The following is a 57,671-nucleotide window of genomic DNA, read 5'->3' as shown; positions in this document are numbered from 1 at the left end:
GCTGAGAAGCACGTCGACCTCGGTGTCGGCGACCCGGTCCCAGGTATGAGTGGTTCCGTGCTCGTCCACATAGTTTTCCGGGCTGAAGAGGGCGTCATCAACGTCGCCGGTGGTGCCCTTGCGCCAGGTCAACACATCGAACCCCGCCTTGTGCAGGTGGGCGAAGAGGGCCGGGGACCAGCCGCCACGGTCAAACCCGACCAGCATGCGCCGGTCGTCGCCGATCATGGCGCGCAGCTGCGGCACCAGGGCTTTGAGTTCGGAGACGAGGGAGGCGCTGGGCTGCGCCATGACCATGAATAACGGGTCCCCGTTCGCCGCTGATACCCAGGTTTCCGAGGTTTCGGGGACCGGCATCTTCAACCGGGTCGAATGCAGCCGGCCGATTTTCTTCCCGCCCTCATAAGCACGGGTATGCCCGTCAACATAAACGATGCCGAGCAGTCCGGTATCGGGGTTGTTGTCAGCGGCGAACCGTTCGAACGCGATCAAGCTCATCAGCTCGGGGACCTTGCCGGTGTCAACCAGTCCTTGATACTGCCGGCGGATGGTTTTCACCTCCGGGGACCGGTCCATCCCCAAGATCCGTCCGAACGCTGTCGGGTTCAGCCGGGTGGCGCCTTCGGCCCGTGGTTCCCCAACCAGGGTGCGCAGCACACCCTCCAGCAGCAGGGTATTCAACCCATAAACCCGGTTCGACAAGCCGGTAAAGACCTTCGGCGCGCAGCGCAGCAGCAGGGTCGTTTCCAACGCTGGCAGCGCGAAGAACATGCCCGCAAGCGGGACGCGTGCCGCCGGTGCGAATGCCGGCGGGACCTCCGTCAGCGCCCCGAACGATGCTGACATGCGCTCCGAGGTGCGATCCGTCGGGGCCGGCAGCACGGGCAGTTCCTCCTGCACGGCCGCGGCCGACAAGGCGGATTTCACCGGATCTGTGGCGGAGGGCGCGACCACCGGGCTCTCGGCGGCCTCGTCGGGGGGTGTCAGGGTGAGGGCGCGGCGGACACTGAATTCCGAGACGCCGACTTGCGTGCCGATGCGCCGGTTGGACAGGCCGGTCTTCTTCTTCAAATCCTGGATGTGGGTGATGACCAGGGCTGTGAGTTTGGAGCCGCCTTTCGGGCCGGGTTTGTCGCTGGACAACGCCGCGAAACCCTCGCTATTGAGGGTGCGGTGCCACTTCCACACGGTGTCTTCATGGACCCCGAACGCCGCAGCGATTTCGGCAATCTTCGCGGTTTTCATGTCCCACAACTTCACCGCCACAAAGCGTCGCATCGCGTGCTCACCGGCGTCCCACACATAGACCAACATGCCGTGCAGGAACACCTGCCCGCCGTCGTCGTCCTCGACGAGGTCCACGGCCGCACCAATGTGCTTGGCGTTAGATACCGGAGCGAACGGGAGGGGCAGTTGGGTCGTCATCGAATCCGTCTTCCACCCCCAATTAAACCACGTGATTGTATAACATGATTCTATCGCAAATTGGGCAAAATTAACAGCGTAGATCAAACAAAAACCGCATGAATCCGGGAAACCGCAACACAGCCCAACCGCCCATGTCCAGACCCCTGGGCCCAAGGACCGCGGCGATGCCCGCCTCCCAGTCAATGAGGGTGCCGTACACGTCAAAGCTGAGGCCGTCGAAGTCGGTGAGGTTCACGTGCTCGGAGACAGGCCGCGGGTGGGTCATGCGCAGGTACCAGCGACCGAGCCTGGTTGATCTGGCTCGGCCTCTTCACTAGCCCACCTCATCACATCCCACCGCAATCTTTTGCCCCTCCAGCAGATTCAGCACCGGCGTGTGAACGGCCTCAAGCACCCCGTGCTCTGCATCAGCGCCGAGAAAATAGAACCGCGTGGTCGACGACTCCCCCGGAGCCAGTTCCACCCCGAGTTGGCTCACCGGATATCCTTCATGCCGCGCCGGATGGTACGGAATGGCCTCTCCCGCGCGGGAAACGCCGAGGTTTTGCGAATCCGGCGGCCCATAGACCAAGATCAGGGTCTTGATGTTGCCCTGCACCACTCCGTACGTGCCCGGCCCGGTCACGGACTCAGGCAGTGACGTTGCCGCGTCGGGCGGCGCCGTGTTCGTCAGCGTCACATCGACGGCGTAGTACGGTCGCTCATCATTGCGACAGGTCACCTCGCCAAGGTCAATGCGCGTATCAAGATGGGTGTTCATCTTCGCGCCGGTAGCGTCATTGAAATAGACCCCAATCTTCTCAGCGGATGCGTCACTCACCGGCAGATCGCCGGTGAGCGTCGTGCCTTCCAGCAGCTTCTGGTCCTCGTCATGCGCGCTCCAGATGAGAATGCGACGCTCGTCGCCGGCCTGCGCCAGTGCAGAGATGAGCGCCGCCGGGTCGGCGTTGCCGCCGGCGAGCGCGGCAAACACTGAGGCGGCCGCCGAGGCAAAGACTGCGTCTTGATCGGCTGGATCCTCGTAGTTCGCGTAGACATCGCTGAGCAGCAGCTGTACGGCGTTGCCGCTCGTGAGCACCTCCCCAGTGGCCAGGGGGATCGGCCCTGTGGCGCGCAACAAGTAGCTCAGGGCAACCGGGTCGAGCGAGATCACCCCGTCAACCTCGGTACCGTAGGTGCGCTTCCACATCTCGCGCGTGAGCGCGCCCGTGATCGGAAACTGTGGAGTGAGCGTGACGTCACCCATAAACGTGCTCACCAGATCGGTATAGATGCCGCGCGTCTCGAGTGGCAGATCAAGCACAGGTTCATCAAAGACGATTCCGCCGGCCGATGCTTGACGCGTGATTCGTATCTGACCATTCTCCGTCGAGACTTCCGCGAATGCCCCGGGTAGCCCGCCGGTCGCCCGTACCTCCGCATTATTCTGAAAAAGCAAAAGGTAACTGCGTGGCCCCTCAGCCCCCAGCATGGCAGGCAACAGGTGCGCTGCTCGATTGATACTACTCACGCTCGTCGCCGTCCGATCGACGACTGCAGAAAGTTGCTGGGTCATAGCCCGCACCTGCTCCAAAGTTTGGGACGTGTCGATGCTGGCCACATCGACCAATGCCTGAGCCAACGCTGCATCAATACTCGCCAAAGCTGGCTGAGCCTGTATAAGTGGAGAAAGATCGACAGCGCCATTTACCGGGTTGAATCCTGCAAGGTTGACACTCCCCGCCAGCGACACCATCGGCACGACTGCATCCTCGCTGATACCCTCAACAGTCTGTGTTAACTGCCGAACAACCGTCAGGTTTGGTCCTAAAAGCGGAATCGCCTCAAACGCTCGCCAAATCGGATCGCTCGCGTGCCCCACTGCAGAGCGAGCATACTTTTCCAGTTCTATAGCAGATCTCTCTGCCGCGGCTAGGTCGCCAGCGACCAAAGCCTGCTGAATAGCGGACGCGAGCGGCACCGCCTGTTCCAAATCAGCCCTAATCATGAGCGTTTGAACGCCCACCCAGGCGGCGGCCCCGACCACTAGACCGATGACGCACAGGGAAACTCTTATCAAAAACAGGCGAAGGCGCACACTTTCAATATAGTTCCGCTTGTGCCGAAGACCGTACAAATCCACCCCTACGTATATCTTGCAATTTCCAGAATGCTTCGGGTCGTTTTAGCGCTAGTGATTGATCACAGTATCTACCGTCCAGAAGTGGGCAAACTTATTCACTCCCTCAATCTTAGGTTGCGCGATTAGAATTGCACCGTTGCCGTACGCGAGCTTCACCGCTCGACTAAGGTAAGCGAAGTCCTTCTCGTCATCGCCAACGAGAACTCGCACTTCCCATTTCACAATCATGTCAGCAACTGCTCGTTCAGACGTGATCCTCGGATTCACGGCGAGCACTGGACGCGGAACTGCCGAATACGTAAAAGGTATGGCCTCGGCACCTTCGGATAACGTGAGTATAGATCCGCTTGGCTCCAGCCGCATTTGAGACGATAACGCATTGTTTTCCGCCATGGACACTCGAGCATTCAAACTGTAGCTGTGAGCCGTTAGCGTTGAGGCCACATTAAGGACGACAATACTGAGAAGGGTAGCGAACGCAAAAGTCCTGAATCCAAGTCGCACCGCTTTCTTGTTTCTTTCAGACCAAGACCAGACCCTACCCAATAGATCGACACTGAGAACCGCCACGAATGGTACCAACGCAAATATATATCGATTCTGAGCTTGAAAAGCGGCCGAAGTTGCGAGGTAAATTGCCAAGACCACACTTGACCAGAAAATAATCATCTTAGATCCATCGCGACCTCGCCAGACGAAAATAGAAATAATCGCAATAGCCAATATGAACGATTCCGTTATGACCTCTGATACTGAAGATGGGAGCACACCGGCCAAGAGTCCCGCCATTGCTTTTTCAACGAATTCACCGAGAGAGAAGTCTGATTGGTCTAGATTATAGTACGACGTCATTTGACCAGGTTCAGAACGCGTGCCAGCCATCAACTGCGAGATTGGGCCGGCGTGAGGATACGACGGCAAAATCAAGGATTTCACCCCGACTAAAACGCCCGTGAATCCGAGACTGGGCAATGCCCAAAACCACCTCACGCCGAGTTTGCGGCATGCCCAAATAGCAAAGTATATTTGCGCCGGAATAAGAAGAAAGTAGTTATCGCGTGTGTATATCATTAACACCGTTCCCGACGCGACGCAGAATAGACTAATCAGCGCCACTTGACGGGGAGTTCTACGGAGCCTGGTGACCAAAATGGTCCCAAATAATAGCAGTATGGAACCAAGAGCTAAAGACATCTCCGCGAGAGCGTTCAAGGTAAACCACAAGGTGAACGGGAAAGACAAAAAGAATATGGATGAAAGGATTGGAAATTTCAGCCCCATTTTTTTTGCTATCAGATAAAGGCCAGCGGCAATAACGAAAGCAAAGACTGCATCAACTAGCACCCATGCCTGATAGTCAGTGAAACCAGCTCCGTGTACCCAACCAACTAGGTACGTCACTGGGATATTGTGCATTCTCGGTGGAAGCACATCGGGGGAGAATAGCAGAGCGGCAGAAGGATAGATTGCGTTGGTGACAGGCAAACCCGTCGCTTCCAGCATTGGCATGTAACCCACATACCAATATTGATCGGACCCGCGCAGGCCAATCGCATTTACTACTACGTTTACTATAAATACACCTGCCACGACAATAGCCAAGAACGGCATGCCGTATAGCAGTATTTTTTGACGCAGTGGAGGACTATTTGTTGGCAAAAAACGCGACATTTTTCTCTTTTATTTTATTTGAGGAACGATTGCACGTAATCATAAACTAAATGCCAGTCGATTGTGGCATCCTGTCCCCGATGAGACTTTGAAATTCGGAATATGTACGAATGTAGTCGGCATTGTCGTATGGGAGCGAGGCGAATACGCCAAGAACAGCATCTGCGCTGTACGCATACTGGGTGCCCCAGGTCATCGCGGGCATATGGAGGCCAATATCGGGTGCGTCAAGGACATACTCTCTCCGGCTTGTGCCATTATCGACGATGGCGCGCATAGAGCCGACAAGACAAATCAGGAACTGTTCACAGTGGCGGTGAGCGTGTTCTCCTCTGACATCAATGGAGGGCACGTGGAACACTGTAAAGAATCGCTGTGGAGTGAACGGCAAGTCAGCCTGAAAATCTGTCGCAACCAAGCTGCCCCGCATATCGGTTGATTTTCGCAACCCAACAAGTGGGCTTTTTAATGATGGTTTAAGGCTCGAGCCTATCGTCTGCGAACGCGGTGATGTCATTCGTTTACCGGTTTCATTGGTATATCCGGTGATGCGGGCGGGAGTACCGACGACAATGGCGAAAGCCGGGACGTCGCGCGTGACGACAGCGCCGGCACCGACCATTGCGTGCTGGCCGATAGTGATCCCGGGAAGGATCGTAGCGCCACCACCAAGTGATGCGCCACATTCAACAATGGTTCGCGGAAACTGTTCCGGATACTGTTTGCTGCGCGGGAAGCGGTCGTTCGTGAAGGTAACGTTTGGACCTACGAAGACATCGTCGTGAAGGTGAATGCCATCCCAGACTTGCACGCCCGACTTTACGGTTACCCGATCTCCGATGATGACGTCGTTCTCGATGAATACGTGATCGTTTATGTTGACATTGCGGCCGATCACGGCGCCAGGAAGCACGTGTGCGAAGGCCCAGATGGTCGTGTCGTCGCCAACGGTTGTGGACTCGCAAATTCCCTGCGGGTGTACAAAAACGGCTGTCATGCGTGGGTTTCCTGTCTCGATAATGGGGAGCTGAAAATAGCACGACCCGCAATAAAACTAAGCGGAGCAGTTAGGAGAACACTAGCCCCGTTAGCCAAGGGCGTTAAGGAACACGCGGTTACAACAGCGACGAGACCAACGCCGCATAGATAGATAACTCCATAGCTCGCCACATAGAGCAAAATTCGTCGGCGGGAAAACATAGAGCGGAATACCCATCGTCCGGTGAAGAGGACAGAGTACGCAAGCCCTAACATGAAAGCAATGGTGAATGCGAGGACACCGGGAAGAAAGAGACTTAACACTACAACAAGCCCTCCGGTGAAGAGAGTGTTGGAGCCACCGATGAGAAGGAATCGGAACACCGCGCTCTGCAAGAAGGATTTAATGCCGCACTCGCTCCCTTGAGTCCCACCGGGTCATCACAATAGCGGATGGCCGCATTTTAGTATTCTCGAACGCGCGCCAAACGTAAAGTCCGACGATTCCAAGAGCCACCAAAAGGGTGAAGGTAGAGAACAATATCACGAGCATTAGGGGTGCATAGCCGGGCTCTGAAATTCCACCGGAAATGTAGGCAATTAACACGACGACGGCAAAGATCAGAGTAAAGATACTGCCGAGCGCACCCACACCGATTAGGAACGTGAGTGGGAGGTCAGTGAAGTTGAAAATGCTGTCGAGCAGGTATCTGATCTTCTTTATCGCGGTCCACCCGCTTTTGCCGTGTTCTCGGGGACGGCGCTCGTAGGGAATTTCCACACGCCTGAAACCAACCCAGTAGAGAAGTCCAACGAGGCTTGAGTGCGATTCATTTAGCGCAAGCACTTCGTCGGCCACAGCACGGTTGCAGGCAAAAATATCGACGCCACCTGCAGGCATTTCAGGGAAGATGAATCTCCGGTAAAGACTCCAGAAAACTGCAGATAACCATTTGCTGATTGCAGGATCTTCGCGCCTTTCCCGGCGCCCGACCGCGATGTCAACCTCGTCGCTTGCGAGGACACGGAAGAAGTCAAGAACCAACTCGGGAGGTTCTTGCATGTCTGCCGCCATAACAGCAAGGTAGTTGCCAGTGGCGTGCTCCATACCGGTGCGTATCGCAGCGAATGAACCGAAATTTTTTGAGTGCTGAAGCAACTGTGTTGGGAGCACGAAGTGCGGAAGTAATCGGCTTAGGACGGCGTACGAATCGTCGGGGGATCCGTCGACGACGAAGACTATCTCGAGGTCACCATTGAGGCCGTGAGCCAGTTCTTCGAGGCGACGAAGCAGCGGCTGGATACTGCCGGCATTTCCATAAATTGGCACAATGATCGAAAACGATTGAGGTGTACTCATCGAAGGTTGCCAATCGCGGCGCAAACGCGATCGATTTCCCCGTCGGACAATTCCGGAAAGCAGGGGATTGAAAAAATCTCCACCGATGCCTGTTCGGTGGCGGGCAGCGATTGTGCGGGCGCGCAAAGGCCCGGTTGGTGATGGTCAGGGACAGGGAAATGAATATCCGTCTGCACGCCCTGTTCGGCAAGACGAGTCCGCAGTTCCTTGCGGCGGGAGCTGCGTACGACGGCCAAATGCGCTGCATGATGCTCACCGTCAGCAGGCAGGACATGTAGGGGACCATCTATCGCGGCGGCCGCGTACTGGGCGACGATAGAACGTCTTCGGGCGTTGAAGGTATCAAGCTGAGGAAGTCGGGTGCGCAGGAATGCCGCTTGGAGTTCATCTAGACGAGAGTTTGTTCCTCCTGGCAAAGCGACTTGGTACTTCGTAGACCAACCATACTGGCGCAGCTGCTTGACCTTATCCGCGTATTCTCTATTGTCGGTCATGACGGCACCCCCGTCACCAAGGGCACCGAGGTTCTTGGTGGGGTAAAAGCTGGTTGCTGAGATATCGCCGAAAGTGCCAGCGAAACGACCTCTCCTGCGGGCACCTAGGGACTGAGCGCAATCTTCTACTACACGAATTCCGAAAGAGTGGCAAAGCACGACAAGCGCCTCGATATCGGTCAGATTCCCGTAAAGATGCGTTATTATCACGACACCAATTTCTCGTGTAAGCAAGGACGTTACTGATTCAACACTGAGACAGAGCGAATCAGTATCGACGTCGGCATACCTCACTCGAAATCCGGCCCGACGCGCAGCCGTCGTAGAGTAACCGCCGGCATTCGCAGCTGTCAAGACTATTTCTCGTCCCTCCGGCATGACCGCCTTGATGGCCAGCTCGAGTGCGTCAGTCCCGGACGCCACTACTAGTGCATGTTCCACTCCAAGATACGCGCTCAATTCCGATTGAAACGCGTCATGGTTCGGTCCCATGACTAACCAACCCGAACTCAGAACGGATTTATATGCAAGCTCCAACGCATCACCATCCCGGGCGATTCCGCGAGACAAGTCATTTAATGGAATGTCCTGGATTCCCACACTCGACCTCATAATTCCCCCATATATGTGTTTGCAACGTGCAGTGCGGTATAACCGAAAATGTCTGGCGCTTACAGGTGGTCTATACGGGCCGAACCAAAGCGACTGCCGCCCCATCGGCGTCTCCGGCTCTTACGCTACCGTAAAACTCAAAAATGGACACGTCGCCTAACAGACTCGAAGTCGCTCTCGCGGACAGCTGCCGAACGTCACCGAAAGTCAGTGACTGCGCGGAGACAGCGAAACCCGCGAGGTTCTCACCTCCGAATACGGCCCCGACCTGCCGCACGGTGTAAACAAAGTGGTGAGTGATTACATACCAAGGCGCCGGACTGGGGCAACCATCAAGCGCTACTCGCCACCTAGATTTCTTCAAAAATTATTACTGATTATGCTGAAGTTCTTGGCAACCCTACGTCGTTGATCAGGACGTTCACGCAAAGATCGGCGTGATCCACGCATCAGGATAATTCAAGACTGCGGTCTCCGCCCGAACTCTTGAATTTCCCGTTCAGAGGAGCCCGTTCCAACACCGCTAAGTCTGCTTCGGTACCGCCATTGGCCTCGCAGTATCTGCCCAGCCAGTTCCGGAGCGTTTCGGGTCCGCCGCCGTAAGCGGTGGCGACGTCCATAATCGGTTTGGAAGTGTTGATCACCACAGTTCTGAAGTCTTGGGTCGAACTCCTACGCGCTGCGGTCATGCTCATCTCCACTTTCAGTGAACCCTCATTTCAATAGGGCCCACTGTCCGAGATATCCGCGGCGGGGCAATCTTCCGCCAGCTTTCTCAGCATCCAAGTTGCGTCACCGCCAGCGCGCGTGATCTGGTCAAAGCCTTAGCGTCGCTTGGACTTATTCATTTCCGCGCGAACTGGCACGCCGGTTGACGACGTTTCTGATTCCCTCAGCATGTAGTTTATAACTGCCAGGGGTAGAAAAATAGCCCATTGGTGCGCGGGCGCTTGAAGATAGGGATTCGTTGCATTCGCAATGAGCATCGCGGTGCCACTGCAAATCGCGACGATCAACGTGGAGTTCAGGTCGGGCCTCTGTGCAGCTGCTTTTCGGATCGAATGGATTAGCACGGCACCAATGGTGGCGACCATCATCATGCCCACCAGCCCTGTCTCCATAAGCAGCGTCTGATATTGCATTTCAAACTGCCACGGCTGCGCGGCGCTCCGAACGTATCCATTGATCACTGACCCAAGACCATGCCCAATGATGGGTGATTGCTGCCAAGCTTCAAGCAATTGGTCCGTCTGCTCGCCTCGAATTGACTGGTCTGCGTTTGAATCCGCTGTTCCTGTTGCGAAGGAAACAATTGAGTGCCATGTGTTTGACAAGATTGGTATAGATAAAAGGGTGGGCAGAGCCACAACCCCGCCGACGCCTGTAGCGACGGCAACGATGAAAAGAACGGGCGGGATTTTTCGCGGGCCTGGTGTTTGACTAGTGAAACGGATGGCGAGATAGGCAACAAGAGGCATAAGAACTAATACGAGCACGATCGCTCGTCGGCCGCCGACCATCGCTCCCGAGACGCCTGCCACCGCGGCAAGCACCCGCAGCCACAGCGGCGGTAACAGTGCATCCGCCTTCATGAAAATTGACACAAGCCACATCGGCGCTGTGGCAGCGAGAGTGGAAAGTCCAACGAATCGGACTTGAGTCGCCTCGCCAATGGCCCCGAAACCTGCCCCAGTTACATCCAACGCCCAGTTCGGGATCACCTGCGGGATAAACCCAACTTGACCGCCGACGTACAGCAATATGGAGACTCCGATAATCGCCGTGCACACCGCCGACGTGTACATGAGTAGTCGAATTGAGGCGGCGCCAAGCGCGGCGATGCATACGAAGAAAAAGATCGGTGTGCCGATAAATATTCCGGCTGCATTCGCGATTCCAGGGTTACTCGAATCGACGATTAGGCCAAAGACACCAAGAAAAAGAATCAGAACTAGTACCGCCATTACTGGCGGTACTAACGCTCTGTGAGTGACTAGCGCAGTCACAATCGCGGTCAGGGCCATAATTCCAAAAACGCCCAGAAGAAGCTTCCCCTGAGATACAGGCATGACAAGAATGAAAGCGAAAGCCAGCACGGCGATCCACTGAACAACCCGCGTGCCATGTTGATTCGACTTCCACATATTCCCAATCTTAAGGGGGGTGCGGATCGTCTTGTGTGACACGCACGCAATTGTTACTCGTCTGAGCACTCCGATCGCAGACGTTTTGAGATCCGTTGGGCGCCAAACAGACATGGTTTCTCGATTTCACGTTGCACCACAGTCGATTAGTCACCAGAGTAATCAAGACGGCGCGGTGGGAATTTGACGCCTAACCAAATCAACGCTGGTCCTTGTTTCGGTCGGCGTAAGCAGCGGGGCTGTGAAGTGGTCAGCTGGAATCGCGCGGATGTGGCTCCAAACGCTCTTGCGACGTTCCCGCGCAACCTTCAAGACGGTCCGCCCCAATTTGGCGGCAAGTCCGCGCACGAGGCTCGTGTGCATTGTTGAGAGACCCTCTCAACGCTCTTTTCGTCCTCGTTTTAGTCGCTCGTGGCCACTCACAAAACAACGGCTTGAACTACAAACGGGCGTACCTTGAATGATGCCATCCGTTGCCACGGCGCCATTGGCTTCTGTCAGCACTCGTTGAAAAGGAGGGCAGTTTTGCTCTCCGAAAAGTAGACCACCCACGACGAGTGCAGGGAGTGTTGCAGTAACAGCGTCACCGCCATTTTCCAGCCGGGCGAAAGCCTAAGTGCCGACATCGAAGCGCGTGCCGTCGTCGAGGACCTGATGAATCAGCGCCTTCGTTCCATCGGGTCGATGAGGCAATATTTCAGCCCGTCGATCTGCCACAGCTCCATCGGATGGGACCGTGCGAAGCGCATCCACGCACCCCGCGGGCGCTTATGGGGGATTGGTTCTCGTCACGCCGGACTCAACCAGAATCTGTTCGATCGTGGCCACCGAAGGGATCGGCTCACCGAAATCTGCGCTGTCGAGGCCCTCGAACCAGATCGGCTCCGGACCGTTGTCCCACACCGCCCCCCAACTGTTCCCGAAGCGGGAACCCCACCGCCTTGGTCTGGTCCCCGTGTACTCTGACCGGATTCTTCGGCGCCATCGAGTGAGCATTCAGGCCGTGTTGCCCTCAGCAAGATAGCGGTTGTTCACCTTGTAGTAGGAGGGCCTGCTGATGCCCAATTGCTTGCCCAACTCGGAGATGCTCACCGCTTCGGGCAGGTCCAAATTGAACTCAATGATCTGGCGGCGAATCGACGCCGTTATTGTATATTGCGCCCCCAATAATCGAATTGGCCATGATCACACCGCCGCCGTCCAGGACACCTGCTACCTTTCAACGACGTCGTGAGAGATCTTGTAGGCGATGTGTCGATTGTGTGGTTGTAAAGGATGTCCTGAGAGATCACAACCAAATACGGGGACTGGCGTTACACTCGGGCGATACTCGCAGCGGCGATCGTTGAGTAAACAGAGCAAGTATTGAACGGGCCGGGCTGCACGTAAAACGAGCCCCAAAGCGGGCATACAAGCCGTTGTTCTTTCGTCGCCGAGTGGACTGTGCACCACACGGCTTTCCCCGACTCTAGAGAACGCTGTTGGCTTGAGGACGCCTGCCCTACCGTTAATACGGCATAGTAGAAAATAGGGGTCGTTGGCCGATTCGAAACGGCACTACTCGCACTTTTGGGCGGCAAAGATAGAATAGGACAGACACATTCATGCTGATACTCTTAACCGGCGGGGCGGGATACATTGGGTCTCATACCTGCCTCGAACTAATACGCCGTGGGCACGAAATCGTTGTACTGGACAACCTTTCGAATAGTAGCCGCGAATCACTACGGCGAGTCCAAGAAATTACGGGCCATACCATCGCACTACACGTTGGCGATTTGGCCGATCCCGAGGTGGTCCGTGAGATATTTAGTACAAGGCGCATCGACGCCGTGATACATTTCGCCGGGCTGAAGTCAGTTAGCGAATCCCTGCGAAATCCGCTGAAGTACTACCAAACAAACTTGGGTTCAACTCTCGCCTTACTGCAACAAATGGAATCATACGGAATCAAAAAACTTGTTTTCAGCTCATCCGCGACTGTTTATGGGGATCCGTGCGGGTTGCCATCAAAAGAAGACAGCCCAATCGGAATAGCCTTATCCAATCCGTACGGCAGAACGAAATCTATGATAGAACAAATTCTCCAAGATGCTGCATTCGCGGATCCATTACTAAGTATTGCCGCATTGCGGTATTTCAACCCGATTGGAGCGCACGAAAGCGGCAGAATAGGCGAGGATCCGAAGCAGGAGCCGAATAATCTCTTTCCGTATATAAGCCAGGTCGCTATAGGTCTTAGGCCCAAAGTCTCTGTGTTCGGCGGCAACTACCCGACTATTGACGGCACAGGAGTGCGCGACTACATCCACGTCATGGATCTTGCGGAGGGGCATGCTGCTGCCTTGGAATACCTCAAACCCGGTTTCGATGCCTACAATTTGGGATCAGGGTGCGGTGCAAGTGTACTCGAGGTCATAGCTGCTTTTTCCCGTGTGTCTAAGAGTGCTATCCCCTATGACATCGTTGCCGAGCGTCCCGGAGACGTTGCGGCGTCTTACGCCGACGTGTCAAAAGCGTCGAGGGACCTGAAATGGACTACTTCACGCTCTCTAGAGGTCGCATGTCGAGACGCATGGGCGTGGCAGTCAGCGAACCCAACGGGATACGTTGATAACGGTTAGACAGGCAGTAACCGCTCTTTCAACGCTAGACATTGCTCAAAAGTCGTGTCCAGACAGTTTGTGCCACGAAATTCGGAAAATATTTGAAAGGAGTTTTAGTGTCAGCACAAGTGCAAAGTCCCGACGCCGCCCAACTAATCAGACAGAAACTACAATCCGCAAAAAAAGTCAAAATTGACACGATTCAACAAATTGCGAGTAACTGATACCGTCACTTAACAGCAGGGGGTCGGAAATGTCCGGAGTACAAACCATCACTAGCTACGGACGAGCTGCCGGAAGTGCTCGTGTCCGAGTCTTTGACTGGTTAGATCACACTGGAGTCGAAGCCGACTCTTACACGTATCTCGGGCGCGCCACGAACTCCGTGAAAGCACTAATGCGAGAACCGCTGCGCATACCACGAGTAGAAGCTGAATTGCGAGAACTCGTCAAATCTGTGTCGAAAAAGACAGTACTACTCTCACGCCAGGCCAGTCCATTCAGCAACGGCAGAGTCGAAGAAGATCTGTTGACTCATGCGGGCCGGAGTGTTTATGACTTTGACGATGCTCTAATGCACACTCCCACCAGCAGCCGAGAACGCATTTGGTCGAAGCGGCGTGTTTGGAGTAGATCCGTAGCGGCTGCAGATATCGTTATCGCAGGCAATGACTATCTCGCTGCAGAAGCAGCGCATTATAGCAATAACGTACTTGTAATCCCGAGTTGCGTTGAACCAAAAACCTATACTCAAAAAGTTGAATATGAAATTGCGAAAGATCCGGTGGCAGTGTGGCTTGGATCACCGAGCACCGAGCAGTATCTTCAAAGCATTGCAGGACCCCTTCTTTCGATGAATAAAGCCAAAGGGCTTCGATTGTTGGTTATTAGCGCAGGCCAGGCTACTCTCGGACCCCTCGATGACATGATTGACCGTAAGAATTGGTCGAATCTAGCATTTCAAAATGACCTGGTAGGTGCCGACTTCGGAATTATGCCTTTGGACGACACGCCCTGGAGCCGGGGCAAATGTGCCTACAAGCTATTGCAATACGCAGCTGCGGGCCTTCCAATCGTGGGCAGCCCTGTGGGTGTCAATGATTTGGTGCTTCGTCAAGCGGATGGATTCTCCGCGTCAACACTTAGAGATTGGGAAGAATCCATCGAGGCATTGATCAACGAGCCGGCGGGACGCCGGGCACTTCGTGGAAGAAACGGCCGCTGTGCAGTGGAGACGAACTATAGCTTCGCGGCTTGGGCGCCCGTCTGGCACGAGGCTATGGGATTAGCCTCCGCCTAGAGTCCTAATTTTCGGCGATGTCTTCGCGGATCGAATGGACCACGAGAACAAACCAAGTCACCGCAGATATGGCAGTTGCTAAAGCGAAACTCCAAATCGCGACCGATAAGCCACCCAACGCTGCCCCCAATAACGGCGCTAAGACGGACAATCCGGTCTGGACAATCCGTCCAGCAAAAATTGGCCGACCGCTTATATGCACTCTAGCGATCATATAATAATAGTGTCCAAAAAAACTCGACGCGACGAATAATGCGACGGGAATTGAATACGCGGTGAGAGCTGACAACGTCCCTAATTCAAAGGGTGAAAGACTCAGAAGCAACAGAAAAATGTAGGCTGCGGTACCAAAAAGTAGGCTTATTAATACGGTTAGCCAGATCTTCCTAAAGGTCTGATGGTTGGACAGCGGCATTCCCGCTATCGTCGGACGAAGTGGATTCAAAACAAGACGCACAGGTGCTGCTGCATTGGAGACAGCTCTGTACACGCCAAAACTGGCTATACCCAAAATCGGAGCAACCACGAGAGGTGTTCCGATGGCTCCCAAATCCATCAAGATCGAATCCTTAAACAACGGGGCAATGTGTTCCCGATGCCTCCGCCACCACAAGATTACAGAACTTGGCCCCTGGCCCCTGGGCCAAGGAGGAAAACAAACGGTAGCCACAGCGCCGAGAGACCATGCAACAGTCAGTGCGACAAAGGCTTCAACGCCCATAAGGTGCAGGCTGGCCCAAACAAAAACAGTGATCACGAGACCAAGCGTGTCCGCCCCAACTACGCTTTTCCATGCGTTCATGCGAACTTGGTAGTACCGTGCCCCTGAACGGTAGATGCTCGCGAAGACGGCCATGCTTGCGGCAATCGAAATGACCCCCATGTGCAATACGAAGATGGAAATAGCGAGTGTTACTACTCCCGTCGCTATCGACACGTGAAGGAGGACACTGGAGTAATCTCGCCACGTCGACCGAAATTTCTGATAAAGCTCGGTCCGAACCCACGGCTCGCAGACGACGGAGAGCACTACGGACGCGCCAAATGCAAAAACGAGGTACTGAATAGAGAAAACGCCAAACTCTTCGGGAGTCAGTACAACGAGCCCGAGCACCTGGACGAAGAGGACAAGAACCGCGTTAATAGACGTCGCAACGAAGACCACCCGCTTGCCCGACGAGAAAGACGTCCCACCTGCTTCGACGTTGAGAGTAATCTTTTCCGTCCGTGACACTTTGCTCATATCTCTACCTAACTGTTCTGATCGGGTCCTCGGCCATTAGCGAACCGTCAGACGGATTTTTTGTTTATTTCCGAAACGAAGACGCTCGGGCGGCCGCCTTTGGACCAGGAATAAGCGGTTGGTACCATATACCTGAGAGTACCTACCCGGTCGCCCTGTTTGCTTCTTTAAGAATTGCACGCGAGTAACCGGGGGGGGGTCGGACAAATCTTTAGCATCCAGATACACCATCACGGTTTGGGTGACGATGAAACAGCCACAATGCTACGGATTAGAATTTAGCGTCCATTGCGGAGTGCATGAGGTTACTTGTAAAATGTCAGTCACAGGAACTATCAACGACCGCTTTAGTACGACACTAGACACCGGCAATCTACATATTTTCGGATCAATTTATATCTCTTCCTAATTGCTCACGAAGATTTTTTTCCTGCAACGCCCAGATACTTTCTGCACGAAAGTCAGAACGCACGCGTTCCTGCGCACGCAGCCCCAAATCGCGTCTCAACGCTGAATCTTTTACAAGAACATTGATAGCTTGAGCGAGAGCAACAGCATTATCTGTAGGAAAAATAATACCTGTGGACCCGTCCTCGACTGAGTCCACAACGCCGGTCGCGTCTGAAACAATCGCAGGAACTCCCATGGCAGCTGCTTCAAGTACGACGTTTGGAAACCCTTCTCGGCGGCTTGGTAAGCACAGGATGTCCGTGGCGTTGACATATGGTCGCGTGTCATGAACTTCGCCTACCCAGTGTATGGGACCCAATCGTGCTGCCTGATCAATTCTGTCTACTGCTCGCTGGCTTTCCTTCGTTCCAATCATTAGTACATTGACTTTTGTGCCGAATTTAAAGCATATCTCTAAGGCCACCGCTAAGGTATCTATTCCCTTATCGTCATGTATGCGACCAATGAATGCGAGCGTCTTTGACGATGGGTCCTTCTCTAAAAATGCTTGTGTGGCGGCATCAACTTCGCCAAATACTGCCTGGTCAGAGAATTTTACGATGTCCACTCCATGGGATGATCCCTTTCCGAGGACGAGAGGTCTCAGTCCCTTTGCAAGACGAAGTGTTCCAACAAGAGCAGCAAGGCTCTCGCTGTTTGCGACAACTTGTGTTGATGAGCGTAGCGTTATCATTTCAGTGAACATTAGTAATCGTCTCTTCAGCCCGACTTCCGTTTCTAGGCGTAGTCCCCAGAGTTGGTACACCCGAGTTGGGACACGGCACAATACTGCGGCAACTCCGCCGATAAGACCAGCCTTTGGCGTAGCAGTAACGACGACGTCGGGGCGAATTAAATAGATTGCTCTTGTCATACGAATAAGACTCAGGAAATCCTTGATTGGTGACGGATCTCTTTCCATCTGAACGCTGACAGCGGTCGCATTTTCGTTTGCCGCAAATCCCTCAAGTCGGCCTGCAGATGCCGCTATCAACCAAACGCGCCAGCCGTTTTGCTCAAGAAAGGAAAGATAACCTTGATAGAAATTCAACGCGGTCGATTCCACAGTTACTACAAAACAAACGGATAATTTCGCTGGCACAGATCGCATTTTCTGTGTAGGCATAAGCTTGGTATCGCCTTCCTGGCTGTAAATTAGAGGTTGAGTTGTAACGCAAGACTTAGTAGCCTGCACCCTAAACCTGCCAGCGGACAAGCCTCTAATGGACCTATTGCCGGATTCTTCGAAATAAACTGACCATCCTTCGGTGCTATTGGGAAATGACGACTTCGGAGGCATTCGCGGAAATACTAATCAAGGAGCGCTGTTCAACGCAGACACCGACTCGCACAGTCCAGAATGAAATATTTACGAGGAATTTTCGCGATGATTGCATCACAATTTTGTTTAAGTATTTTTATCATTTTCACTTGACCGGCACTAATTTTCAGGCGAGGATACAGCCGCTTCAAATCAATGTCGTGAATGAAATGATGAAAATTTTGGTGCAGGAATTACTATTGACAACAAATCCTGCCCTAAGCCCAAGCTGACGCCAAATTCAAATTGACGGCCTAGAAATGATCGTTCCCTGCTAGATCTTCCCGGAGGACACTCATCTGCTGAAACCCTATTCTCCAACCGAGCCTCGTTTCGTTTTGGAAATAAATGAGGGACCAATTCGGTTCATTGATTCCGGCATAAGATCGGGCACTTCGAATTCAGCATCGACATCAGTCTCCGCCTGGGCATGAAGCCCTCCCGCTCGACGCACGCGGATGGTCTTCCAGCCGAGTGCTCGTGCCGCAACAAAGTCCTTCTTCGGATTGTCGCCGATATACACGCATTCCACACCGGGAACATTTGCCCATTCTTGAAGGACTTCAAACGCTGTGAGAGCCGGCTTGGCCCATCCCTTGCCATGCTCATCCGTCACGATGATTCGCTGGATGTAGTGGTCTAGGTCGAGAATGCGCACCTTGGCACGTTGGCTCTTCGCGGGCCCGTCTGTCACGAGGGCGGTTTGATAGTTACTTTGACAATCGCGCAGAAAGGTGAGGGAATCTGTCAGCAATTCGATTTTCGGTTCATGATTACGGTAGGTTTCCACGCACCGCTGGACAATGTCGTTCGGCAGCGCTTGACGCTCGGGCCCCAGAACGGAATCAAAGATGTCGCCGCGCTCACCAAGCTGAAAGCGATTCCATGCGGGGTCGAAAAAAGTCGTTAAATTGTAGTCTCGCGCGAGCATCTCCCCAACGGCACGAAAACCGCTTTCGACATACGTACGTTCCAAAAAGAGCGTGTCATCCATGTCAAAAACGACGAGTTTTATTTCCATGGATTTAGCGCAAACTGCGGGTCTAAGTAGAAGGCCGCATCGTCGTAACGAAGCATGACTGTTCCCGGACGCCACTCTACTGATGAAGTGTTGTCAGTCCTGCTCCGGCACATGGCACCAATGAGGTCGCCTCCGGACGCATGGCTCAATGGGTATCCTCCGCCGAATCGTGGATTAATCTCTAAGATCTGAACGGATCTACTTACTGGGTCGAAAATTACCTGGACGTTCAACACACCGTAAGCACCAGGCAGGGCCGTCACGACATCACGAACGAGTGACTCAATCTCTGGAACGTGGATTGTGACGCCTTTTGACACTTCACCTGCGCGCACTTCTAATCGACGTCGAGGAATGGTCGCTAGGACCCTTCCGCGCTCATCGACGGCAATATCAACGGTCACTTCGATGCCCGGGGCAAATCGCTGAATAATATAGTCGTTGGTCAGCAAGTCGAAGTCTAGATCGAACGAGTCCTTAGCAAGGATGACGCCAACCGACGACGATCCGGATCGAGGTTTGGCGACAATCTTTCCGTCGAAGGAAGAACGCCGAGCTTGGATAATTTCCTGCGTATCAATAGTGGGAAACCCGTTACTGACCATCCATTGGAACATTTTCCACTTGTCCCAACCGAGTTCGGCTACCTCGGGGCTGGATACCCAAACGTCGATTCCGCGTCTGCGGAAAAGCTCCGTCGAACTCGAATAGACCGCGATCTCGGGGTCGATGGTGGGGATAATCACCTCGGAACCATGCTTCATTCCGATTCGAAGCGTTTCCTGAATGAAGTGAGCAGAATCGATTCGAGGCACAACCTCGAATTCATCCGCCAACCGGCCTGCCGCGGAGAATGCCGATGCATCCGTTACGACTACTCTCGCTCCTGCATCATGAAGGAGTTCTACGAGTGCTCCCCGACGCCCACCACTAGACACCAGCCAATTATTTGGATGCATTCTGAACCCCTTGCTCGAATTCAGGCATTGCCACATTTCCTTCGGCAGTCACTCCCTCTCGAAGCAGCACTGCTTTCAAGGTTCGAAGAACGATTGACGCGTCGAGGGCGCAGGAACGATGATCGACATATTCGACGTCTAACTCAAACTTTTGCGACCACGATAAGGCATTTCTGCCGCTGACCTGCGCCAGTCCAGTCATGCCGGGCCGCACCTCGTGTCTGCGGTTTTCTGACGGTGAATACCGCTTCAGATATCGCACCAACAGGGGACGTGGGCCGACAACGCTCATGTCGCCTTTGATGACGTTAAACAGGGTCGGTAGTTCGTCCAGGCTCGTTGACCTCAGGATTCGACCAAATCTTGTTAGTCGTTCGTCGTCACTGACGAGCCCTTGGGACACCGACACGTCACGCATGGTTCGAAACTTTCGGAGCATGAAGATTTGACCGTGCAATCCCGGTCGATCTTGTTTGAACAGAACGGGGCGACCGAGCTGTGCTGCGACAGCGCCCGCGACCACGAGCTGAAGTGGGGCAGATGCGATCAGAACAACTGAAGCACCAACTATGTCGAGTACTCGCTTGGCTACGTCGTATCTGCGCTGCTGTTGTAAGCGCGTCATACTCGACTCAATATCGAGTCGTTAATCTGACTGAGTACACGTTCGACCTCATCGGGCGCCAACGCTGAACCGCTGGGAAGCGTTAGCCCAGTGTGGAAGAACCGTTCCGCTGTGCCGTTAGACGCGCCCCGCGCACCTCTAAAGATGGGTTGCAGATGCATGGGGTTCCACAGCGGGCGACTTTCGATGTTGTCGAGCAGAAGATGCGCGCTGAGCTCGGCGGCCGTCCAGCCGGAGACTGCCGAATCCACCACAATGGACGTCAACCAGAAGTTGTCATTCTCGTCGTTTTCGCCGCCGAAGATCTCGACCCCGGGAACATCGGCGAAGAGCTCGCGGTAGGTCTCACGCATGGCACGCCGACGCGCAATCATGGCATCAAGGCGGGTGAGCTGAGCCCGACCAAGGGCGGCAAGCAGGTTGCTCAGGCGGTAGTTGTAGCCGATGTCGGTGTGCTCGTAGTGCGTGACCGGCTGACGGGCCTGCGTGGCGAGGTACCGGGTGTGGGTCGCGAGATCCGCATCATCCGTTAGCAGCATGCCGCCCCCGGACGTGGTCATGATCTTGTTGCCGTTGAACGAAAGGATGGAAGCCTTGCCGAAGGAGCCGGCCGCCTGACCGTTGTGACTCGCGCCGAGTGACTCGGCGGCATCCGCCAGCACCGGAATGCCGTATTCGTCGGCGATGGCGCAGATGGCCGTGTAGTTGACCGCCTTGCCGAGCAAGTCGACGGACACGATGGCGGCGACCGTCTCGCCGCCGCGGTAGAGCTGTTCGAGGGCCTCTCGCAGAAGCACTGGGTCCATATTGCCGGTGGCCAGTTCACAGTCGATGAAGTACGGCTCGGCGCCGGTGTAGACGATGGCGTTCGCGGTGGCGGCGAAGGTCATCGTTGCGGTGACGACGATGTCGCCGGGGCCCACGCCGAGGCCGAGCAGGCCCAGGTGCAGCGCGGCCGTTCCCGAGCTGAGGGCCACAGCGTGCGTGACACCGACTCGCGCGGCCATCTCGGCTTCGAAGGCGTCGACGTCGGGGCCGAGCGGTGCTATCCAGCCGGAGCGCATGGCGGCCAAAACGTATTGTTCTTCGAGTTCGCCGACGTCCGGCGACGACATATAGATGCGCTTATTCATGACTTACGCTCTCTCGGTGTAGCTGTGCGGGAGCGGGGTGTGCGTGCTTGCGATGCCAGGCTTGTTCGTCGAGATGAGCGGGAGCGATCGGCGACACCTTGGTGTGCGAAATCTTGGGGTGAAGCGGACGTTCGTCACTTTCGCCCAGGCCCACGAGTTCTTCGTGCAGCTTCTCGCCCGGTCGCAGGCCGGTGTAGACGATCTCAATGGTCTTGCCGGACTGGGCGATCATGCGCTCGGCGATGTCGAGAATGCGCACCGGCTCCCCCATGTCGAGAATGAGCACCTCGCCGGGGCTGCCGATGCCCCCGGCCTGCACGACGAGCTGGCAGGCCTCGGGGATGGTCATGAAGAAGCGGGTGACGTCGGGGTCGGTGATGGTGAGCGGTCCGCCGGCCTCGATGAGGGCGGTGAAGGTGGGCAGCATCGACCCGCGGCTGCCAATGACGTTGCCGAAGCGCACCGAAATGTAGTCGTGCCCGGTCTGTTGTGCCGCATAGGCGGTGAGCTGTTCCCCGGCCCGTTTGGAGTGGCCGAGCACGCTCGTGGGGTTGGCCGCTTTGTCGGTAGAGATATTGACGAACGTCTCCACCCCCACACTCTGGGCCGCGTCGAGCACGTTGCGGGTGCCGAGCACGTTGGTCTTCCAGGCTTCCTCGGGGTACTGCTCGAGCATCGGCAGGTGTTTGAGTGCGGCGGCGTGAAACACGACGTCGGGGCGGCGTTCGGTGAAGATCGCCGTGAGGGCGTCGAGGTCGCGAATATCGGCGAGCACCACGTCTTTGGTGTCGAGCAGCCCGTGCCCGAGAATGGAGATTTGCGTGGTCTGCAGGCCCGTCTCGTCGCGATCAAGCATGATGAGTTCGCTGGGCCCGAACTTGTGGATCTGCCGGCAGAGCTCGGCGCCGATCGACCCGCCAGCACCGGTGACCATCACACGCTTACCAGCGATGTAGCCGGCGATGGAGGCCATTTGGGTGTCGACCGGCTGGCGGCCGATGAGGTCTTCGATGGCGAGGTCGCGCAGGTCGTTGAGGCGCACCTTGCCCTGAAGGACCTCGTCGAGGGTGGGGAACACTTTTACGCGCAGGCCGGCGGCATCCGCTTTGTCGGAGATGTCGCGGAGCAGTGCGGCGTTGACCCGGGCGATAGCCACGATGAGCACGGTGGCGTGGGTGGCCTTGGCGACTCGTGCGAGGTCGGCGCCGGTGCCGAGCACCCGTACTCCGTGCAGCCATGCGTTGCTGTTATCGGGGTTGTCGTCGATGATGCCGACTGCCCGGAAGGAGGACTGGGCATCGGTTTTCATGCGACGCACGATGGAATTTCCGAGGTAGCCGGCACCGTAGATGAGCGTGTTGCTGGCATCGTGGGCCGGGGTGATGGACCCCTCGACAAGCAGGCGTTTGTAGTAGCGCACACCACCCATGTAGATGAAGGCCATCGGAAGGGCGATGATGACGGTGCTGCGGGGGATATCCACAGTGCCACCGAGGACGATGATGGGGACACCGAGAACGAGGGCAACGAGCAGCACCGACCAGAGCAGGGAACGCACCTCGGCGAAGCTGCCGTAGGGGTGGCGCCCGCGGTAGAGGTGATACAGCGACCCGATGATCAGTTGCAGAACGATGGCGGCGGCGCAGAGCGCCAGTAGTGGGCGCCAGCTGATGAGTTCTACGTGGAACTCGTAGCGGAAGGCCTGCGCGAGGACGAGGGCAAGCGCCCAGGACGCGGCGTCGAAGCCGAATTGGGCGCCGAAACGCACGAGGGGTGCGGATTTGTGCAGGTCTTTGAGCGCACTCGTGGCGACCTCGTTTACTGACACGTTTTACTCCCCCAGAGTAACGATCGCTGCGCCCGGGGGCTCGTGATCTTCGTAGGAGATGAGTCTATCTGGTGTGGGAAAGTGGGTGTTAGGGGGGTAGACGCGGCGTCTGGTTCGTAGGTCTCGTGTTTCGTTGCACCCCGTTGATGGGGAGGATCCCGGGTCCGCCGTAAAGTTTGCGTACTCTAAGCTGCTTTCGTGCTAGACCTAACAAAAGTTGACGACCTAAAACGGATTCGAGTGACTTCGGGCCAATTCATTCGACCAACCTGGGACGACTCGACCGATTGTCTGAGCAACCGCTATCCCACCGGGCATACAATCCACCCGTTTGTTGCAGGCCAGACATTCATCGCGCTGGATGGGTGCTCGGGGGGCGCTTGTAACGCCGGCCATCTCCTGCCTGCTCAAGTCGAGTGGCGTGCGACGTCAAGGAAGTGCAAATGCGGCTCTTCTGAGTCGCGAACGAACGTCGGCGTTATCGCGAGCGATGCGGGCTTAGTTCGCGATTCAGGCATGCTCTTTGAGCGAGACTGGTGGCATGCGACGTTTAGTCCGCCGACTGAGTTGTTTGCAGCACGCGCCACTTTCGCGTTACACGTGGGCACGGAGTTTGCGGCTGAGATTCGCGCACGCGCCTTGTTTGACGACTCGCGAGTTACAGCTGAAGAGGTAGAAGTTTTTACGTACCGATTGCGTCTTCAGCGTGGAACACCCGTGGCCAATGACATCTTCATAGACAGCCCGTTAGACGACCCCGAGCATCGGCTAGCGATCCTCGCCGCTGGCCATGGTGTCGCGAGGTATCTCAACCGGCGAGAGGATGTCGGGTCCATTTCTCTTGTCGGGGATGTCGGCAACTTCACCCGGGTCGGAGAATCGCGGCAGCTTGTGTTGAACCCGTACTCCGAAAAAGCTACCCTTCGGCGGAGGGCGCCCGCGGTATCTGCTTAGAGGATGTTGAAGGGTGTCCACTCACCGCGCAGCCACACTTCCAGCTCGTGAGCGGCGAGCGAGGTCGCTCACTCCTGCCGGCCGAGCTCGCAGCCGGTCAGCCACTCGTTGACGTGGCTGAGATTACGACAAAAACCCCGCCACCTCGTGAGAGGCGCGGGGCTTCTAAGGTGAGCGCTAAGCGAATTCGCGGATGCGGGCGCTAGGCCGCCAGACGGTTTCGTCGGCGGGAGACTGAAGGCCGCTCTCGCTACGCGCTTTGTTGATCGCATCTGAACAGACGCCGATTACGAGACTCTGAGCTTCCATCCCTTCGGGAACGGAAACGCCGAGCAGCAGTGAAAGGCTGCCGTTGCGCTCATTGACCGCTGCGTCGATGCTGACAATGGCGAAGTTCTTGGAGAGCGAAAGGTAGATGTCATCCACCTTTTCTTCTAGTTCAGTTACGTCTGTTGGAATCGCGATTGCAAATTCAAGTCCAAATGTGGACATTTTCTAACCCTCCGTTTCTAATGATTTTCCCGAGGCTACTAGTGCAAGCGGTGTGTGGTCACGGTAGAAGTCGAGTTTGTGTCCGTTCAACGGGTGCATTAAATCAATCGTGATCTGCCTCGGACGATGCTCCTCGGGCCAATATCGAATGCCGCGACCGTTGATAAGTTTTCGCGGCTGCCACCCTCCCGCTTCGAGCTCGCACAGAAGTGTAACGATGCTCGGGTGAGGTTCTCTTCCTTGGGGAAGAAGCGCCCTGAACTGTTCGCTACTCATTTGACGAATATGACATGTACGCCTCAAGCCCCGTTCGTGCCCATTTCGGGGAAGCGCTGTCGCGGGGACAAGGCGATTTGTGGCCTTCCGAGGCGTAGAGCATCGACCCTGTCATCGTTGAGTTTGAGTTCGCAGGGTAGGTAATGGGCAGCTTCGCTCGACCAGCGGTTCGGGGAACGATGTACTGGCGGGCGGCATCCGCTTGCGTCGAGTGGCGGACTGTCAAGGAAAATTGAACAGTCTCGCCCAGTTTGTTGTGTTTAGTCGCCGGTCTCGAGACGCCGGCGAACGGCGTGCCGGCTCCTCGACCAGCGGGGCGGCCACGAGGCGCTGCTCGTCGCGCGCGCTGTTAGGGCTGACGCAGAATAAATGCGGCCATGCCCGGCACTGTGAAGGCAACGACGCCGTGCTCCGGTGCGTAGATCAGTCCCTTAGATATCAGGTTGGCACGACTTGGACCGAGACTTGCTGGCGAACGGCGCATCCGCGCAGCGATTTCTCCAGACGAACTCCCGGTATCGCCATCGTCGGCCATAGCGCGCATATAGTTTTGCTCACCGCGAGTGGCGCGGTCCCAGCGTGCACGAAAGAAGCCACTGTCGAGGGACGCCTTTCCCTTCGCCGCACCCACGCGGGCGTCGGTGTAAGTGATTGCAGGCCCCGTTGATGCGTTCCATGTATCCTGACCAAATTGCTGAAGAAAATAGGGATACCCGCCACTTTCTTCAACGAGCAACGCCACCGCTGATTCTTGCCACGCGACGCCTTCGCCGGCTGCAGGCTTGGTCAACGCGTCAGCGGCGATGGTGCCGCTCAAGGCCTCGATTTTCTCGTAGTTGAAGCGTTCGGCGTACGATTTCGCCTCAGCTAGTACGCGGGGAAGACTGGGGAGCCCTGCCAGCGCAAAGAGCACCCTCCAGTCATTTTGAGCGGCCGTGTGCGCTATCGCACAGACAGCGACTAACTCGGCAGCAGACAGGTCCTGGGCCTCGTCGATGAGGATGGCGAGTCCGGTCTCTTCCTCCTCGGCCGCCGCGACAAGGTCTTGGACGAGTTTGCGCAGATCGGTCTCAAAGACCCCCGTATCGGCACCACCGCCGGAAACGCCAGACAGGTCGACGCCAAACTGCCACGTACCATTCGAATCGTAGGACGCTTTAAAGCTGACGCCTCATGTCTAGTGAAATCTAGCTGACTCTACTTAAAAACTAGAGTTACTTAGATTTTACTAGATATCTTGATTTGGGGTGCTCGTTGTGGAATGACAGCGTCTCAAGTGACCGGCGGCGGCATCCGCTTGTATTGAACTGCGGATGGCTTGACCGGCTCGAACGCTCCTCGCCCAGAGTGACAGATAAACCACCTTTGACGGGTACAGCACTGGCGCAAATTGCCGGCGCTGGTGTCAGTAGTGGAGGCGGCACTGCCAGACAATGAGCTGGGCGTCGTCGAAGGAGTAGACAAGACGGTGCTCCTGGGTAATGCGCCGCAACCAGGGCGCGCCATCGTGATACTTGAGTTGCTCGGGCTTTCCGATGCCCGACACGGGATCTCGACGCGCGGCGGTGATGAGCGTGTCGACGCGTTTCAGTGTGGCGCGGTCAGTTTGAACCCAGTACTGGTAGTCATCCCAGCCGTCGTTGGTGAACGCGAGGGCGAGCACTACAGCGTCTCGGTGTCATCCACCAGGTCGTGCGGGGTGGCCAACAGTTTGCGTTGGTCGTATTGCGGTTTCGGCGAGTTCGACCAACGGGATGCCGTTCGTCGTCAGCTCGCGTAGTTATTTGCCAAATCAGCTTTGGGGGCCAGACGCGGCGGTGAGCATGCGATACGTTGACTCTCAAAACTCCGAAGGGCGGATCGTATGAATTCGGAACTTCGTTCTGTTCAAAGTTGCGAGCCACTGACCTATGACTTCAGCACCGACTACGCGTGGAACCCCTCGCTATCTCGGTTCGCTCGGACGTACCTGCCGTATCGGGACTTTTCGCGACCACACGAGATTGAGTTCTACCTCGATGATTTGGACCGGCGCTTCGAGAAATATCTGTCACGCGAGCACGCGGCCGGCCGGCGTCCAGCATTCACCCGGTCGATTCCTTCCTTTGCCAGCCAGTACCACCGGGCGAATTTAGTCTGGCAACGGCTGGAGAGTTATTCCACCCGGCCCGAGCTGTACAACGTGGAACTGAACCAGGTCAGCGTCGTTGAGATTGCAGACGATGATCCCCTTCCCGTGCTATTCCCCAGCGGTATGGATAAGCCCGCACCCGTGCCGGGGTCGCGATATGTCGTGTCCACGGTTTTAGACTTCGGCGAGACGCTTCCGCCGCTGTTCAAATCATCGACGAAGCCGCTTGCGAAAGCACGCCAGTACGATTTCAAACTGTCTGTTTTGGGCGAGTCGGCCAATATTGGCATCTCGTGCCAGATCGTCAACAGCGACGCGGCGCGGCGTTTCGACAGTGAAGCGGGTGACAACCTCGACAGCTCAGGTGCATTTCTTCCTGTGCTGGATCCACGAGAGTTCAGTTATGAGCGATTCATGGGCACGTCTGCCAACCTTGGACCCTTGTTAGTGGAGGGAATCGGGCCGATGCCAAAACTCGTGCAGGAATTTCTCCGGGTGCGAGGCTCTGCCGACCTACGCACGATCAACCTCGATCTAGTGCTCAACTTTGCGAACATGCACATCGACGACAGCCGATTCATCCGGTTTCTGAACGGTGTCGCGCACTTCGACGATTGGATTCACGGGGCGCTGTAGGCCGGCTGAACAGGGATGAAGCGGCCGACGCGGAGTGTCGGACCCGCCGGGCGGCGGCATCCGTCATCGGCCCGTGCCTGCATACCTATATTGTTCGAGTAGGTGTTTGACGCGGCGATTTGTTGTGGCCATTCCACACCACGGATTTTTCGACGTCGAACGAAACTGGACACTGAATCGTCATGATCTTTTTCAAAGCACGGGTTCTGCTCTGGCCTCTCTTGTTGCTCGCCGTGCTGGTTGTCGCGGGAATGGGGGCCTCTTTTGCATTCGGTGGACTGAACGCTCTCGCTCTCACCTCGATGTTCAGCAGCAGCTCGACCGAACGCGATTCGCAGGTGGTTCAGTCCGTGACGCGCGTGCAGGAAGTTGCCTTGCTCAGCCTGCACATCGAAGGTGTCTCGAAGCACGAAGGTAACGGGGAGATTTTCGGCGTGGCCGTGCCCGCCAGCGAGAAGACGACTCTGATCCAGTACGCCTTCGACGCAAAATTGGGCATCGATGGTTCACTGGTGAAGATCGAATCCACCGGCTCAAAATCGTTTCGCGTGAACATCCCTGAATTCATCGGCATGGGCTTTGACGATCCCGTGTTCGCAGACCCGCTCGAGAGCAACAACGCGCTGAGCTGGCTGACACCGGCGGCCGTTCAAACTCGCATGATCAACAACATTCTCAGCGAGGAGAACAAGCAGGAATACATCACGCTGAACGAGGCCGCGCTGCAGGCGCAGGCCGAGGCGTTCTACTCGGGGATCATCGAGAGCATCGACCCTGAGGTCAGTATTGAGTTTGAGTTCGCGAAGTAGATGACTGCTCGCCGAGTCCCAAGATCGTGAGGCCAGAGACGGTCATGCGGCGCTGGTTCGCGCCGACGCGGTCGAGAACTTCGCGATGTCTTGCACGCCATCGTGCTCGGCCGGAGCCCACCCGCACACGATGTGGCACGCCGCCATCACGGCTGCGCTCGACGCCGGCGCGACACTCCGCGACGCCCCAAATATTCGCCCGATACAGCGACCCACGAATGCGGAACCGGGGCGATTCGTGGGCGCGTGCTGGTGGCGGGCGCGGCGGCATCCGCTTTCGTGTTGCGACTCGGGCTTCTCAGCTCGCGGGCGGGTCGTTTGGCGGGCGGACAGCGTGCAGGTGCGACGGGCGACCCCGCGGGCTGCGGGCGGGCGGCTGCACCTCGGGGATCGGCGGCACCAGCGTGAGCGGCGCAGGGATGACCTCGGGCTCAACAAGCTCCTGCTCGCGCAGAATTCGCTTGATACCGGCCTCGGCCCGCTCCTTGTTGGCCTGCATGGACTTGACGTGGATGAGCCAGACCAGCTCGTTGCACCGCGGGTCGGCGCACTCGAAGCGCAGAACGGGGCCCCAGCGCGTCATGCGGCGGGGCTGCAAGCAGCGGTAGCACTGCGGCCGGCCCATGATGATGAGCAGTTCGGGGTGCATCATCTCGGCCCAGGTGGGATGAAACCGTTTGGTGCAGAAATCATTGGCGCAGGCCCACTCAAAGCCGTAACCGTGGGTGATCTCTTCGAGGGGCAGCTCGCACTCTTCGCAGGTGGGCGGGTCGCCCTTGCGTCGCTTGCGCTGTACTGGTTTGCCGAAATGAGCATCCGTCATGGGGTGAGGGTAGTGATACAAGGCGGGTTTGGGTAGGGGTTGCTTCGGGCGGGCTGACGTGCTTTTGGCTTTTTCTGGCTTTGGAGCGACGGATCACCCGGCACCCGGTCGCCGGATTCGCGGCGCCGCGCCGGCTCCCGTGAAAACGCTGCCGAGCGGCGTTCGACTCACGAGATATGCGAGCGACCACGACACCAGCAGAACAATCACGAACTGAAGAACCGAGGGTAAGTCCCCGGCAATTATGCTCAGCGCCAAAATGAACGCACTGTGCGTGAACACAACCGCGAGCCCGATCGTTGCGGCGCCGGTGACGAACCGGGCGGCGCGCGGGATGGTGGCGGCAAACATCCGTTCAAGCAGAAGCACGAGACCCGCAGAAATGGCACTGGCAACCACGACGCTGATCACGGGCGTGCCGAAGTCACCCTGCTTCATGTCTAACGGCTGCGCGAGGCCGGTCACGACGAGGGCGGCTGAGCCGGCCACAAGTGCGACGGCGACCCATTTTTTGAGCTTCGGGGCGATGCGGCGAAAAAGCATGCCAGCGAGAATGAAGATCATGGCCGGCACGGCGACGCCCAACGAGAAGGGGACGGCGGTCAGCGCATCGGGGGCGAGGTAGGCCACGGCCAGCCCGGCGTTGGCTATCGCCCAGGGCAGCCAGACGGGAAAGCGTTGCAGTGCGCGCAGCAGCAGGCAGGCACCGAAGAGCGCGGTGACGAACCAGAACGCGAAAAAAGGTGCGCCCATGTACGAGCCGCCGAGCAAGACGTTGCCCACGTGCAGAGTCTGCGCGTTTGCCCACAGGTAGGCGCCATAGACGGCGCCGATGAGCAGCAGCCACGCGCCGTAGGGCACGAGCAGGGTGCGTACCCGCTTGCCGAATTCGACGCCCAGCGACCGATCGTGGGCCCAGAGGTATCCGCTGAGAAAGAAGAACACGGGCACGTGCCAGGTGTACAGACCCATGCGGGCGAGGTCATTGCTTCTGTCCGACCAGACGTGCCCGGCGACGATGGCAACAATGCCGAGAACGCGCAGGCCATCGATGGCGGCCGAGCGTTTTCGGGTACTGCCCACGGGATGAAGCCTAGAACGCTCTGGCTCGGGCCGCTGAATATGTACGGTGTGCCGTGCTCGCACCTGCGCGGGTGTCGCGGCGTTGTGAGTGCGGGGCGTTCATAAGTGCGGAGCGTTCATAAGTGCGGATCGGGCAGCCGCGCCGCTACTGGCCGGAGATGGTGCGGGTGGCCCGGGGCCGGGTGCCCTCGATGAGCACGGCGTTCTTGCCATCAACGGACTCGGCCCAGGCCTGGGCGGCCTCGGGGCTGCGGCCGTGGCGCTCGTGCCGGTCGACCAGGCGGCGCAGGCGCTCGTTCTCGCTGGTCTCGCAGAACCAGGATTCGGTGAGCAGCGTGGAAATCTGCACCCACGGCTCGGAGTCGGCGAGCAGATAGTTGCCCTCGACCATCACCACCCGGGCGCTCGGCAGCACGGCGATCTCGGCGGCGATGCCCTCGTTAACGTTGCGGTTGAAGCTCGGCGCGTAGACGGTGTGGTCATCTTCGGTGAGCAGGCGGCGGAGCAGGGCCACGAACCCCCAGCCGTCGAAGGTGTCGATGGCTCCCTTGCGGTCGTGCCGGCCGAGGCGATCGAGGGTGGCGTTGGCCAGGTGAAAACCGTCCATGGGCAGGTGCACGGCGGTCTCGGTGCCGCCGAGCAGCTCGTTGATTTTGGCCGCCACGTTGATCGCGAGGGTGGTTTTACCCGCGCCGGGGCTGCCGGCGATTCCCACCAGGATGCGGCCCTGCTCAGGCATGAGATCGATGACGCGGCGGGCGAGGTTGGTGAGGTCTGCGGCCTCCGCAGACTGGGCTGATCGCGTTCGGTCGGCCGTGGGTTCTGGGTGGGTGAGTTGAGCGGATGCAGCGGGGCCGGGCGGGCGCACCGGGGCGGGCGGGGCATCCGCTTGCGTGGTTTGGGCAGCGGCGGGGTCATTGTTCGGCATGGGTCGACTCTAGGGCGCTGCCGAGGTAGCCGCGGTGCTTTTCGCCGATGTGCACGTAGCCGAGGCGGTCGCCCACTAGGTGCACCGGGACGCCGGTGTTTCGACACAAATCATGCGGCGTGTTGCATATTTACCGGCGATACGTGCGGGGCGGGCGGGGCATCCGCTCGCCCCACGGTCAGCCGAACAGAACCGCGGCCTCGTCGTAGCGGTTCTGCGGCACGGTTTTGAGCCGGCCGAGGGCTTGCTCGAAGCGCACCCGGGCTATCTCCGTACCCTTGAGCGCAACCATGGTGCCCCATGCCCCCTCGACCACCGAGTCGACGGCCGCCATGCCCAGCCGGGTGGCCAGCACTCGGTCGAAGGCGGACGGCACGCCGCCGCGCTGAATGTGACCGAGGATCGTGGCCCGGGTTTCGATGCCGGTGCGGGCTTCCAACTCGGGAGCCAGCAGGTCGGCGATCCCGCCAAGCCGGGGCCGGCCGTTAGTGTCGACCCCCCGCTCGGAGTGGGCGGAGTCCAGGTGATCAGGCACGAAGCCTTCGGCCACCACGACCAGCGGCGCGCGGCCCCGGGCATTGGCGTCTCTGACCCACTGGGTGATCTGCTCGATGCTGGTCTTCTGCTCGGGAATGAGAATGGCGTGGGCGCCGGCAGCCATGCCGGCGTGCAGCGCAATCCAGCCCACATGACGGCCCATCACCTCGGCGATGATGCAGCGATGGTGTGATTCGCCGGTGGTGCGCAGCCGGTCTATCGCCTCGGTGGCAATCTGCACGGCGGTGTCGAAGCCGAAAGTGTAGTCCGTGGCGTCGAGGTCGTTGTCTACGGTCTTGGGCACGCCGACGATGTTCAACCCGGCGTCGGTGAGACGCTTGGCCGCGGCCAGAGTTCCTTCACCGCCGATCGCGATGATCGCGTCAATGCCCAACCGCCGCATGTGCGCGCCAATGACCTCGGGGCCGCCGCCGTTGTCAAAGGGATTGGTGCGCGAGGTGCCGAGGATGGTGCCGCCCTGCTTGGCGATCCCGCGCACCAGGGTGCGGGGAATGTCGATGATGTCGCCTTCGACGACGCCGCGCCAGCCGTCGAGAAAACCCACGAATTCGTGACCGTGCACGGCGATACCTTTTAATACGGCACCGCGGATGACTGCGTTCAGCCCGGGGCAATCGCCACCGCTGGTGAGGATTCCAATTTTCATGTCTCGGCTCGAATCGTAGGGGACACGTCAGGCCCGGGGTGTGCCCGGGCCTGACGTGGCAGAGATCATGGGCTTAGGACGTGAAGATCACAAAGAACTTGCGGATTCGCTTCTGAATGTCCCAGGTGCCTTGCCAGCCAATGGGGAAGACGGCAGCGGTTCCGGCCTCCAGGGTGATCGGTGCTCCGCCGTCCTCGGTGACCACCATGCGGCCTTCCAATACGTGGATGGCCTCCCCACGCTCGAGGAACTCCCACCGGGACAGGCCGGGCCCGGCTTCCCAGATGCCCGACATGATGCGCGAGTCGTCGCTGACGTACGGAACGGACATGCGCACCGAGATGTCGTCACCGAGCACCTCGGCATACGGCTGGCCGAGGATGGATTCGTCGAGTTCCCCCGCGAAGAGCGCGGTGGGCTGGAAGGTTATGCTCATTTCAAATTACCTTTCTGATGCGGCTCGCCGACATGTTCGACGGGACGGGTGGTGGTGGCCGCGACTCGATGAGCCGCGGTTGAATTAGGCCAAGGCGGCCAGCACCGATATGGCTTCTTCGACGGCGTCGGACGAGGGGAACGACCGCCGTTTCACACCGGTCATTTCTTCCATGACGCGCACGACCTGGCAGCTGTAGCCGAACTCGTTGTCGTACCAGACGTAGAGCACCAGATGCGTCTCGTTGGCGATGGTGGCGAGGCCGTCGACGATGCCGGTGCGGCGTGACCCGACGAAATCGGTCGACACCACTTCGGGAGAGTCGGTGAAGTCGATCTGCTTGCGCAGATCTGAGTGGAGCGACATCTCACGCAGGTAGTTGTTGATCTCATCCTTGGTGGTGGAGTTCTGCAGGGTGAGGTTGAGAATGGCCAGGGACACGTCGGGGGTGGGCACCCGAATGGAACTTCCGGTGAGCTTGCCCAGCAATTCCGGAAGCGCCTTGGTCACGGCCTTGGCGGCGCCCGTCTCGGTGATGACCATGTTCAAGGCGGCGGAACGGCCGCGGCGGTCACCCTTGTGAAAGTTGTCGATTAGGTTCTGGTCATTGGTGAAGGAGTGCACAGTCTCCACGTGGCCGTGCACGACGCCGAACTTGTTGTTGATTGCTTGCAGCACCGGCGTGATGGCGTTGGTGGTGCACGACGCCGCCGAGACGATCTGGTCGGAGTCGTCGATGGTGCCATGGTTGATGCCGTACACGATATTCTTCAGGTTTCCCTCCCCCGGAGCGGTCAGCAGAACGCGGGAAACACCCTTGCTCTGCAGGTGCTGCGACAGGCCTTCGGCGTCACGCCAGCGGCCGGTGTTGTCCACGACGAGCGCGTTGTGGATGCCGTAGGCGGTGTAGTCGATCGTGGCGGGGTCGTTGGAGTAGATGACCTGAATCTGCACACCGTTGGCGGTGATGGTGTTGGCGGCCTCGTCGATGCGAATGGTGCCGTCGAAGGCACCGTGCACCGAGTCGCGGCGCAGCAGGCTGGCGCGCTTGGACAGGTCGTTGTCGGAGGAGCGCCGCACCACGATGGCGCGCAGGCGCAAGCCCTGGCCGCCGCCGACCTTCTCGACCAGCAGTCGGGCCAGAAGCCGACCGATGCGGCCGAAACCGTAGAGAACGACGTCGGTGCAGGCGCGGTCATGGGTGCCGCGCCTGCCCACGATTTCGGCGAGCTCGGTGCGCAGAAATTCGTCCAGCGTGGTGCGGTCGCCCTTTTCCCTGAACTTTTGGCTCAGCAGGGCAATGTCGATCGCCGCCGAACCGAGCTTCAGCCGCGCCATCGCGTTCAGCAGCAGAGTGGTCTGCTTGAGGTGCAGCTCGTGCGCACTGACTCGGCGCGCGAAACGGTGGGCCTTGAGGATGTCGATGGCCGACTTACCGATCAGACTACGGCCGTGGATGCTGGTCACCACGTTGCTCTCGCGGTACAGCCGACCGATTACGGGAATCATCGCCTCGGCGAGAGACTCCCTGACCATCCACGCATCAAGACAAGAATCTGAAGTTTGTAACATCGGACTGCCTTTCCAATACAGGGTCGGGTTGTTGCGTGCTGTCCTCCGGGAGGCCTGACACCTATCGTGGTGCCCGGGGCGGGTAGGGGAAACGCTGATCGGGACGGTTGAAACCACTCGTTTGGGTAGTCGGCCCTGGCTAGTGGGTGTCTACCGCATCGACTTCGCTCTTGTCCTCACCCCAAAGGGTGTGAAAGCTGCCTGCGGCGTCGACTCGGCCGTAGGTGTGCGCACCGAACAAATCGCGCTGGCCCTGGATCAGCGCGGCCGGCAGGCGCTTGCGGCGCAGGCCGTCGTAATAGGCCAACGAGGAGGAGAACACCGGCACGGGAATGCCGAGCTGCACTGCGGTCGAGACGACCCGGCGCCAGGCAGGAAGCACGTCGGCGATCGCCGTGGTGAAGGCCGGGGCGAACAGCAGGTTGGCGGGCTTCTCGTCGGCGGCGTAGGCCTTGGTGATTTCCTTGAGCAGGTCGGCGCGAATGATGCAGCCGCCGCGCCACAGCGACGCGATCTCGTCGAGCTTCAGGTTCCAGCCGTACTCGGTGGCGGCCGAGGTAAGCATGTCGAGGCCCTGGGCGTAGGAGATGAGCTTGGAGGCGTAGAGCGCCTGGCGCACGTCTTCGACGAAGGTGGCGGGAACCTCGATGTCGGCTTCGGCACCGACGAGCAGCTCCTGGGCCAGTTTGCGCTGGTCCGTCTGCGAGGACAGCGCCCGGGCGAAGACCGACTCGGCGATGCCCGATGTCGGGGAGCCCAGCTCGAGCGCCGAGATGACGGTCCAGCGGCCGGTGCCCTTCTGCCCGGCGGCATCCACGACCACGTCGACGAACGGCTTGCCGGTATTCGCATCGACATGGCCGAGCACTTCGGCAGAGATTTCGATGAGGAACGAGGCCAGGTCTGTGGTGTTCCACTCGGCGAAGATCCTGGCCTGCTCGGCCGGTTCGATGCCGGCTCCCGAGCGCAGCAGGTCGAAGGCTTCGCCGATGACCTGCATGTCGGCGTATTCGATGCCGTTGTGCACCATCTTCACGAAGTGGCCGGCGCCGTCGGTGCCGATCCAGGCGCAGCAGGGCTGGCCGTCAACGCGGGCGGCGATCTTCTCAAGCAGCGGACCGAGCGCCGCGTAGGATTCCTTCGAACCGCCGGGCATGATCGACGGTCCGTTGAGGGCACCCTCCTCACCGCCGGAGACGCCGATGCCGACGAAGTGCAGGTTCTGCTTGGCGAGCGCGGCCTCACGGCGGCGGGTGTCTTCGTAGTGCGAGTTGCCGGCGTCGATGATGATGTCGCCCGGTTCGAGCAGCGGTTCAAGCTGCTCAATCACCGAGTCGACCGGCTGGCCGGCCTTGACCATGATGAGCACGCGGCGCGGCTTCTGCAACGAGTCGACGAGCTCCTGCAGCGTCTCCGTGCGAATGAAGTCGCCGTCCTGGCCGTGGCGGGCGAGCAGGGCGTCGGTTTTTTCAACCGACCGGTTGTGCAGGGCAACGGTGAAGCCGTTCCGGGCCAGGTTGCGGGCAAGGTTGGCCCCCATCACCGCAAGGCCGGTGACACCGATGTGTGCTGACATCAAAAAACTCCCAATTATTGTCGGTGGTACAGGGGCTTTCAGGCGCGCGGGCGTCTGGGGCCCGGTAGAAGAAGGTGACGCGCCGAGCTATTCGGCCGTGTCGCCAATGGTTTCGTAGCTGGCGATCTGGCCGATGCGCCGCTCGTGGCGCTCAGCGTTGCTGAACGGTTCGGCCAGGAACGCCTCGATCAGCGCGGTGGCCTCCTCGACGGTGTGTTGACGGCCACCCACGGCCACCACATTGGCGTCGTTGTGTTCGCGGGCCAGTTTGGCCGTGTCGAGGTTCCAGGCCAGAGCCGCGCGCACCCCAGCGACCTTGTTCGCGGCGATCTGCTCACCGTTGCCCGAGCCGCCGAGCACGATTCCGAGGGCGTCCACTCCCCTGGCCTGGTCGGCCACGACCGCTGCCGCGGCGTTGATGCAGAATTCGGGGTAGTCGTCGTCGGCGTCGTACGATGTCGGCCCGTGGTCGATCATCTCGTAGCCGCTGGCTGACAGCACACCGATGAGGTGGGAGCTGAGCTCCAGGCCGGCGTGGTCGGTGGCGATGTGAACGCGCATAGGTGATCCTTCAATCTGTGGTTGGGGTGCGGCTCTGGCAAGGCTGGCGGGAAACGGCAAACCGTCTCAGCGCACTGGTGCGTACCCGAAGGCGAGTTGGCCGTTCGCGCGCAGCGACTCGATGGCGTCAGCGGGCGACGGCTTGCCGTAGACGGCCGACCCGGCCACGAACACGTTGGCTCCGGCCTCTGCCGCCCGCAGGATGGTGTCCTCCGTGATGCCGCCGTCGACCTGGATGGCCACGTTGACGCCGGAACCGTCGACCGCCGCGCGGGCACGGCGAATCTTGGGCAACATGATGTCCAGAAACTCCTGGCCGCCGAAGCCCGGCTCCACCGTCATGATCAACAGCATGTCGATTTCGGAGAGCAGATCCAGGTACGGCTCCACCGGGGTGGCCGGGCGCAGCGCCAGGCCGGCTTTGGCTCCGCGTGCGCGGAGCTCGCGAGCCAGCTTGACCGGGGCGTTGGACGCCTCGACGTGGAACGTCACCGAGCTCATGCCAGCGTCGGCGAACTGGGGTGCCCAGCGGTCGACATCCGAAATCATCAGGTGCACGTCGAGCGGAACGGGACTGACCTTCTGCAACCGCTGCACGACGGGCAGGCCGATCGTCAGGTTCGGCACGAAATGGTTGTCCATGACGTCCACGTGCACGGCATCGGCGTTGCTGATGCGCGCCAGCTCGGCTTCGAGGTTGACGAAGTCGGCGGAGAGGATGCTGGGGTTGATGCAACACTGCAGGTGGGACTGGGACATGATTTCTGCCTTTCGATGTCGGTCAGGGCTCAACGTGCGTGAGGCTCAGTGCGTGAGGCTCAGTGGGTGAGGACTGCGCGTGCGGCGGCGAGCGCGTCGTCGACGTCGGTGAGGAGTTCCTGCCAGCTGGTCACGAATTTGTCGAGCCCCTCCGTTTCGAGCAGGGCGACGACCTCGTTGTAAGAAATGCCGACGCGCTTGAGCGCGGCCAGGGTGACGCTGGCCTGGGTGTAGCTGCCGGTGATCGTGTCGCCGGTCACGACGCCGTGGTCGAAGGTGGCATCGAGGGTCTTTTCGGGCATGGTGTTCACGACGCCGGGAGCCACGAGCTCGGTGACGTAGAGCGTGTCGGGGTAGGCCGGGTCTTTGACACCGGTGGATGCCCACAACGGCCGCTGCGCGAGCGCGCCGACGGCGGCCAATGCGGTCCAGCGCTCGGTGGCGAAGAGCTCTTCGTAGACCTGGTAGGCGAGTCGGGCATTGGCGACACCGGCCTGGCCCTTGAGCGCCTTGGCTTCAGCGGTGCCGATGACGTCGAGGCGCTTGTCGATTTCTGAGTCAACGCGGGAGATGAAGAAGGAAGCGACGGAGTGGATGGTGGAGAGGTCGTGGCCGTTTTGCCTGGCCTGCTCGAGCCCCAGCTGGAAGGCGTTGATGACGGAGCGGTAACGCTCTAGGGAGAAGATGAGGGTCACATTGACACTGATGCCGGCGGCGAGGGTGGCCGTGATGGCCGGAAGACCCTCGGGCGTCGCCGGAATCTTGATGTGCACGTTGTGCTTGCCGACCTTCTTATAGAGCTTTCGGGCCTCGGCGATCGTGCCGTCGGTGTCCCAGGCGAGGCGGGGGTCGACCTCGATGGAAACCCGGCCGTCGACGCCGTTGCTGGCAAGGAAGATGGGCGCGAAGAGGTCGCAGGCGTCGGCGACGTCGGTCGTGGTGATCTCGAAGATGGTCTCATCGAGGCTGGCGCCCTGTGCGGCCAGCTCGGCGATCGTTGCGTCATAGTCGGTGCCTGAGGTGATCGCGGCCTGGAAGATGGACGGGTTGGTGGTGACGCCCACGACGTTCTTCTCATCGATGAGCTTCTGCAGGCTGCCACTGGCGAGCCGTTCGCGGGAGAGGTCGTCGAGCCAAATGGACACACCGGCGTCGGACAGTCGGGCAGTGGGGGTGGGGGTAGTCATCTTCTGCTTCTTCCTTGAAAAAAATGATGGACGGTGGAGAGCTGGCGGCCGGCGTCGCGGAACGCACCTGGGGCGGTTCTGCGACGCCGGTCATGGTGCTGCGGTGTGGTTAGTTACCGGCTACAGCGAGGGAGTCCTTCGCGGCGGCTGCGATTGCTGCCGAGGTGATTCCGAACTCTTGGAACAGGCGCTTGTAGTCTGCCGACGCGCCGTAGTGCTCGAGGCTGATGGAACGACCGGCGTCGCCGACGAATTCCTTCCAGCCCAGGGCCAACCCGGCCTCGACCGAAACGCGGGCCTTGATAGCGGCGGGGAGTACGGATTCGCGGTAGGCGGCATCCTGCTTGTTGAACCATTCCACACACGGCATCGAGATGACGCGGGCGGCGATGCCTTCGGCCTGGAGCGCTTCGCGGGCCTCAACGGCCAGCTGCACCTCGGAACCGGTTGCGATCAGCAGCACCTGCGCCGGCACGGTCGCGCCGTTCTTGGATGCCTCGGCCAGGACGTAGCCACCCCGGGCGACGCCGGCGGCGGAACCGAAGGTGTCGCCCTCAGCAACGCCGGCGCCGCGAGCGTAGGTCGGGATGTTCTGCCGGGTCAGCACGATGCCGGCCGGATTGTCGTGGTTCTGTAGCATCGTTTTCCACGCCACGGGAACCTCGTTGGCGTCGCCGGGACGAACAACGTCGAGGCCCGGGATGGCACGAAGGGTCGAGATCTGTTCTACCGGCTGGTGGGTGGGTCCATCTTCGCCCAGGCCGATGGAGTCGTGCGACCAGACATAGATGGACGGAACACCCATGAGGGCCGAGAGGCGGATGGCCGGGCGCTGGTAGTCACTGAAGATCAGGAACGTTCCGGAGAATGCGCGAGTACGACCGTGCAGCGAGATGCCGTTCACGATCGACGCGGCGGCGTGCTCGCGAATGCCGAAGTGCAGCACCCGTCCGTAGGGGTTGCCCTTCCACGATTCGGTGGAGCGCGACGCCGGGATGAACGACGCGTTTCCTTCGATGGTGGTGTTATTGGATTCGGCGAGGTCGGCTGAACCGCCCCACAGCTCGGGCATCACCGGGCCGAGTGCACTCAGCACCTTGCCCGACGCGGCGCGGGTGGAGAGGTCTTTACCGGCTTCGAACACCGGAAGGGCGGCATCGACGCCGGTCGGAAGCTTCTTGGCTTCGATGCGCTCCAGCAGGGCGGCGCCCTCGGGGTTACCCGTCTGCCACGCTTCGAACGAGGTCTGCCAGTCGCTGTGCGCGGCGGCACCGCGGCCGACGACGGCGCGGGCGTGGGCCAGAACGTCGGCATCCACTTCGAAGGACTTGGCCGGATCAAAGCCCAGAACCTCCTTGAGCCCGGCGACCTCGTCGGCGCCGAGGGCGGAACCGTGGATCTTGCCGGAGTTCTGCTTCTTCGGCGACGGAAAGCCGATGATGGTGCGCAGCGAAATGATGGAGGGCTTGGAGGTCTCGGCCTTGGCAGCCAGCAGCGCAGTGTAGAGCTCCTGCACGTCTTCTATGTACTCGCCGGTCTCGGTCCAGTCCACCCGCTGCACGTGCCAACCGTAGGCTTCGTACCGCTTCAGCACGTCTTCGGTGAAGGAGATGTCGGTGTCGTCCTCGATGGAGATGTGGTTCTCGTCGTAGATGACCACAAGATTGCCCAGCTCCTGGTGCCCGGCGAGGGAGGATGCCTCGGAGGTCACGCCTTCCTGCAGGTCGCCATCGGACGCGATGACCCAGATGGTGTGGTCGAACGGGGACGTGCCCGCGGCGGCATCGGCGTCGAACAGGCCGCGCATGCGGCGCTGGGAGTAGGCGAAGCCCACCGACGATGCGAGTCCCTGGCCGAGCGGGCCCGTGGTGATCTCCACACCGGCGGTGTGCTTGTACTCCGGGTGGCCCGGAGTCAGCGAACCCCAGGTGCGGAGCTCCTGCAGGTCTTTGAGCTCCAGGCCGTAGCCGGAGAGGAACAACTGGATGTAGAGGGTCAGCGAGGAGTGGCCGGGTGACAGGATGAAGCGGTCACGTCCCAACCAGTCCGGGTTCTTCGGGTCGTGGCGCATGAGCTTCTGGAAGAGCAGGTACGCGGCCGGCGCCAGGCTCATGGCCGTACCGGGGTGGCCGTTGCCGACCTTCTCGACGGCGTCAGCGGCGAGAACACGGATCGTGTCGACGGCGCGCTGATCGTGGGCTGTCCAGTTGAGTATCGCTGAGTGCGTCGTTGCCTCTGGACCTGTAGCGCTGGTAAGCGTCACATTTGCTGTCGGATTCACGGTTGGTCCCCTTGATTCGGTCGGCCGGTAGCGGCCGCATGGATGGTCTGTGGTTGATGTCCATCTTCATCAAACGAACGGGTAGGGGTAACACTGTTTTTTGACGGTTCTGACTACCCTTTTGGACTGGTCGGGCGTGTGGTTCGCCGGCGGTAGGATAACCGCATGAGCATCGTCGCTGATCACCCCCTGAAGGATTCCCTCACTGGTCTTCCGGACCTGCCGTGGCCGCTGTTGCAGGCCATCGCGGCAGTAGCGGATGCATCCCTGGGGCAGATCGCCGAGCGGCTCCGCGACGCGACACTCCCTTATATAGGGAGCAGTGCGCTGATCATCTTCACCGAGGACTGCACGGGCCGACCGCAGAAGAAAGCGGGCGCGGAGGAAATTATCTCACGCGTCTCGATCACCGAGCTCGAGGCGCTTCGCGCTGTCGTATCAGACGAGACGCCCTGGTTCGGCGAAGCCGACCTCGCCGGGCGCAATCGCCCCGTGCTCGCCGTGAAGTACTCCCCCAGCAATGCGATCCTCGTGATCACCGACCCCAAGCCGACCAGCCCCGAACCCGACGCCGGGTTGACCGTGGTGGAGTATCTCTGGCGGCTCACTGCCCGGCGCATCCAGGAACGGGTGACGGATGCGCCGCCCTCGTACCTGCTGGAATCGCGCGCCGCATCGGCTGAACGCGTGCGGGTGACGGCCGAACTGACCGATCTGCACTCGACGACGCTCGAAATTCTGCTGGCCGCGCTGCGGGCATCCGCTTTGGACAACGCAGCGGCCCGCTCCACCGTGACCGGCCTCGCCGCCAAAGCCCTGGTCGAACTGCGCACCCTCAGCGACCGCACGACGGACTCGGTGAAAGAGCCCGTCGCCCGGGCGTTCGAACGCCTCAGGGACGATTTGCGCCCGCTCACCCGTTTCAGCGGTATCGAGGTTGAATTCATCGAACCGCCGCTGAACGGACGCGCCCTGCCCGGCGAAGTCGCCCACGCCGCCCGCGCTGTCGTGCGCGGACTCGTGCTGGCCATGATGGAGCAGCCCCACGTCAGCCGGGTACGCACCCAGTGGGACTGCGACGGTGAAAACCTGCTGATAAACGTGCGTGACGACGGCCGCGGCTCGCTCGACGCCGACGCGCCGAGCATCGCCCGGCTCGACCGTCGGGTGCAGGCACTCAACGGTCAGCTGCGCATGGATGTCATGCCGGGCTGGGGTGCTGACATTTTCGTGTCGCTGCCGCTGGACCTTCCGGCGCGCCCCGCCGAGGATGTCGCCGGTTGGAACCTGGCCGCCCGGGAGCTCGAGGTGCTTCAGCACCTGGCCGCCGGAGAACGCAACCGTCTCATCGCCTCAACGCTCGGCATCAGCGAGAACACGGTCAAGTTCCACGTGCGCAACCTGTTCAGAAAGCTCGATGTGGGCTCCCGCACCGAGGCCATCGCGCTGGCCCACCGCCACGGACTTCGCTGACCGCCACCCGTAACGGATGCTGCCTGCCGCAGCTGCGAGGCGGAACGAATAAGGGAGTGTCTCGGAAAGGTTTTTCCGAGACACTCCCTTTGTGCGGTCTACTCGATCACCGAATCGGGTCCGGAACCAACTCCGAATCTGGCGATGCATCGAGATCCACCACGCGAGCGTTGGCTGCTGCTCGTGCTGCTGCCTTCTGGTGTTTACTCGATTCGTGCTGGGAGTAGAACCAGATGGGGATGTAGAGCGACAACACGATGAAGCCGACCCAGGTTGAGCCCCAACCGATTTCCAGGCTGTTCAGGTAGATCACACCCACGAGGCACAGGGGCAGGTTGAACAGGCCGAAGAGCATGGCGACATGTTGCCAGCCCTTGGGCGCCTTGAAGGGGCGTTCCAGGTTGGCGAAGGAGGGGTGCTTTTTGGCCTTCACGTAGGCGAACAGGCTGATTCCGTTGGCAAAGGTGTAGCCGATCGCAGCGGCCGCGAGAATCGCCGCCATTGATCCGACGGAGATCAGCACCATGTTGAACGCAGCGGTGACGAGCAACGCAATGAACGGGGTGCCGTGGCGATTGGTTTTGCCGAAGAACTTGGGCAGGTTGCCTTCCGTTGCCATGGAGTGCATGGCGCGGGACGACCCGAGGAAGGCGGTTTGAATGATCAGGACCATCGCGATGATCAACATGATGATGGTAAGCACGGAACCGGATTCACCGAAGATGGCCTGGGCAACGGGGATCAGTGGCGACAGCGGCTCGGCGACGGCACCGTCAACACCGAGCACACCGATGACGGCGGTCTGCACCAGCACATACGAGAGAAAGCAGATGAGGCCGACGGCCAGCAACGCCTTGGGCACATCCTTGGAGGGGTTCTTGTATTCGGGGCCGTAGATGGCGGCTGTCTCCCAGCCACAGGCGCTCCACTGTGCGATGGCGAAGATGCCGAGGAGGATCAGAACGTGGTTCATGTCCCAGGACCAGTCGGCCGGCAGCCAGTTGCCGGTGATGTTGGCCAGATCCACGTGTCCGGTGGCGAACGGTGCCACGGTCAGGATGATCAGCGGGATCAGGGAGAGGGCGCCCAGGATATAACCGAGGATGGCGCCGTCCTTGAGGCCGAACCAGTTCACCACGGACAACAGGGTGAAGATCACCAGGCCCGAGAGCAACGACAGTTGGTATTCGGTGAAGGTCTCAGCCAGGATCGGAAACAGCCCGTGCAGGTAGCCGCCGATCAGGATGGCGAAGATGGCCAGCACCGGGTTCCAGGCGAACCAGTAGCTCCAGGCGCTGAAGCCGCCGATCAGCTTTCCCTTGTCGTACTTGCCGGTGAAGTTCTCGGTGCGAAAGATGTGCTGCGCGAATCCGGGAAGACCAGAGGCCTTGGGAAAGGTGGTGGCCATCTCGGCGTACGCGGCGTTCTGCATAAAGCCCTGGATGACCGACAGCCCCCAGATAAGGATTGCTGCTGCCGATGTCCACATCGGAAGGTAGCCCAGGGAGGGCAGAATCAACAAGGGCACCCCCAGCGCGATGGCCATCCCCTGCTTCCAGTCGATCGATCGTTTCAGATGGTCGACTTCATCCGAACGGTGTTCACTCATGACAATCTCCCTTAAATATCAATAGGTCTCTGATTTTTTAGCGACGTACGGTATTTCTGGACTATCTAAAATGGCCGTGAAAGTGCAACGCTCGGGCCAGTAGGGTCGGCCTAGCGGTGGACTAGCGAAGAGTTCAGGGTTCGACGTGCTCGGTTAGAGTTCGAAGTACCTGAACGAGTGCGACTCCAAACCCTGAGGGTTGGGACCGTAAATGGTGAACATGCGCGCGTAAACCGGCGCCCAGTAGCGACCGGTTCGGCCGGGATTCACGCGGGCCGAGTCACCCGGTTTGAGCACGACGGTTGTGCCGTCGGTCTCAATGTGGAGTTCACCTTCCAACAGAAAGTTCGTCTCGGTGTGCGGGTGAAAGTCTTCCCAGCCACAGGCGTCCAGCTCCCATTCCGAGAGGATGACGTCGTCCCAGGCACCGATTGGGTCGGCGTTGATGAACCGGCAGCGCAGGCGGGGCCATTCGTCCTTCATCGGCTTCATGGGCTTTGCCGGCCAGGAATCAAGCACGTCCAGCATCGACTGCGTGGGGGGCACAGGGGTAGTTGGCGCCATTGTCGGTTACCCTTTCTTCAGTGGAAAAGCTGCTGGAGGCATGCGGGAAAAATCTCAATCCGAGGGCATCATCGCGTCGTGGGCCACTTTGCTTTCACGACACTGACATGAACAAAAGTTCAAGTCAATGGTCCAAGTTGGCGAAAAGGGACATTTGTGGTACTCAAACGAATAGTCTTTCGGAATCGTCTCTTCAACCGGAGGCGGGAGAAACCGGAGCGTGGGCCATGCGGGTACCTGCAGTCGAACGGAAAAGTCAGCTCATTGCAGCCACGGTAGAACTGATGAGACGTGAAGGCGTTCAGTCGGTGACGATGAGGGCCATTGCCAAGGAGGCCAACGCCCCGCTGGCCACCGCACACTATTGCTTCAGCAACAAGGACGAGCTCATGGACGCGGCCGCCGAGGCCTGGTTGCGCAACCTAAACCGCTTTGCCAGCGACGTCCCGGTGCACCTCGGGCTTCGCCGGGCCGTGGAACAGGTCGCTGAGGGCTACTGGCGCTCGCTCGAGGAAGAGCCGGCCAGCCTGCTCGCCGAGATCGAGCTCATCATGTGGGCCACCCGCAACGCCGACTCCAGCCCGTTGGCCGCGAAAATCTATCCCGCCTACGAGGTGGAGCTGGGAACGATGCTGACCGCCGTCGCCGACAGCAGCGATGATCGGTGCGTCATGAGCATTCCCGACCTGGTGCGGTGTTTTCTCATGATTTTCGACGGCGCTGCGATGCAATATATGACCGATCCTGACGCCGCCGATCACCGCGGACTGTTCTTACTGATGGTTGATGCCCTGTTGGTCAAAGCCGGCCTGTGAGGCCGGGCGGTGATTCAACAACTTTGAGTTGAACTATTGACTTGAACAGTTGTTCATGTGAAAGTATCTCCAACGAAGATTGGTGACGTGCATTTCACCGGTGGAGCTCGGAGCAGAGTTCTACCGGCATTCCAGAAAGTAGGGAATGTTCAGTCACCAACCCTTCGTCCCGGAGCCCCTGGCCGGGTTCTCGCTCGATTTCGAGCGCAGTGTCATAGTCCCAAAAAGATGGCCTAATCCGGCCCATCTTCGCAAACACTAGTCACAGGAGACACNTTGGGCACCCTCACCAAGGCCGGCGCCATCTACAAAGTCGAAGGCGGCTACCTCGACCTTCCGCCGATGAACGAACCCGGCTGCGACGCCGCCATCGGCGACTCCCTCTCCAACCCCGAAGGCTCGGTCATGAGCGCCGGATTCTTCGAACTCAAGGCCTCCGCACCCCTCGTCTACACCTACACCTACGACGAGATGAAGGTCGTCATCAAGGGCGAATTCATCCTCACCGACCAGACCACCGGCGAAGTCACCCACGCCACCGAACGCGACGTACTCTTCTTCCCCAAGGGCACCACCGTCAAGTTCGAAACCCCCGACTACGCCCTCGGATTCTTCGCCGGCGACCGCACCTTCGCACCCTAAACCCGCCGCGCGGAGCATCCGCCCTGTCACAGCCACGGATGCGATTCACGTGCTTGATTCACCCCTTGGCGCCCGTGCCCAGCACCGCTGACCCATTCTGCGGTCGGCAGTGCTGGGACTGACGCCTCGGCCATCCGCTGGTCGAACCCGCGCCCTGGCTCAGACACAGACACAGAACACAGCACCACCCGCTACCGCAGTGCGGCATCACGAGGTCGCTTGCGTCATACGTAGCGCCACTCAGGCGTCGCACCAGCGACCCAGCTATCCATTGGATTAGGAGAACAGCATGACACTGCGAGTTGGAATCATTGGTGCGGGCCCCAGCGGGATGGCACAACTGCGAGCATTCGAATCGGCCCGCCAGAAGGGCGCCGAAATTCCCGAGATCACCTGCTTCGAGAAGCAGGACGACTGGGGCGGACAGTGGAACAGCAGTTGGCGCATCGGCCTGGACGCCCATGGCGAGCCGGTGCACACGAGCATGTACCGCCACCTGTGGTCCAACGGGCCCAAGGAGTGCCTGGAGTTCTCGGATTACTCCTTTGACGAGCACTTCGGCCGCGCCATCTCGTCCTTTCCGTCTCGCGAGGTTCTGTTCGACTACATCAAGGGTCGCGTCGAGAAGTCCGACGTGCGCAAGTACGTTCGCTTCAACACCGTCGCCCGCCACACCACCTACAACGAGGAGACGCAGGAGTTCACCCTCACGGTTGAGGACCTCAAGACCAACCTCACCGAGACCCACGTGTTCGACAAGCTCGTCGTGTCGACCGGCCACTTCTCGGTACCGTCGGTTCCCGAGTTCACGGGCATCAAGTCCTTCCCCGGCGAAGTGCTGCACGCCCACGACTTTCGCGGGGCCGAGCGCTTCTACGGCAAGAAACTGCTCATGATCGGCAGCAGCTATTCCGCTGAGGACATCGGCATGCAGGCCCACAAGATGGGTGCCGCATCGATCACGTTCAGCTACCGTTCGACGCCGATGGGCTACGAGTGGCCGGAAAACTGTGTGGAGCGCCCGCTCGCCACTCACTTTGACGGCCGCACCGCGTATTTCAGTGACGGCACTCACGATGACTTCGACGCCGTCGTCCTCTGCACCGGGTACCAGCACAAGTACCCTTTTCTGCCGAGCGAGCTGTCGCTGAAGTCGGCGAACGTGCTGTATCCGGCCAACCTATATAAAGGAGTGGTGTGGCAGCAGAACACCAACCTGTTCTACCTGGGCGCGCAGGACCAGTACTACACGTTCAACATGTTCGACGCGCAGGCGTGGTACGCCCGCGACGTCATGACCGGAGTGATCGCCCTGCCGTCAATCGCGGAGCGCGAGGCGAACATCCAGCTCTGGATTGAACGCCTGGCCGCGCTACCCGACCACAACGCTGAGGCCGACTTTCAGACGGACTACCTGCGGGAGCTCATTGCCGCCACGGACTACCCGCCCTTCGACCTTGACGCTGTGTCCCAGTTGTTCAAGGACTGGATGCACCACAAGGAAACAGACATCCTGGGCTACCGGGACATGCTGCATCGATCCGTTGTCACCGGCACCATGGCCGTCAAGCACCACACCCGCTGGCTTAACGCCATGGATGACTCCATGGCCCGGTATTTGAACGGCCCGTCCCAGGAAGTGGACACGAGTACGGCTGACGTTGTCGACGACATCCTGGCCGCTAGATAGCTTTCAACACTCCCCCACCGACCAATGGCCGTACTCACACGATGAGTACGGCCATTGGTCGGCGCGGGCAGCGGATGCCGCGAGCGCGCGTTCTGCCCGGCCCGGCCGCGGTACAGGTACAGGTGCAGGCGCAGGTGCAGGCGCTACTGAGAAATCTTCGCGAGCGTTTCTCGTTCCGCCGCGATGGTGGTGTTGTCGCCGTGGCCGGTGCGCACCACCGTGTCGGCTGGCAGGGTCAACAGGCGTTCGCGAATCGAGGCCAGGATGGTGGGGTAATCGCTGTAGGACCGCCCCGTTGCACCCGGGCCGCCGTGGAACAGCGTGTCCCCGGTGAAGACCGTCTTTACACTCTCGAGATAGAAGCAGGTTGAGCCCGGCGAGTGTCCCGGCGTGTGGATAGCACGCAGCGTGGCCCCACCGACCTCGAACAGGTCGCCGTCGACGTGCTGCCGGTCAGGCTGTATGTCGGGGTACACCTGATCCCAGAGAATCAGGTCCTCTGAGTTCAGGTAGATGGCGGCGCCCACCGCCTGCGCGACTTGCCGCGCCGCGCCGATGTGGTCGTTGTGTGCGTGGGTGAGCAAAATGGCGAGCACTTTGCGGCCCCGCACCTGGTGAATGATCGCCGCAGCATCGTGCGGGGAGTCGATGATCACGCATTCCTCGTCGTTGCCGACGATCCAGACGTTGTTGTCGACCTCCCACGTGCCGCCGTCGAGCGAAAAAGTTCCCGAGGTGACCAGGTTTTCAATCGTGACGGCCATTAGAGTTCCACGACCGAACGGAGGACCGTGCCCTCGTGCATCTTCACGAAGGCGTCTTCCACCTGGTCGATCGTGATGCGCTCGGAGACGAAGGCGTCGAGGTTGAGATTGCCCTGCTTGTAGTGTGCAACGAGCATGGGAAAGTCACGGGAGGGCAGGCAGTCGCCGTACCACGAGGATTTCAGGGACCCACCGCGGCCGAAGACGTCCAGCAGCGGCAATTCGATCTTCATGTCCGGTGCGGGAACACCCACCAGAACCACCCGGCCGGCCAGGTCACGGGCGTAAAACGCCTGCCGATACGTTTCGGGGCGACCGACAGCGTCGATCACGACATCCGCTCCGTTGCCGTTGGTCAGGGCGCGAATCGCGTCGACGGCGTCGTGCTCCGTCGAGTTGACCCCGTGGGTGGCGCCGAGTGACTTTGCCATCGCGATCTTGTTGTCGTCGATGTCGACCGCGATGATGGTCGTGGCGCCGGCGAGCTTCGCGCCGGCAATCGCGGCGATTCCCACGCCGCCGCAGCCGATCACGGCAACGGACTCGCCCGGCTTCACCTCACCGGTGTTGATCGCGGCGCCGATGCCGGCCATCACGCCGCAGCCGAGCAATCCGACAGCGGCGGCATCCGCTTCGGGATCGACTTTGGTGCACTGACCGGCCGCTACCAGGGTCTTCTCGGCAAAGGCACCGATCCCGAGCGCGGGCGATAGCTCGGTTCCGTCCTCGAGCGTCATTTTCTGCGTTGCGGTGTGAGTGTTGAAGCAGTACTGCGGCTGGCCCTTGGCGCAGGCGCGGCACTGCCCGCAGACGGCGCGCCAGTTGAGAATGACCCGGTCGCCCGGTGCCACCTGGGTGACGTCGGGGCCCACGGCATTGACCACACCGGTGGCCTCATGGCCGAGCAGGTACGGGAAGTCATCACCAATGCCGCCCTGTTTGTAGTGCAGGTCGGTGTGGCAGACACCGCAGGTGATGATGTCCACCAGCGCCTCACCGGGGCCGGGGTCCGGCACCAGGATGGTCACCAGGGACACCGGGACGTTCTTTTCCCTGGCGATGACTGCTCGTACTCTATGGACCATGTTTTGGGGTTCCTTCCTAGAATCCGGTGAGTGGGGGCACCAGCGCCAATCTAGCTGACGCGTTGGTGTTCCCCCGTCATCGGCCCTGGCGGTTCCGCTATACGGCGATCAGTGCGGAACGGTCGTGTTCCTTTTGTCTGTCGGTCGACCTGATTTGGCTTGCCTGATACACCGTGGAGGTGCCCAGGCTGCGAACCGTTTCGCCGAAGACTTCGTCGGGATCCAGGCGCCGCAGTTCCTCGGCCAGGCACAGCCGCAGGGTGCGGCGCGGCAGCGAGATCCGCTGCGCGGGCTGTCCGGGTTGGGTGAGTTCAGCCACCGTCTGCCCGGGCCGAGTCAGTAGAACATCTCCGGTAGCCCGGCTGAGCCGCACGCTGCGCATGCCCATTCCGGGCCGCGCGGCCACCAGCGTGACCGGAACCTTCAGGGCCCGCTCGAGCCAGGCCGCGAGCAGCAGGGTACTGGGGGAATCGGGAGCGCCTGCCACGGTGACGGCCGTGACGGGAGAGGAATCGACCTGGTCCAGCACGGCGGCCAGCTGGATCCGCCAGGTGGTGAGGCGGGTCCAGGCCAGGTCGGTGTCCCCGGCCCGGTAGGTCATCCGGATGTTTTCCAGCGCCTGCTGTGGATCTTTTTCGTTGGCTGAGTCGGTGATCCGGCGGTGCGCCATCCGTCCGATGGACGTCGCCCCTGCATTCCGGGGCGCGCCGTATGGCCACCAGGCCACAATGGGTGCGTCCGGAAGGAGGAGAGCAGACACCAAGGATTCGTTTTCTCCGGAGAGTTCACCCGAGCCACGGAGCACGATCACTTCGGACGCGCCGGCGTCGCCGCCCACGCGGATCTGGGCGTCGAGACGGGTGGGTGCCGAGGCGCCGGCATCCGCTAAAACGATGATCCGGCAGGGGTGTTCCCGGCTGGCGTCGTTGGCCGCTTCGATCGCCTCTTCTTCAAAGCCGGACCTGGTCACGACGACCAGGGTGAGCACTCGTCCCAGTGCGATCACCCCGCCCTGCTCGCGCAGGGACATGAGCCTCTTGGAAATCTTGGAGGATGTGGTGTCAGGAAGATCTACGATCATGGCCTTCTCCAGGTTCGTCCGTCGCGGGCAAGCATTGCATCGGCTGAGGCGGGCCCCCAGCTTCCGGGGGCATAGGCCTCTGGCTGTTCGCCCAGGCCGGCCCAGTACTTTTCAAAAGGATCCAGAATGTTCCAGGAGTGTTCAACTTCCTGGTGCCGCGGGAACAGCGGTGGTTCGCCCAGCAGCACATCCAGGATGAGTCGCTCGTAGGCTTCGGGGCTGGACTCGGTGAACGAGTGCCCATAGCCGAAGTCCATGGTCACGTCGCGCACTTCCATCTGCGTTCCGGGAACCTTCGAACCGAACCGGATGGTGGCACCCTCATCGGGCTGGACTCGGATTACCACGGCGTTCTGGCAGAAGTCATCTTCACCGTGATCGCCAAACAGCAGGTTGGGGGCGCGTTTGAAGACGACGGCGATTTCCGTGACGCGGCGTCCCAGCCGCTTTCCGGCACGCAGGTAGAACGGCACGCCGGCCCACCGGCGGGTATGAATATCAACCCGCACGGCGGCGTAGGTTTCCGTCGTCGACCCGGCCGGGATGCCGTCTTCTTCGAGGTAGCCGACCACCTTTTCACCGCCCTGCCAGCCACCGGCGAACTGCCCACGCGCCGAGTGGGTGGACAGGTCGGCCGGAAGTTTCACCGCGGCCAGCACCTTTTCTTTCTCCGCGCGCAGGTCATCGGCGTTGAAGGAGATGGGTTCCTCCATTGCGGTCAGGGCCAGCAGCTGCAGCAGGTGATTCTGGATGACATCGCGTGCCGCTCCGACACCGTCGTAATACCCGGCCCGGCCGCCGGTGCCGATGTCCTCGGCCATGGTGATCTGCACGTGGTCCACATAGTTGGCGTTCCACAGCGGTTCGAACAGCTGGTTCGCGAAACGCAGCGCCAGGATGTTCTGTACCGTTTCTTTTCCCAGGTAGTGGTCGATGCGAAACACCGCGTTCGGCGGGAAGACGGACTCCACAATGTCATTGAGCCGACGGGCCGACTCCAGGTTGTGCCCGAACGGCTTCTCGATGACCACGCGCCGCCACTGGTTCTTTTTGGCCTGTGCCAGGCCATGCTTGGACAGCTGACGGCAGACCTGCTCGAATGCCTTCGGAGGGATGGACAGGTAGAACGCATGATTGCCCTGCGTTCCGCGCTGCTCATCGAGTTCACCGATGGTCGTACCCAGCCGTTTGAACGCCTCATCGTCGTCGAACTCGCCCTGCACAAAGCGGATGCCTTCAGCGAATTGGTTCCACACCGTCTCGTCGAACGGGGTGCGGGCATACGCTTTGACGGTGTGCTTGACCTCGGCGGCGAACTCACTGTGACTCCAGTCGCGGCGGCCGAACCCCACCAGCGCGAAACTCGGCGGCAGGAGTCCCCGGTTCGCGAGGTCGTACATGGCGGGCATCAGCTTCTTGCGGGCGAGGTCCCCGGTGACACCGAAGAGAACCAGGGACGATGGACCGGCCACCCGGGATAGACGACGGTCGCGGGGGTCCCGGAGTGGATTCGATCCGGTCCGCACATTCGTTTCAACGCGGGTTGCAGACATGGTTGCTTCTAACTCTCGACATGGCAATATGGTCCGCGACCGACGGTCACGAAAGTATTTGCTCGCGGGTCTCCCCGAAGGGGACGGTATCGCTGAGCGTGAGCGTGTAGCGAAAGAAGTCATGGCGGGTGACCAGGATGCCGGCACAGTGTTGCGGTATCTGGCGGAGCATGGCTTCGGCCTGGTCGAGCATCTCGTCGAGTCGGCCGGGGGTGGCAACGAAGACTTCCAGATTCTCGGTGGTCTGGGTGTGCATGATGAACAGCTTCCTGCCCCGCAGTGAGGGACTCGACGATGTCAACCCCTCATCCTTGAGGGCGTGCTGTGTGCTGGATTGTTGGGCGTGGGTGGTGATTCTCGTACTGCCCGCGGTGAAGTTTCTCCGCGGGCAGTACGAGCGTTATCGGGGCCGGATCAGTTGCGCTGGAGCTCGAGGGCGCCGATGATGGCGTCGCGGAGGTCCTTGGCTGCCTGTGCCGGGTCAGCCGCGCTGTAGATGGAGCCACCGACGACGGCGACCTCGGCGCCAGCACGCTGGACCGCTTCGATGGTGCGAAGGTTCACTCCGCCAGCAACCGAGAATGGCACGCGGGCTTCCTCGCCGGCGCGGAGCAGACCGGTCAGGTCGTAGCCAGGCTTGGCCTGCTCGTCGAGGCCAGCGTGCATCTCGACGAACTTAGCGCCGAGGGTACGGGCTTCCTTGGCGCGGGTGACCTTGTCTTCGACGCCGATGAGGTCGACGACGATGCCCTTGTTGTGAGCTTTGGCGGCCTTGACGGCGCCGGCAATGGTGGAGTCATCGGCAGTGCCGAGCACGGAAACCAGGTCAGCGCCGGCCTTGAAAGCGATATCGGCTTCGAGCTCGCCGGCGTCCATGGTCTTCATGTCAGCAAAGACGAGCTTGTCCGGGTGAGCGTTCTTGACGGCCGTGACGACGGCAAGGCCGGCGGCCTTGATCAGCGGGGTGCCGAGCTCAATGATGTCGACGTACTCGGCAACCTGGCCGGCCAGGGTGAGAGCGTCTTCGATGGTGAGCAGGTCCATTGCAACTTGGAGCTTCATGATGATGTCTACTTTCTATTGGGATTTGCGGTGGGGTGGGAAATTTGGGGCCTCGACTATTCGAGGTTGGCGTGCCTCAGCCAGAGCTGCTCGGCCGGTTCATCGACGTTGTCCCAGAGGGACTGGAAGACGGCCTCGGTGGCGAGGAAAAGTACCTGTTCGAACAGGGATCCGGAGTACTGGCGGGACACACTGGAGCCGTGGTCGGTCTTCTGAGCGGCGGGAATGATCACCAGGGCGTCAGCGAGTGCTGCGAGCGGTGAGTTTGCGTTGGTCGTGAACGCGGCAATTCGCGCTCCGGCCTTCGCCGCTGTTTCGGCCGACTTGACCACGCCCGAGGTCGTTCCCGATCCGGAGGCCACCAAGAGCAGGTCGCCGGCCCGGATGGCTGGAGTGGTGGTGTCCCCGGCGATGTGCACGGTGAGACCCAGGTGCATCAGCCGCATGCCGGCCATGCGCAAAACCAGACCGCTTCGACCGGCACCGGCGATGAACACCGAGCCGGGCTGGCTGAGCAGGCCGGCCAGGTCGGCAACCTGCCGTGCGTCGATTTTCGCCGCTGTGTTCGCGATCTCGTCCCTGACGAGAGACAGGTTGCGCGCAATGTCATCTGCGGTGCTGTAGCCGGTCCGTGTTGCATTTGCTGTCGGATTCACGATATGTCCCCTTCTATTCGGTCACTCGGCCGGGAGTGGCCGCACTGCCTTTCTGGTGTTACTCATATTCGCGAAGCAAGCGGGCGGGGGTAACACTGTTTTCTGACGGTTCTGCCTACACCTTGGGATGGGCCCATTTCGCCGCGAGGGCACCTAGGCCGAAATACCACGGCGCTGAAGGTTTTATTGAATAGACTCTGGAGAGGATCACGGCCCTGCTGCATTGGTGGGGCTGCTGAGTATGACCCCACCCGGAGCCCAGTCTCGGAGCGCAGACCTTTGGCCGTGCCGACCCCCTTTCAGTCGCAGATCTATCGATCCCTGCCGGAAATCGAGCGGGCCGATGCGATTGTCGACCGGATCACCAAGGCGATCACCCTCGGGCTGCTCAAGGTCGGCGAACGCCTTCCGCCCGAGGCTGCGCTCTCCGAAATGTTCGGGGTGGGCGGCGCAACCCTCCGGGAGGCTTTGGCGGAGCTGCGCGAGCAAGGTGTCGTCGAGACCCGCCGCGGCCGCAGCGGCGGAACCTTCGTGGTCACTCAGCCACGCACCCAGACCGACACCATTCGGGACTGGTTTCTCGCGACATCCATTTCGGAAATTCGCGACATCGGCGATGAGCATGCTGCAGTGGCCGCCGCGATCATCCGTTTGGCCTGTGAGCGGGCGGAAGCACACGACGTGGCCCGTCTTCAGGAACTGGCCCGCGCGTTGGTGTTGGCCACCAGCCCGGAAGGGCGGGCGGTGGCTGACAGCCGTTTTCACATTGAGTTAGCGGTCTCTGCACAATCACCGCGGCTGGCGAACGCCGAGATGCGGCTGCAGGAGGAAACAGTGCAGCAGCTGTGGACACCCCTCGCCGTGACATTCGACCCCGAGCCGGCCACGGCTGAACACCTGGAACTCGTTCGGGCCGTGGCCCAGGACCAACCCGTTAAGGCCGGAAACCTGGTGCTCGACCACATCAGGCGAAACATCTTTCACCTGATAGACACGAAGCTCACCCTCGGTTACGCCCGATCGAACCAGGACACCCCATGACCACTGACCCGCGACTCGTGCAGGCTGTCGACGCGCTGACCGGCTGGTTCAGCGCCGTCTCGGTCGAGGTCAGCGACCTCTCAGGCGGCGTCACCGCGCTGCTCGAACACAATCTTGGCGGCAAGGCCAAAGTCGACAAGGCCGCCCTGGTCGGAGTCGATGACCTCGCGGCGGAGTTTCTGACCCGAAACTCCTTTGCTGTCGGCGCCGGAACTTTCTTCGCCACGGGATCGGTGAATGAGCGCAGTCGGCCCGTGGAGTGGTGGATCCGCAAGCCATCCGGCGCCATCGGCCGGCTCAAGTTCGATCTGACCCCCGGCAGTCATCGCTACTACGACTATGAAAAACTACCGTTCTTCTCCACCGCCGTCTCCACGGGTAAGCAGACGCTCTGGGGACCATACATCGACTACCTCGGCTTCGAGGAATATATTCTCACCGTCTCAGCCCCGTTCTGGGTGCGCGCACACTTTATGGGGGTGGTGGGCTGCGACATCCGTCTCCGGGACTTGGAACCGCTCATCATGCCCCATCTGCGGCTCATTCACGGTGACGCCGCCCTCATTAACGCCAGCAACCGCGTCATTCTCGGTAACTCCGGCCGATACCTGGTCGGTGAGCGGGTGAAGTCGGAAACGCCCCACCAACCTCGACTGGCACTGGATGTGCCCTACCTCGGGCTCTCGCTCATCTACACCGCCCGGCCCGCGGCCTCCTGAAGAAGGCCGGCACGCTCAAAGCCCCGCCGGCATGCACCGGCGGGGCTTTTCGCTCCCGGGCATCGTCAAACGGTGCGCCGGGCGAAGCGAAGGCTGGTTGCTACTTCTCGAGCTCTTCCATGTCTTTCAAATCCTTCAGGTCTTGCAGGTCCTGAAGGTCCTGAAGTTCTTGTTGATCCTCAAGGTCCTCTAAATCGTGCTCGAGTTCATGTTCGAGTGCGAGTTCGAGTGCGACTTCGCGCTCGAGGTCGAGGTCGATGCGATCATCCAGGGCAAGCGCGGCGTGGCCGATGGCTGCGTATCTCACTGGATTGGTCTTGCGCAGGTACAGTGCCTGACCTGCTCCCGCGAGGAAGAGCACAGCGGAGATGTACGGGATGAGTTTGAACAGCAGGGACGACGCTGCTGGTCCAGCAGCTGTGTCGAGGTTCATGGCCATCATGAGGACGACACCCAGCATGCCCACGCCTCCTATTATGGGAGCAATTTTGGTGCGCCATACCTTTTCTTCCGGGTGGTTCTTACGGAAGTAGTTGAACACAGCGGCCATCGTGATGGTCTGCACGATCAGCAGCGAGAACGTTCCGAGCACAGCCAGAAGAACGAAGACATCCAGGTATGGGTCCTTCTGGAAGAACCAGAACCCGAGGATCCACACAATTGCAGCGCCGGTCTGAATGTACGAGGCGATGTACGGGGACCCGTGCTTCCTGTGGGTCTTGCCGAGTACGACGGGCAACACTCCTTCCCGTCCCAGCGAATACAGGTACCGGGAAGCGGCGTTGTGGAAGGCCATGGCGCAAGCGAAGGATCCGGTCATCATCAGCCACTGCATGACCAGGACCCAGCCGTGGCCGACGAACACATCGGTGGGGTGGAAGAACATGTCCAGGGGGTTGGCGCTTTGAGCCAGGGCAATAGAACCTTCCGCACCATTCCCGGCGACGGTCATCCAGGAGACGAAGATGTAGAAGATGCCGACGCCCGTGACCGCGATCAGCGTGGCGATCGGGATGATCTTCCTTGGGTTCTTTGACTCTTCCCCGTACATCACGGTCGATTCGAATCCGGTCCAGGACCAGAATGCGATGAACATGGCCAGTCCCGGCGCTGCAAGTGCCAGACCGTTGGGTTGGAAGGCGTTAATCGGGTTCAGCGTCTCCGGCATGAGCCCGTCGGGCCCCCCGCCATTGAACAGCACCCCGAAGGCCATGACGGCCAGGATCGCGATCTCAGTGGCGAGCAGTACGGCCAGGATTTTTGCGGCGAGGCTGATCTCAAAGTAGGTCAGTGCGGCGATAAGCAGGAGTCCACCGACAGCAAAAACCACCCAAGAGATATCTATCCCGAGCTGGTCCAGGAAGGCCAAATGACCGAAGTACGCGAAAATTCCGATGATGCTGGCCTCGAAGACCATGTAGCCGAAGGTGACCATATAGCCAGTGCCGAGGCCGACCACGCGTCCCAAACCTCGGGAAATGAATCCATAGAAGGCGGCCGTTGACGTCACATAGCGCGCCATCGTGACATAGGCGACGGCAAAGACCGAGAGGATCACCGTTGCCCAGATATAGGTTGCCGGGACTCCGGTTCCCACACCATAGCCGACCGCAAACGGCACGTTTCCGCTCATCACCGTAATCGGTGCGGACGTCGCGACGGCCATGAAAACGACATCCCACAGGCCCAGGCTGTTGGCTTTCAGCTTTCCCGGCTGGGAGGGGCTGGAACCTTTTGCCTTTCGCGTGGTGCCGAGCCGGCTCATCGCTCGTCCTGGCTGCAGCATGCTCCGGTGTCGTTGGTGGTGATGGCTATCTCGGACTCGGGGAGGTTGAGGGTGGGGTTTTCGTCGAAGAAGCCGTGGGGTTCGATCATGAAGCCGATGTTTTGGCGGGGCATGACGGGCCAGTCTTC

50 protein-coding genes (1 of these 50 running past the window's edge) are annotated in these 57,671 nt (G+C 59.8%); 10 read left to right on the top strand and 40 right to left on the bottom strand.

Annotated features, from left to right (window positions below; genetic code table 11):
• The 8 genes from E3O25_RS05475 to E3O25_RS05435 all read right to left on the bottom strand — a co-directional run.
• Positions 1-1,362: the 5' portion of a putative transposase gene (locus E3O25_RS05475; protein ID WP_166805980.1), read on the bottom strand. It extends 843 nt beyond the left edge of the window; only the first 1,362 of its 2,205 coding nucleotides appear in the window; its start codon is at positions 1,360-1,362; its stop codon lies beyond the left edge, outside the window.
• 379 nt (positions 1,363-1,741) lie between these two features.
• Positions 1,742-3,505: a DUF4012 domain-containing protein gene (locus E3O25_RS05465; RefSeq protein ID WP_134360659.1), complete on the bottom strand. Its 1,764-nt coding sequence runs from the start codon at positions 3,503-3,505 to the stop codon at positions 1,742-1,744.
• Between the two features lie 93 nt (positions 3,506-3,598).
• The gene (locus E3O25_RS05460; RefSeq protein WP_134360658.1) at positions 3,599-5,221 is read right to left on the bottom strand and encodes a hypothetical protein; all 1,623 of its coding nucleotides are present in this window, start codon (positions 5,219-5,221) and stop codon (positions 3,599-3,601) included.
• A 46-nt stretch (positions 5,222-5,267) separates the two neighbouring features.
• Positions 5,268-6,218 carry a WxcM-like domain-containing protein gene (locus E3O25_RS05455; RefSeq protein ID WP_134360657.1) on the bottom strand — a complete coding sequence of 317 codons (951 nt, stop codon included), beginning with the start codon at positions 6,216-6,218 and terminating at the stop codon, positions 5,268-5,270.
• Entirely contained in the window at positions 6,215-6,583 is a 369-nt protein-coding gene (locus E3O25_RS17875; RefSeq protein WP_166805979.1) for a GtrA family protein, read from the bottom strand. Before E3O25_RS17875 ends, E3O25_RS05455 begins: the two co-directional genes overlap by 4 nt.
• Positions 6,584-6,602: 19 nt before the next feature.
• On the bottom strand, positions 6,603-7,559 hold the full coding sequence (locus E3O25_RS05445) for a glycosyltransferase family 2 protein (protein WP_134360656.1): 957 nt from the start codon (positions 7,557-7,559) through the stop codon (positions 6,603-6,605).
• A complete protein-coding gene (locus tag E3O25_RS05440; RefSeq protein ID WP_166805978.1) occupies positions 7,556-8,653 on the bottom strand; it encodes a DegT/DnrJ/EryC1/StrS aminotransferase family protein in 1,098 nt (365 codons plus the stop codon). The genes E3O25_RS05445 and E3O25_RS05440 overlap by 4 nt, the downstream gene beginning before the upstream one ends.
• Positions 8,654-9,489: 836 nt before the next feature.
• Positions 9,490-10,851 (bottom strand): O-antigen ligase family protein, encoded by a 1,362-nt coding sequence (locus E3O25_RS05435; protein ID WP_166805977.1) that lies wholly within the window; start codon positions 10,849-10,851, stop codon positions 9,490-9,492.
• Positions 10,852-12,413: 1,562 nt separating this feature from the next.
• Between E3O25_RS05435 and galE the strand changes: the two genes are divergently transcribed.
• Entirely contained in the window at positions 12,414-13,433 is a 1,020-nt protein-coding gene (gene galE, locus E3O25_RS05425) for a UDP-glucose 4-epimerase GalE (RefSeq protein ID WP_134360652.1), read from the top strand.
• A gap of 379 nt (positions 13,434-13,812) precedes the next feature.
• The gene (locus E3O25_RS05420; RefSeq protein WP_166805976.1) at positions 13,813-14,715 is read left to right on the top strand and encodes a glycosyltransferase; all 903 of its coding nucleotides are present in this window, start codon (positions 13,813-13,815) and stop codon (positions 14,713-14,715) included.
• 4 nt (positions 14,716-14,719) lie between these two features.
• Here E3O25_RS05420 and E3O25_RS05415 read toward each other — a convergent pair whose 3' ends face one another.
• The 10 genes from E3O25_RS05415 to E3O25_RS05370 form a co-directional block, all read right to left on the bottom strand.
• The gene (locus tag E3O25_RS05415) at positions 14,720-15,958 is read right to left on the bottom strand and encodes a hypothetical protein (protein WP_134360650.1); all 1,239 of its coding nucleotides are present in this window, start codon (positions 15,956-15,958) and stop codon (positions 14,720-14,722) included.
• Positions 15,959-16,346: 388 nt separating this feature from the next.
• A complete protein-coding gene (locus E3O25_RS05410; RefSeq protein WP_166805975.1) occupies positions 16,347-17,534 on the bottom strand; it encodes a glycosyltransferase family 4 protein in 1,188 nt (395 codons plus the stop codon).
• Positions 17,535-18,039: 505 nt separating this feature from the next.
• Positions 18,040-18,750, bottom strand: coding sequence for an HAD family hydrolase (locus E3O25_RS05405; protein WP_134360648.1), 711 nt, complete (start codon positions 18,748-18,750; stop codon positions 18,040-18,042).
• Entirely contained in the window at positions 18,741-19,709 is a 969-nt protein-coding gene (locus tag E3O25_RS05400; protein ID WP_166805974.1) for an ATP-grasp domain-containing protein, read from the bottom strand. The genes E3O25_RS05405 and E3O25_RS05400 overlap by 10 nt, the downstream gene beginning before the upstream one ends.
• A complete protein-coding gene (locus E3O25_RS05395) occupies positions 19,696-20,334 on the bottom strand; it encodes a sugar transferase (RefSeq protein WP_134360646.1) in 639 nt (212 codons plus the stop codon). The genes E3O25_RS05400 and E3O25_RS05395 overlap by 14 nt, the downstream gene beginning before the upstream one ends.
• Positions 20,331-21,467: a DegT/DnrJ/EryC1/StrS aminotransferase family protein gene (locus E3O25_RS05390; RefSeq protein ID WP_134360645.1), complete on the bottom strand. Its 1,137-nt coding sequence runs from the start codon at positions 21,465-21,467 to the stop codon at positions 20,331-20,333. Before E3O25_RS05390 ends, E3O25_RS05395 begins: the two co-directional genes overlap by 4 nt.
• The gene (locus tag E3O25_RS05385) at positions 21,460-23,295 is read right to left on the bottom strand and encodes a nucleoside-diphosphate sugar epimerase/dehydratase (RefSeq protein WP_241988506.1); all 1,836 of its coding nucleotides are present in this window, start codon (positions 23,293-23,295) and stop codon (positions 21,460-21,462) included. The genes E3O25_RS05390 and E3O25_RS05385 overlap by 8 nt, the downstream gene beginning before the upstream one ends.
• 1,131 nt (positions 23,296-24,426) lie before the next feature.
• Complete coding sequence (locus tag E3O25_RS05380) at positions 24,427-24,741, bottom strand: hypothetical protein (RefSeq protein WP_134360644.1); 315 nt, start codon at positions 24,739-24,741, stop codon at positions 24,427-24,429.
• Positions 24,742-25,366: 625 nt separating this feature from the next.
• Positions 25,367-25,930 carry a hypothetical protein gene (locus E3O25_RS05375; RefSeq protein WP_174721710.1) on the bottom strand — a complete coding sequence of 188 codons (564 nt, stop codon included), beginning with the start codon at positions 25,928-25,930 and terminating at the stop codon, positions 25,367-25,369.
• Between the two features lie 492 nt (positions 25,931-26,422).
• The gene (locus E3O25_RS05370) at positions 26,423-26,680 is read right to left on the bottom strand and encodes a Txe/YoeB family addiction module toxin (protein WP_134360643.1); all 258 of its coding nucleotides are present in this window, start codon (positions 26,678-26,680) and stop codon (positions 26,423-26,425) included.
• 201 nt (positions 26,681-26,881) lie between these two features.
• Here E3O25_RS05370 and E3O25_RS05365 point away from each other — a divergent pair, with 201 nt between their 5' ends.
• Together E3O25_RS05365 and E3O25_RS05360 are read left to right on the top strand one after the other, a co-directional pair.
• Positions 26,882-27,784, top strand: coding sequence for a hypothetical protein (locus tag E3O25_RS05365; protein ID WP_134360642.1), 903 nt, complete (start codon positions 26,882-26,884; stop codon positions 27,782-27,784).
• 224 nt (positions 27,785-28,008) lie between these two features.
• Positions 28,009-28,593: a hypothetical protein gene (locus tag E3O25_RS05360; RefSeq protein ID WP_134360641.1), complete on the top strand. Its 585-nt coding sequence runs from the start codon at positions 28,009-28,011 to the stop codon at positions 28,591-28,593.
• A 298-nt stretch (positions 28,594-28,891) separates the two neighbouring features.
• On the opposite strand, the gene E3O25_RS05355 is transcribed toward E3O25_RS05360, so the two are convergent.
• The 11 genes from E3O25_RS05355 to tkt all read right to left on the bottom strand — a co-directional run bounded on the left by E3O25_RS05355 (position 28,892) and on the right by tkt (position 40,985).
• Positions 28,892-29,416 carry a hypothetical protein gene (locus E3O25_RS05355; RefSeq protein ID WP_134360640.1) on the bottom strand — a complete coding sequence of 175 codons (525 nt, stop codon included), beginning with the start codon at positions 29,414-29,416 and terminating at the stop codon, positions 28,892-28,894.
• A gap of 93 nt (positions 29,417-29,509) precedes the next feature.
• A complete protein-coding gene (locus E3O25_RS05350) occupies positions 29,510-30,499 on the bottom strand; it encodes an acyltransferase family protein (protein ID WP_166805973.1) in 990 nt (329 codons plus the stop codon).
• A 145-nt stretch (positions 30,500-30,644) separates the two neighbouring features.
• On the bottom strand, positions 30,645-31,427 hold the full coding sequence (locus tag E3O25_RS05345) for a nucleoside/nucleotide kinase family protein (protein WP_134360638.1): 783 nt from the start codon (positions 31,425-31,427) through the stop codon (positions 30,645-30,647).
• A 178-nt stretch (positions 31,428-31,605) separates the two neighbouring features.
• Positions 31,606-32,631: an ATP-dependent 6-phosphofructokinase gene (locus E3O25_RS05340; protein WP_134360637.1), complete on the bottom strand. Its 1,026-nt coding sequence runs from the start codon at positions 32,629-32,631 to the stop codon at positions 31,606-31,608.
• Positions 32,632-32,704: 73 nt separating this feature from the next.
• Positions 32,705-33,067 (bottom strand): cupin domain-containing protein, encoded by a 363-nt coding sequence (locus E3O25_RS05335; RefSeq protein ID WP_092112536.1) that lies wholly within the window; start codon positions 33,065-33,067, stop codon positions 32,705-32,707.
• Between the two features lie 84 nt (positions 33,068-33,151).
• Positions 33,152-34,639 (bottom strand): glyceraldehyde-3-phosphate dehydrogenase, encoded by a 1,488-nt coding sequence (locus tag E3O25_RS05330; RefSeq protein ID WP_134360636.1) that lies wholly within the window; start codon positions 34,637-34,639, stop codon positions 33,152-33,154.
• Positions 34,640-34,778: 139 nt separating this feature from the next.
• On the bottom strand, positions 34,779-36,215 hold the full coding sequence (gndA, locus tag E3O25_RS05325; RefSeq protein WP_134360635.1) for an NADP-dependent phosphogluconate dehydrogenase: 1,437 nt from the start codon (positions 36,213-36,215) through the stop codon (positions 34,779-34,781).
• An 87-nt stretch (positions 36,216-36,302) separates the two neighbouring features.
• Positions 36,303-36,776 (bottom strand): ribose-5-phosphate isomerase, encoded by a 474-nt coding sequence (locus tag E3O25_RS05320; RefSeq protein WP_134360634.1) that lies wholly within the window; start codon positions 36,774-36,776, stop codon positions 36,303-36,305.
• 66 nt (positions 36,777-36,842) lie between these two features.
• The gene (gene rpe, locus E3O25_RS05315; RefSeq protein ID WP_092112543.1) at positions 36,843-37,535 is read right to left on the bottom strand and encodes a ribulose-phosphate 3-epimerase; all 693 of its coding nucleotides are present in this window, start codon (positions 37,533-37,535) and stop codon (positions 36,843-36,845) included.
• A 59-nt stretch (positions 37,536-37,594) separates the two neighbouring features.
• Positions 37,595-38,722 carry a transaldolase gene (tal, locus tag E3O25_RS05310; protein WP_134360633.1) on the bottom strand — a complete coding sequence of 376 codons (1,128 nt, stop codon included), beginning with the start codon at positions 38,720-38,722 and terminating at the stop codon, positions 37,595-37,597.
• 109 nt (positions 38,723-38,831) lie between these two features.
• Entirely contained in the window at positions 38,832-40,985 is a 2,154-nt protein-coding gene (tkt, locus tag E3O25_RS05305) for a transketolase (protein WP_370448728.1), read from the bottom strand.
• A 183-nt stretch (positions 40,986-41,168) separates the two neighbouring features.
• On the opposite strand from tkt, the gene E3O25_RS05300 reads away from it, so the two are divergent.
• Positions 41,169-42,476 (top strand): response regulator transcription factor family protein, encoded by a 1,308-nt coding sequence (locus E3O25_RS05300; RefSeq protein ID WP_134360632.1) that lies wholly within the window; start codon positions 41,169-41,171, stop codon positions 42,474-42,476.
• Between the two features lie 106 nt (positions 42,477-42,582).
• Here E3O25_RS05300 and E3O25_RS05295 read toward each other — a convergent pair whose 3' ends face one another.
• Positions 42,583-44,085, bottom strand: a complete 1,503-nt coding sequence (locus E3O25_RS05295; protein ID WP_092112549.1) for an APC family permease — start codon at positions 44,083-44,085, stop codon at positions 42,583-42,585.
• A gap of 153 nt (positions 44,086-44,238) precedes the next feature.
• Positions 44,239-44,631: a cupin domain-containing protein gene (locus E3O25_RS05290; RefSeq protein WP_241988504.1), complete on the bottom strand. Its 393-nt coding sequence runs from the start codon at positions 44,629-44,631 to the stop codon at positions 44,239-44,241.
• Between the two features lie 245 nt (positions 44,632-44,876).
• On the opposite strand from E3O25_RS05290, the gene E3O25_RS05285 reads away from it, so the two are divergent.
• The 3 genes from E3O25_RS05285 (at position 44,877) to E3O25_RS05275 (ending at position 47,796) form a co-directional block, all read left to right on the top strand.
• Positions 44,877-45,464, top strand: coding sequence for a TetR/AcrR family transcriptional regulator (locus E3O25_RS05285; protein ID WP_092112551.1), 588 nt, complete (start codon positions 44,877-44,879; stop codon positions 45,462-45,464).
• A gap of 276 nt (positions 45,465-45,740) precedes the next feature.
• On the top strand, positions 45,741-46,106 hold the full coding sequence (locus tag E3O25_RS05280; RefSeq protein ID WP_134360631.1) for a cupin domain-containing protein: 366 nt from the start codon (positions 45,741-45,743) through the stop codon (positions 46,104-46,106).
• A gap of 289 nt (positions 46,107-46,395) precedes the next feature.
• Positions 46,396-47,796, top strand: a complete 1,401-nt coding sequence (locus E3O25_RS05275) for an NAD(P)-binding domain-containing protein (RefSeq protein WP_134360630.1) — start codon at positions 46,396-46,398, stop codon at positions 47,794-47,796.
• 143 nt (positions 47,797-47,939) lie between these two features.
• On the opposite strand, the gene E3O25_RS05270 is transcribed toward E3O25_RS05275, so the two are convergent.
• From E3O25_RS05270 to hxlB, 7 genes are all read right to left on the bottom strand, one after another.
• The gene (locus tag E3O25_RS05270; protein ID WP_134360629.1) at positions 47,940-48,560 is read right to left on the bottom strand and encodes an MBL fold metallo-hydrolase; all 621 of its coding nucleotides are present in this window, start codon (positions 48,558-48,560) and stop codon (positions 47,940-47,942) included.
• Positions 48,560-49,645, bottom strand: a complete 1,086-nt coding sequence (locus tag E3O25_RS05265) for an S-(hydroxymethyl)mycothiol dehydrogenase (RefSeq protein WP_134360628.1) — start codon at positions 49,643-49,645, stop codon at positions 48,560-48,562. Before E3O25_RS05265 ends, E3O25_RS05270 begins: the two co-directional genes overlap by 1 nt.
• 97 nt (positions 49,646-49,742) lie before the next feature.
• Positions 49,743-50,726: a glucose-6-phosphate dehydrogenase assembly protein OpcA gene (locus E3O25_RS05260; RefSeq protein WP_092112831.1), complete on the bottom strand. Its 984-nt coding sequence runs from the start codon at positions 50,724-50,726 to the stop codon at positions 49,743-49,745.
• Positions 50,723-52,279, bottom strand: coding sequence for a glucose-6-phosphate dehydrogenase (zwf, locus tag E3O25_RS05255; RefSeq protein WP_134360627.1), 1,557 nt, complete (start codon positions 52,277-52,279; stop codon positions 50,723-50,725). Before zwf ends, E3O25_RS05260 begins: the two co-directional genes overlap by 4 nt.
• Positions 52,280-52,325: 46 nt before the next feature.
• Positions 52,326-52,535: a hypothetical protein gene (locus tag E3O25_RS05250; protein ID WP_092112826.1), complete on the bottom strand. Its 210-nt coding sequence runs from the start codon at positions 52,533-52,535 to the stop codon at positions 52,326-52,328.
• Positions 52,536-52,693: 158 nt separating this feature from the next.
• The gene (hxlA, locus tag E3O25_RS05245; RefSeq protein WP_092112824.1) at positions 52,694-53,341 is read right to left on the bottom strand and encodes a 3-hexulose-6-phosphate synthase; all 648 of its coding nucleotides are present in this window, start codon (positions 53,339-53,341) and stop codon (positions 52,694-52,696) included.
• Between the two features lie 56 nt (positions 53,342-53,397).
• Entirely contained in the window at positions 53,398-53,997 is a 600-nt protein-coding gene (gene hxlB, locus E3O25_RS05240) for a 6-phospho-3-hexuloisomerase (RefSeq protein WP_092112822.1), read from the bottom strand.
• A 285-nt stretch (positions 53,998-54,282) separates the two neighbouring features.
• Here hxlB and E3O25_RS05235 point away from each other — a divergent pair, with 285 nt between their 5' ends.
• Positions 54,283-55,038 carry a FadR/GntR family transcriptional regulator gene (locus E3O25_RS05235; protein ID WP_241983857.1) on the top strand — a complete coding sequence of 252 codons (756 nt, stop codon included), beginning with the start codon at positions 54,283-54,285 and terminating at the stop codon, positions 55,036-55,038.
• A complete protein-coding gene (locus tag E3O25_RS05230) occupies positions 55,035-55,757 on the top strand; it encodes a cache domain-containing protein (protein ID WP_092112818.1) in 723 nt (240 codons plus the stop codon). Before E3O25_RS05235 ends, E3O25_RS05230 begins: the two co-directional genes overlap by 4 nt.
• Positions 55,758-55,857: 100 nt before the next feature.
• Here E3O25_RS05230 and E3O25_RS05225 read toward each other — a convergent pair whose 3' ends face one another.
• Together E3O25_RS05225 and E3O25_RS05220 are read right to left on the bottom strand one after the other, a co-directional pair.
• Entirely contained in the window at positions 55,858-57,522 is a 1,665-nt protein-coding gene (locus E3O25_RS05225; RefSeq protein WP_092112798.1) for an APC family permease, read from the bottom strand.
• A partial coding sequence (locus E3O25_RS05220; RefSeq protein WP_134360626.1) for a hypothetical protein occupies positions 57,519-57,671 on the bottom strand: 153 nt, incomplete at its 5' end. The genes E3O25_RS05225 and E3O25_RS05220, both read right to left, overlap by 4 nt.

It is taken from the genome of Cryobacterium sp. TMT1-3 (assembly GCF_004402315.1).
Taxonomy (GTDB): Bacteria; Actinomycetota; Actinomycetes; order Actinomycetales; family Microbacteriaceae; genus Cryobacterium; species Cryobacterium luteum.
Note: the sequence above shows the minus strand (reverse complement) of the source record. Positions and strands in the feature narration are given on the sequence as shown.

Excerpts from the sequence above, each read along its gene's own strand:
- E3O25_RS05460 (WP_134360658.1), bottom strand. The coding sequence starts at position 5,221 with ATGTCGCGTTTTTTGCCAACAAATAGTCCTCCACTGCGTCAAAAAATA.
- E3O25_RS05455 (WP_134360657.1), bottom strand. The coding sequence starts at position 6,218 with ATGACAGCCGTTTTTGTACACCCGCAGGGAATTTGCGAGTCCACAACC.
- E3O25_RS05445 (WP_134360656.1), bottom strand. The coding sequence starts at position 7,559 with ATGAGTACACCTCAATCGTTTTCGATCATTGTGCCAATTTATGGAAAT.
- galE (WP_134360652.1), top strand. The coding sequence starts at position 12,414 with ATGCTGATACTCTTAACCGGCGGGGCGGGATACATTGGGTCTCATACC.
- E3O25_RS05420 (WP_166805976.1), top strand. The coding sequence starts at position 13,813 with ATGCGAGAACCGCTGCGCATACCACGAGTAGAAGCTGAATTGCGAGAA.
- E3O25_RS05415 (WP_134360650.1), bottom strand. The coding sequence starts at position 15,958 with ATGAGCAAAGTGTCACGGACGGAAAAGATTACTCTCAACGTCGAAGCA.
- E3O25_RS05410 (WP_166805975.1), bottom strand. The coding sequence starts at position 17,534 with ATGCCTACACAGAAAATGCGATCTGTGCCAGCGAAATTATCCGTTTGT.
- E3O25_RS05405 (WP_134360648.1), bottom strand. The coding sequence starts at position 18,750 with ATGGAAATAAAACTCGTCGTTTTTGACATGGATGACACGCTCTTTTTG.
- E3O25_RS05400 (WP_166805974.1), bottom strand. The coding sequence starts at position 19,709 with ATGCATCCAAATAATTGGCTGGTGTCTAGTGGTGGGCGTCGGGGAGCA.
- E3O25_RS05395 (WP_134360646.1), bottom strand. The coding sequence starts at position 20,334 with ATGACGCGCTTACAACAGCAGCGCAGATACGACGTAGCCAAGCGAGTA.
- E3O25_RS05390 (WP_134360645.1), bottom strand. The coding sequence starts at position 21,467 with ATGAATAAGCGCATCTATATGTCGTCGCCGGACGTCGGCGAACTCGAA.
- E3O25_RS05380 (WP_134360644.1), bottom strand. The coding sequence starts at position 24,741 with ATGTCCACATTTGGACTTGAATTTGCAATCGCGATTCCAACAGACGTA.
- E3O25_RS05365 (WP_134360642.1), top strand. The coding sequence starts at position 26,882 with ATGAATTCGGAACTTCGTTCTGTTCAAAGTTGCGAGCCACTGACCTAT.
- E3O25_RS05355 (WP_134360640.1), bottom strand. The coding sequence starts at position 29,416 with ATGACGGATGCTCATTTCGGCAAACCAGTACAGCGCAAGCGACGCAAG.
- E3O25_RS05345 (WP_134360638.1), bottom strand. The coding sequence starts at position 31,427 with ATGCCGAACAATGACCCCGCCGCTGCCCAAACCACGCAAGCGGATGCC.
- E3O25_RS05340 (WP_134360637.1), bottom strand. The coding sequence starts at position 32,631 with ATGAAAATTGGAATCCTCACCAGCGGTGGCGATTGCCCCGGGCTGAAC.
- E3O25_RS05335 (WP_092112536.1), bottom strand. The coding sequence starts at position 33,067 with ATGAGCATAACCTTCCAGCCCACCGCGCTCTTCGCGGGGGAACTCGAC.
- E3O25_RS05330 (WP_134360636.1), bottom strand. The coding sequence starts at position 34,639 with ATGTTACAAACTTCAGATTCTTGTCTTGATGCGTGGATGGTCAGGGAG.
- gndA (WP_134360635.1), bottom strand. The coding sequence starts at position 36,215 with ATGTCAGCACACATCGGTGTCACCGGCCTTGCGGTGATGGGGGCCAAC.
- E3O25_RS05320 (WP_134360634.1), bottom strand. The coding sequence starts at position 36,776 with ATGCGCGTTCACATCGCCACCGACCACGCCGGCCTGGAGCTCAGCTCC.
- rpe (WP_092112543.1), bottom strand. The coding sequence starts at position 37,535 with ATGTCCCAGTCCCACCTGCAGTGTTGCATCAACCCCAGCATCCTCTCC.
- tal (WP_134360633.1), bottom strand. The coding sequence starts at position 38,722 with ATGACTACCCCCACCCCCACTGCCCGACTGTCCGACGCCGGTGTGTCC.
- E3O25_RS05300 (WP_134360632.1), top strand. The coding sequence starts at position 41,169 with ATGAGCATCGTCGCTGATCACCCCCTGAAGGATTCCCTCACTGGTCTT.
- E3O25_RS05295 (WP_092112549.1), bottom strand. The coding sequence starts at position 44,085 with ATGAGTGAACACCGTTCGGATGAAGTCGACCATCTGAAACGATCGATC.
- E3O25_RS05285 (WP_092112551.1), top strand. The coding sequence starts at position 44,877 with ATGCGGGTACCTGCAGTCGAACGGAAAAGTCAGCTCATTGCAGCCACG.
- E3O25_RS05275 (WP_134360630.1), top strand. The coding sequence starts at position 46,396 with ATGACACTGCGAGTTGGAATCATTGGTGCGGGCCCCAGCGGGATGGCA.
- E3O25_RS05270 (WP_134360629.1), bottom strand. The coding sequence starts at position 48,560 with ATGGCCGTCACGATTGAAAACCTGGTCACCTCGGGAACTTTTTCGCTC.
- E3O25_RS05265 (WP_134360628.1), bottom strand. The coding sequence starts at position 49,645 with ATGGTCCATAGAGTACGAGCAGTCATCGCCAGGGAAAAGAACGTCCCG.
- E3O25_RS05260 (WP_092112831.1), bottom strand. The coding sequence starts at position 50,726 with ATGATCGTAGATCTTCCTGACACCACATCCTCCAAGATTTCCAAGAGG.
- zwf (WP_134360627.1), bottom strand. The coding sequence starts at position 52,279 with ATGTCTGCAACCCGCGTTGAAACGAATGTGCGGACCGGATCGAATCCA.
- E3O25_RS05250 (WP_092112826.1), bottom strand. The coding sequence starts at position 52,535 with ATGCACACCCAGACCACCGAGAATCTGGAAGTCTTCGTTGCCACCCCC.
- hxlA (WP_092112824.1), bottom strand. The coding sequence starts at position 53,341 with ATGAAGCTCCAAGTTGCAATGGACCTGCTCACCATCGAAGACGCTCTC.
- E3O25_RS05230 (WP_092112818.1), top strand. The coding sequence starts at position 55,035 with ATGACCACTGACCCGCGACTCGTGCAGGCTGTCGACGCGCTGACCGGC.
- E3O25_RS05225 (WP_092112798.1), bottom strand. The coding sequence starts at position 57,522 with ATGAGCCGGCTCGGCACCACGCGAAAGGCAAAAGGTTCCAGCCCCTCC.